Consider the following 57,671-nt stretch of genomic DNA (forward strand, 5'->3'; position numbering starts at 1 on the left):
TCATGCGAAGCAGACTTCTTGCGCTCGGCCTGTTTTCCGCCGCCGCCATCCACCCCGCGCTGGCGGCGCAGCCCGGTCCGGGCGCGGCGCCCGGCGAGCCGCCGGTCATGGCAATGCAGCATGGACCAGATCACGGCCCGATGCGGCATCCGCCGCAAGGATGGGGTCCACAGGGTTTTGGCCCACACGGTTTCGGCCCGGAAGGTTTTGGCCCCCGCCGCATGGGGCCGCCGCCGGAATTCATGCTGGCCGCCCGGCTGGCCGCGCTCGAAACCCGCGTCGGCATCCGCAGCGAACAGCTCGACGCCTGGCGCGACTACACCAGCGCGCTGCAGGCGGTGCTGTCGCCGCCGCGGCCCGATCGTGGTCCGGGCGGCACCGCAGGGCCAGATGGCGGGCCGCAGGCGAAAGGCCCCGATGCGGGGCCTGCCGGCAAGCCCGATCCCTTCGCCTTCCAGGAAAGGTTGGCCGACGACGTCACGGCGCGCGCGGCCTCGGCCGCGAAGCTGAAGGACGCAATTGCCGAGCTGCGCGCCAAGCTCACGCCGGAACAGCTCGAGATCCTCGCTTCGGCGGAACGCCCCCTCGGACCACCCCCCGGTCCCTGGGGCGGCCCGCCGAATGATGCAGCCAGTCCGGCAGGCCCGCCCAATGATGGCCTGATGATGCCGCCACCCCAGCCCGGGAACGGCTGATAACCTGACCGGCTGCGCCGGCCGGCCCCGGTACCCAACCCGTTCCCGGGCCGGCCGGTTTCCTTCCCGGGCCGGCGGATCGCGCCGTCCCGGGTTCTCCCCATGAGACTGAAGGCACGACAATGTGGGACGCCCTGATGCTGCTGCGGCTGATCGCATCGGCCAGCCCGAAATTTTCGCTCGGCCATGCCGGGCGCGCCGGCCATGTGGCGCTGCCCAGGCGCGCCGGCCTTGCGGCGCTGCCCGGGCGCGCCAGCCATGCGGCGCTGCCGGCCGACACGCTGAAGGGCGCCATCCGGCTGGCCTTCGCCGCCTCGCGCCTGTCGCTGCCAGTCTCGCAGCATGCCAATGGCCACGGCAATCATGACCGCAAGATCGCGTCAGACCCGGCAAGGCGCTTGGCATGTCGGCGCTGATCGGCATAATGACGCGGGGGCATCGCGGCCAGCCACTCGATCCTCGAGTGCGCGCCAGTCGCGAAGCAGGAGCGCGACATGAGCCGCTTCGAAGCACCCCTCGACGCCGCCCTTGAATGCGCGCGGCCCCTCGTTACGACATCGACCGTCCTCGCCTCCGACCGCCAGCATTCGGCCTCGCCCCCATTGGGCGATCCGATGCCCAGGCGGTAACCGCTCCTCCAGCGAAAGATCATTCAACCCATGTCTATCCAGTCCAGCCAGTCCTTTTCGCCGGTTCGCAGGTTCGCGCCCTGGACGGCGCTTGCTGCGGCCCTTCTCCTGGCGGCGTGCTCACAGGAGGGCGGCAAGGCTCCCGCGGGCATGGGCGGTGTCGGCAAGCCCGAAGTCGGCGTCGTCACGCTGCATCCGCAATCGGTGGCGATAACGGCCGAACTGCCGGGGCGCACGGCGGCGTCGCTGATCGCCGAGGTGCGACCGCAGGTCGACGGCATCATCCAGCGGCGCCTGTTCAAGGAAGGCAGCGAGGTGGCGGCTGGACAGCCGCTCTACCTCATCGACCCGGCGAGCTACAAGGCGGCCTATGACAGCGCGATCGCCGCGCAGCAGAAGGCGGCGGCGGCGGTGCCCACCGCGCAAGCCAAGTTCGACAGATATGCCGGCCTCTTGAAGCAGAACGTTGTTTCCAAACAGGATTATGACGATGCCGCCGCCACGCTTGCACAGGCGCAGGCGGATGTGGCTTCCGCCAAGGCCAGCGCGGAAACCGCGCGCATCAGCCTCGACCGCACCTCGATCACCGCGCCGATCGCCGGCCGCATCGACAAGTCGACGCTGACGCCGGGCGCGCTGGTCACCGCCAACCAGGAGACGGTGCTGACCACGATCCGTTCGCTCGACCCGATCAATGTCGACGTCACGCAGTCGAGCACCAATCTGCTCAACCTGCGCCAGGCGATCTCGGAGGGACGGCTGAAGTTCAGCGGCCCCAATGTCAGCGTCAAGCTGAAGCTCGAGAACGGCACCATCTACGCGCAGACCGGCAAGCTGGAATTCTCCGGCGCAAATGTCGACCAGACCACCGGCACATTCGCCTTGAGAGCGGAGTTTCCCAATCCCGACCGCCTGCTTCTGCCCGGCATGTATGTGCGGGCGCTGGTCGAGGAGGGGGTCGCCCAGAACAGCTTCTTGGTGCCGCAGCGCGGCGTCACCCGCAACACAAAGGGCGAGGCGACGGCCATGGTCATCAATGCGCAGGGCAAGGTCGAGACGCGCGTGCTCGCCGTGCGCAACACCGTCGGCAACAACTGGCTGGTCGATAGCGGTGTCGGCGATGGCGACCGCGTCATCGTCGAAGGACTGCAGCTCGTGCGCCCCGGCGGCGACGCGACCGGCGTCGAAGTGACGATCGACGAGGCGACCGGCGAGATCAAGGACCGTGGTCAGACATCGGCCTTGCCGGCCCCATCCAAGATGGCCAGCACCGGCCAGCAACCCGCCGCCTCGACCGGGAACTGAGACGATGTCAGCATTTTTCATCAACCGGCCGATCTTCGCCTGGGTGATCGCCATCGTGATCATGCTGGGCGGCCTGCTCGCGCTCACCACGCTGCCGATCTCGCAATATCCGCAGATCGCGCCGACCACGGTCAACATCAGCGCCACCTATCCCGGCGCCGACGCGCAGACGGTCGAGAATTCGGTGACCAAGGTCATCGAGCAAGGCATGACCGGCATCGACAATCTCGACTACATGACGGCGACGTCGACCTCGACCGGTTCGGCCTCGATCACGCTGACTTTCACCAGCACGGCCGATCCCGACACCGCGCAGGTGCAGACGCAGAACAAGCTGCAACTGGTGCAGTCGCAACTGCCGCAGGTGGTGCAGAGCAACGGCATCACGGTTTCAAAGTCCTCGACCGGCTTCCTGATGGTCATCGGCTTCGTTTCCAGCGACGGCAAGATGAACTCCACCGATCTCGCCGACTATGTCGATGCCACCGTCAACGATACGCTGAAGCGCGTCGAGGGTGTCGGTTCGACGCAGCTCTTCGGCTCGGGCTATGCCATGCGCATCTGGCTCGACCCGGACAAGCTCGCAAAATACGCGCTGATGCCGAATGACGTGGCGAGCGCCATCGAGGCGCAGAACACGCAGGTTTCGGCCGGCCAGCTCGGCGGCCTGCCGGCGCGCAAGGGCCAGCAGCTCAACGCCACGGTGACCGCCAAGAGCCGGCTGCAGACCGCCGAACAGTTCCGCAACATCATCCTCAAGAGCCAGACCGACGGTTCGCTGGTCCGCCTCAACGACGTCGCCACCGTCGAACTCGGCGCCGAGAGCTATACGACGCAAGCCAACTACAACGGCAAGCCGGCGGCCGGCGTCGCCGTCAACCTGGCGACCGGCGCCAACGCCATCAGCACCGCCGAAGCGGTGCGCTCGACGATCAACCGGCTGAGCTCGACCTTCCCGCAAGGGGTCGAAGTCGTCTACCCCTACGACACCTCGCCCTTCGTGCGGCTGTCGATCGAGGAGGTGGTCAAGACGCTGGCCGAGGCGATCGTGCTGGTGTTCCTGGTGATGTTCATCTTCCTGCAGAATTTGCGGGCGACGATCATCCCGACCATCGCCGTGCCGGTTGTGCTGCTCGGCACGTTCGGCGTGCTGTCGCTGTTCGGCTATTCGGTCAACACGCTGACCATGTTCGCCATGGTGCTCGCCATCGGCCTGCTCGTCGACGACGCCATCGTCGTGGTCGAGAATGTCGAGCGCGTCATGGCGGAGGAAGACCTGTCGCCGAAAGAGGCGACGCGAAAATCGATGAACGAGATCACCGGCGCGCTGATCGGCATCGCCACCGTGCTGTCGGCGGTGTTCGTGCCGATGGCCTTCTTCGGCGGCTCGACCGGCATCATCTACCGGCAGTTCTCGGTGACCATCGTCTCGGCCATGGTGCTCTCCGTGCTGGTGGCGCTGGTGCTGACGCCGGCGCTGTGCGCCACAATCCTGCGGCGGCCGAAGGACCATGCCACGCAGACGGGTCCGTTCGGCTGGTTCAACCGGATGTTCGATCGCGGCACGACGGCCTATCGCGACGGTTCGCATGGCATCATCAACCGGTCCTGGCGTTTCCTTGCCGTGTTCCTGGCCATCGTCGTCGCCATGGGGTGGATGTTTGCCCGGCTGCCGAGCTCGTTCCTGCCGGAAGAGGACCAGGGCATCCTGATCACCAGCGTGCAATTGCCGGTCGGCGCCACGCAGGACCGCACCGAGCGCGTGCTGAAGCAGGTCACCGACCACTATCTCAACGACGAAAAGGACGCTGTCGACGGGGTCTTCACCGCGTCGGGCTTCGGCTTCGGCGGTGCCGGGCAGAATGTCGGCATCGGCTTCGTGCGGCTGAAGGATTTCAGCCAGCGCAAGTCGCCCGCAATGGCCGCGCAAGCCATCGCCGGCCGCGCCATGGGCGCGTTCTCCAAGATCAGGGATGCGCAGGTCTTCGCGCTGGCGCCGCCCGCAATCCAGGGTTTCGGCAACACCAACGGCTTCGATTTCTACCTGCAGGACGTCAATGGCGCCGGCCATGACGCGCTGATCCAGACGCGCAACCAGCTTCTGGGTCTTGCCGGGCAAAGCAAGCTGCTCGCCAACACGCGCCCCAACGGCCAGGAGGACCAGCCGCAATTCTCGGTCGACATCGACCAGGAAAAGGCCAGCGCGCTGGGCGTCAGCCTTGCCGACATCAACAACACGCTGTCCAGCGCCTGGGGCAGCGACTACGTCAACGACTTCATCGATCGCGGACGGGTGAAGCCGGTCTACATGCAGTCGGACGCGAATTTCCGCATGCAGCCGGAGGACCTCGACAAATGGCAGGTCCGCAATGCCAGCGGCGCCATGGTGCCGTTCTCGGCCTTTGCCTCCAGCCACTGGACATTCGGTTCGCCAAGGCTCGAGCGCTACAATGGCTCGGCGGCGGTCGAAATCCAGGGCGCGGCGGCGGCCGGCGTGAGCTCGGGCGCGGCGATGGACGAAATCGACAAACTCGTCGCGCAATTGCCGGCCGGCTATTCGCATGAATGGACCGGGCTGTCGCATCAGGAGCGGCTTTCGGGCAACCAGGCGATGTCGCTCTACGCGATTTCGGCGCTGGTCGTGTTCCTGTGCCTGGCCGCGCTCTATGAGAGCTGGTCGATCCCGTTCGCGGTCATGCTGTCGGTGCCGATCGGCATCTTCGGCGCGCTGCTCGCGGCAAGCCTGTTCGGCCAGACCAACGACGTCTATTTCAAGGTCGGGCTTTTGACCACGATCGGGCTGGCCGCCAAGAACGCCATCCTGATCGTCGAGTTCGCCATCGAGCGGCAGGCGGCCGGCATGGGGCTGGTGGAGGCGACGCTGGAGGCGGCGCGACAACGATTGCGGCCGATCCTGATGACGTCGCTGGCCTTCATCCTCGGCGTCACGCCGCTGGCGATCGCCAGCGGCGCCGGCTCGGGGGCGCAGAACTCCGTCGGCATTGGCGTGATGGGCGGCATGATCGCGGCGACGGTGATCGGCGTGTTCCTGGTGCCGCTGCTGTTCGTCACGGTGCGGCGCATCTTCAAGGGCAGGGCGGCTAAACCAGATCCCGGGCAGGATACGGGCGAAACGCCGGTGACGGCCAACCAGCAATAAGGGTTCTCACATGACAGGTCTTGAACGTGGCTCGGTGGCCGCGAGGCGGCTCCTTGCGCCTATTTTCAGCGCGGCCTTGCTCGCGGGATGCGTCGTCGGTCCGGACTATCGGACGCCCATCCTGCCGATGCCGGCAAACTGGAGCGGCCAGAAGCCGACCAAGTCCGCCCAGCCGGCGCGGCTTTCACAATGGTGGCAGCGCCTGCGCGACCCGCAGCTCAACATGCTTGTCGCGGAAGCGGTCGCCGGCAATCTCGATGTCGCGACCGCGAAGGCCAAGATCCGCGAGGCGCGCGCCAGCTACCGCCAGAGCGCCGGCACATTGCTGCCGTCGGTGGATGGATCCGGCTCGATCACGCGCAACAAGTCGGCCGAGACGACATCGGGCACCAATTCCATCTACGCGGAATACCAGGCCGGCTTCGACGCCAGCTGGGAACTCGACCTGTTCGGCGCCAACCGCAGGGGCGTCGAGGCCGCGCGCTATGGGGTGGATGCGTCCGAGCAGGAATTGCGCTCGATCCTTCTGACCCTGGTCGGCGATGTCGCGTCCTATTACACCCAGGCGCGCGGCTACCAGGCGCGCATCGCGCTCGCCCGGCGTTCGGCCGTGTCGCAGCGGCAGACCGCCGAACTCACCCGCACCATGGCGCAGGCGGGGTCGGCGACGGCGGCCGATGTCGCCAAGGCGATGGGCCAAGCGGCCAGCACCGAGGCCGCTGTGCCGACGCTGGAAGCAAGCTATGCCGAAGCGGTGCATCGCCTTTCGGTGCTGACCGGCCGGCCACCGGCGGCACTCAACGAGCGGCTGAAGCGCGGCAAGCCGATCCCGGCGCCACGCTTGCCGATGCCGACCGGAATTCCGGCCGACATCCTGCTGTCGCGCCCGGATGTGCTGATGGCCGAGCGGCAATACGCGCAATACACCGCCAAGGTCGGCCAGGCCGAGGCGGCGCGCTATCCCTCGGTCAGCCTGACGGGAAACATCAGCACGGCCGCCCTCAATCTCGGCGACCTCGGCAAGAATTCGTCCATCGGCTGGTCCTTCGGGCCGACGCTCAGCGTGCCGCTGTTCAACGCCGGCCAGTTGCAGGCGGCCGCCGACGTTGCCCGCGCGCAGCGCGATCGGTATTTCATCGCCTACCGGTCCTCGGTGCTGACCGCGCTCGAGGATGTCGAGAACGCGCTGGTGCTGATGGCGCAGGAGCGCATCCGCATCGGCAAGCTCGCCGCGTCGGCGAAATCCTACGGCGATGCGGCGCGGCTGGAAGGCACGCTGTACAAGGCGGGCGAGACCAGCCTTCTCGACGTGCTCGACGCCCAGCGCTCGCTCTACTCGGCCGAGGATTCGCTGCTGCAGAGCCGCGTCCTTTTGGCGACCAATTACATCGCTCTCAACAAGGCGCTCGGCGGCGGCTGGGACGGCGCGGTCGATACCGACAAGCCCGAGATCGTCGACGTCAAGACCGGGCCGCGGCTGGCGAAGGCGGAGCCCTAAGCGGCTTCATGGAGACGGGCTGTTCTGTCCGTCCCGCAGGTTTGCCGCTTTGGCGTGACATGTGATCGTCGGCCTGACGGCTATCCCTTGTCGGACTCCCGGCGCCGAGCTGGCGTTTGCCGCGCCGGCGGGCGCGCCAGGCCTTCGCCGGCGTCAGGCGCCGCCAGTGCTTTCACGACCGTCGCGGCGGCGCCATTCACCGCATGCGCGACACCCGGTTCGATCTGGCCGGCGGCGAGTTGCGAGAGCTCAGTCCGCGAAGAGACCTGCAATTTGCGGTAAATGTTGTTCATATGAATTTTCAGCGTACCTTTCGAGATGCCGACGTCGAAGGCGATCTGCCCGGTCGGCTTGTCGGCGAGAACTTGCCGCGCGATCTCGATTTCGCGGCTCGTCAGCCTCTGCGAGAGGCTCCGCCATTTCGTCCTGCGCGACGCCTCGTTCTGGACGGCCTCGCTGACAATCTCGGCGGGCAGCCACCGGCCTCCGGCGGCAACCCGGTGCAGGCATTTGAGCAGGGCGTCGACCGCGGCCTCCTTGAACACAATGCCGGCAACGCCTGCCGCGACAGCGTCGTAAAGTTGGGCCTGGGAGGCGCCGACCGTTAAAAGCACGCAGGACGTCGCGAGCCCCAGCCGGCCGATTTCGGCGGCGACATCGAGGCCGCTCAGTCCCGGCATGCTGATGTCGAGCACCGCGACATCAGGCACGTCGCGCTGGATGGCCGTCAGGGCGGCCGCGCCGTCCCGAGCCGAACCGATCACCGCGAAATCCGGGTCGCGGGCAATCATGTCGATCAGGCCGTGCAACAGCAGCGGGTGGTCGTCGGCGACGAAAACCGTGACCATGTTCAGTTCGCTGGCTGCCGAACTTCTCGGCCAGGGTCCCATGGCGCGGTGCGGCCATCGATGGCTTCCGGTGGCCGCCGGCGCCCGTGCTCGGTCATGGCGTCTTCTCCCCTTGCGTGTCTTTGTGACACATCAGCGACTTCGTCGTGCCGGAAGCGAACATCGCGACCCGGCCCTCATCCTGCGAAGCGTGAGGCCATGCTGACAGAGGCAGCGTGGTTGCGCAAAACATTAGCAACTGCTTAGTTAATCCTCAAGCGGCGCGCCGTGTAAAATGCGTGGCGGCGGACTGAAAGCAGATGTCACGCCGGTGTGGCGATGCTGGTCTTCATCTTGAATAATTCAACCGCATCATCCCGGAATTTTTGCTTTTTTCGGTCCACGGATCTCATGTGCCTGAAATAATTCAACCAATGCGAGGCCATTATTCTTGGATGCGGAAAGCATTTTTTCAGAACCGATATCGATTTTCTGCCTATAACCGAGGTTATATAGACGGACGCATTACAACCTGCGCAATATGGTTTGGGAAATATTAACGTCCAGGCAATCGTAGGATTGTTGGGGGTGTTGAGGCTTTGGGTGTGGGTATACCGGTCAGTCCGACGGCGGGCCAGTTCCGTCATACGGGAATAGCTGTGCTCGGCGAATGGGAGGCAGTCTCCTCGCCGATCCTTTCTCCTTTCAAAGCCGTCGATTTTGTCACGAACGATTGCTCGCCTGCATGGCCGCGTCCCTCGGACGTTGCGCGCCGGCGCTGCAATCAGGCCGGAATAGATGGGGGCGGCCCGACCGCCGACCAAATGTGGAGGAAGTAGCATGGCGATCGATATTGGCAATGGCGTCCTTCTCGAGGCTACGACGGAAGGTTCGGGCACCGGCAATTACGATTCCTTCCTGAGGCTGCAGGCGACAGGTATCGAGGAGGGCTTCAACACCGACCAGAACGGCAACGTCGTCGACAACAAGGCGTCCTTCACCCACGACCTGCAATACGGCAACATGCAGTCGATCAATGTCGACGGCGTCGACTATATCGAATTCCGGCTCGACCTCAATGAAAGCAACAATGAGACAAACGGCAACATCACGCTGACCGGCCTGGACATCTACATTTCAAACGCCGGAGCAACGCTTGCCGACTACGATGCGGATTTTGCGGGATTCACCACCGTCTTTCATCTTGACCTGAACGACCCCCAGTATTTGATTGACTCCAATCATGGCTCGGGAACGGACGACTACCGGGTGCTCGTGCCGGTCAGCGACTTCACGGCGGCCGGTGTCTCTCCCGACTCCTATGTGACGCTGTTTTCGAGCTTCTCAGGGGCCAATGGGGGCTTCGAGGAGTGGCGCACGCTTACGACGCCCGGCACCGGCACTGATGCGCCTGGAATCGGCATCGACAAGGTAACGGTCGACGGCTCGGCGATCGGCGACGATCTGCAGGTTCTCTCCGGGGACACGATCACCTGGCAATACACGGTCAGCAATACCGGCAATGTCGCATTGTCGAACATCGTCGTCACCGACGACCACAATGACGTGGTCGTGACGGCGGTTCTCAGCGGCGGTTTCAACGTCGGGGACACCAACCAGGACGGCAAGCTCGACACCACCGAGCACTGGAGCTTCATCGGCACCAGCATCGACAAGGCCGTCATCGGCGACTATGCCAATATCGGGACGGTGACCGGCTCGGCCGGGGCGGTCACCGTAACAGACAGCGACGGCTCCAGCTATTTCGGCGCCGATCCCGAGATCAAGATCGACAAGGTGACGGTCGACGACGGGGTCAAGGGCGACACTCTGACGATCCTGACCAACGAGCCGATCTCGTGGGAATACACGGTGACCAATATCGGCAACGTCGCGCTGTCGAGTATCTCCGTGACCGACAGCGACGGCGGCGTGACGCCGGTCGCGGTGCTTGGCAACGGCCATGTCACCAATATCGGCGACAGCAACGACAACAACATGCTCGACGCCGGCGAGATCTGGAAGTTCTCGGCAACCGGTACCTCCGCGGCTGGCCCTTACAGCAACACCGGTACCGCCTCCGGCTCCTTCACCGACGATGCCAACCACACACGCACCGCCACGGCCACCGACGACTCCGGCTATACCGGCGCCGATCCGCACATCACGCTCGACAAGAAGACCAACGGCGTCGACCATGACCTCAACATCTTCCAGGGCCAGCCGGTGACCTGGACCTACGATGTCAAAAACGACGGCAATGTCGCGCTCGCCCATGTGGTCGTGACCGACGACAACGGCACCGCCGGCACCGGCGATGATTTCCATCCAACCGCTATCCTCAGCGGCGGCTTCAACAGCGGCGACATCAACCAGAACGGCCTGCTCGATACAAATGAGACCTGGCACTACCAGGCGACCGGCGTCGCGCAGCTGGGTAGCTACGTCAACAACGCAACGGCCACCACCGATGCCTTCGTCGACACGGCCTTGCATTCGCGTACGCCGCTCGCCACCGACAGCAGCGACTATGAAGGCTTCTCGAACAAGGCGCTGACGCAGGGATTCTGGGGCAGCCACGCGGATGCATGGGACAATATTGCCGGCAATGAGGGCAATCCCACCAAGAGCGCCGTCGCCAGCCATGTTCTGTCCGGCCTCGACGTCAATCCGCGTACGGATGGCTATTTGCTGCTCGGCGACAGCAACGGCGACGGCATTGCCAACGATGCGCACGATCTCCTGATTTCGAACGCTCTGGCCAAGTCCATCGAATCGAGTTCGACCGGCGGTGACGCACGCGTCATCATGTTGCAACAGGCGATCGCCACCCAGCTCAACATCGACAACCATGTCGGTCAGCCCAACGACCTGATCGACGAGGCGGTGATGTGGCTGACCAAGCAAGGAGCGTGGTCAACTGTCGGCGTGAATGTCGATACCAACAATGACGGGGTCGTTGATGAGAATGGGGCTCACACGGCGCTTACGGGTGCGGCGGTGAAGACTTCGTCGGCTGCCTGGACAAGCTATGTCGACGTCACCGATCCGAGCTCCGGCATCACCGACTGGAACGGCGGCAAGGAGGCCGATGGCGAGGGCCTCAAGAATGCGCTGATGTGGTTCAACCAGGGGCAACTGGTGACGTCCGGACCGGGACCGGCCGGCAATGTCGCCTGGTTCGACGGGACCAACATCGTCGAAGAGCATCCCAACACGCTCGATCAATTCTGGCTCACGCTGCATCTAGTGGGGGGCCTGACGGGCATCGCCTGAGGCTGGTCTCCGGCCGTCGGCCGGGTGCCTTGCCGCAGCGCCGCCCACATGGATTGGCATGGAAAGGGGCTCCGCGATCTTCAATTCGGCGCAGGCCAGGGTCAGGTCCTTGGGTCTGGTTTTGATAGCCTGCGCCCTTTTTCCTGCACTCGGTGGCATGTTGACGACATCGCCAGGCGTCTGGCTGTTCTGCCTGGCGTTCGCGATGTTTGGCGCTCTTCTGCTGTTTCGGGGACGCAATCCTTTTCGCGCTGAAACCGCTCCTGGCGCAGCCCCCGGCGTCGCGGCGACGGCGCGAAAGGCTGCCGGGCCCGGTGCCCGGCAGCCCAATCCTCGGCAGCAGGGATCGGAACTCTCGGCGGCAATCAAATCCTGCCGCTCGGCCTTCATCGCCATCGCACTGTTCAGCGGCGTCCTCAACGTCCTGATGTTGTCCAGTTCGATCTATATGCTCGAGGTCTACGATCGCGTGCTGCCGAGCCGCAGCGTGCCGACGCTGATCGGCCTCAGCCTGCTCGTAGCCATCCTCTACGCCGGACAAGGCGTGCTCGATTTCATCCGCGGCCGCATCCTGGTGCGCATCGGGGGAGCCCTCGACGAAGCGCTCGGCGCCCGCGTCTATTCCAGCGTCCTCAAGCTGCCGCTCAAGGTCGGGCGCAATGGCGACAGCATGCAGCCGGTGCGCGATCTCGACAGCGTGCGGACCTTCCTGTCGGGCACCGGCCCGACCGCGCTGTTCGACCTGCCGTGGCTGCCGCTCTATCTAGCCATCATCTTCATGTTCCACGTGCTCCTCGGCGTAACCGCCCTGGTCGGAGCGATCGTGCTCGTCCTGTTGACCGTCCATGCCGAGCGGCTGACGCGCAAGCCGGTCACATCAGGCACCCAGACCGGCATCATCCGCAACGGCCTGACCACGACCGGCAACCGCAACGCGGAAGTCATCGCGGCTCTCGGCATGGGCGGCAGGATGGCGAAGCGATGGGAAGAGGCCAACCGCGACTATCTCGCCGAGCAGCGCAGCGTCAGCGATATCGCCGGCGGCTTCGGCGCCGTGTCCAAGGTGCTACGCATGCTCCTGCAATCGGCCATGCTCGGCATCGGCGCCTGGCTGGTCATCGAACAGCAGGCGACCGCGGGCATCATCATCACGGCATCGATCCTGAGCGGGCGGGCGCTGGCGCCCGTCGATCTGGTCATCGCCAACTGGAAAGGTTTCCTGACCGCGCGGCAGGGCTGGCAGCGGCTGACCAAGATTCTTGCCGCATTGCCCGCCGATGCCGAGCCGATGGTCATGCCCGCGCCGAGCCGCCACGTCTTCATGCAGAACGTCAGCGTCGCCGCGCCCGGCGTGCAGCGGCTGCTGGTGCAGGACGCCAGCTTCGCACTGGAAGCGGGACACGCCGTCGGCATTATCGGTCAGAGCGGTTCGGGCAAGTCGACGCTGGTCAGGGCGCTTGTCGGAGCCTGGCCGTCGGCCGCCGGCAGGATCCGGCTCGACGGCGCCGACCTCGATCAGTGGTCGCCGGAAGACCGCGGCCATTTCATCGGTTATCTGCCGCAGGACGTCGAGTTGTTCGCCGGCTCGATCGCCGAGAACATCGCGCGTTTCGAACCCGACGCCGATCCCGCATTGGTGATCGCAGCCGCCAGGGCAGCCGGCGCGCATGATCTCATCGTCGGTTTCCGCGATGGCTACGAGACGCAGATCGGCGAACTTGGCGAGGCCGTCTCGGCCGGTCAGCGCCAGCGCATCGCGCTGGCCCGCGCGCTCTATCGCGATCCGTTCCTGGTGGTGCTCGACGAACCGAATTCCAACCTCGACGCCGAAGGCGAACAGGCGCTGTTTCAGGCTATTGTGTCGGTGCGGCAACGTGGCGGCATCGTCGTGCTCGTGGCACACCGGCCAAGCGCGCTCGGCACGGTCGATTTCATCCTCGCCATGAGCCAGGGCCGCGTCCAGGCGTTCGGGCTCAAGGACGATGTCTTGGCCAAGCTGTTTCCGCGGCCGCAACCGGCGGTGAGCGCCGTGCCGCACCTCAGGCTCGCCACCGAGGAGCCGGCGCCGCGGCCGGGCGCGGCGGCGGCAGGCGAGTAAAGGGGAGGGATGATGCCGAGTTCCTCCCACCAGTCCATTCAACGCTACATGGGCTGGGGCCTCGTCGCGGTCGCGGTGCTGGTCGGCGGCGTCGGCGGCTGGGCCTCGCTGACGCGGATCTCGGGAGCGGTCATCGCGTCGGGGGTCCTCGTCGTGGATTCCCACGTCAAGGACGTACAGCATTCGACCGGCGGCATCGTCGGCGAGATCGCGGCGCGTGACGGCGACCGTGTCAAGCGCGGGGCGCTGCTCGTGCGCCTCGATCCCACCGTGCCGGCGGCCAACCTCGCCGTCGTCACCAAGGCCCTCGATCAGTTGTCGGCACGCGAGGCGCGCCTCGAAGCGGAGCGCCGGGGTGCCGATGCCATCGCCTTCCCCAGAGATATTCTCGATCGTCGCGGTGATGCGGCGATCGCGGAGATCATCGCCGGCGAGGAACAGGTCTTCGAGACAAGGCGTGCGGATCGTTCCGGCCGGAAGGGCCAGTTGCAGGAGCGCATCCTGCAGCTGCAGAAAGAGATTGGCGGGGACACGGCCCAGGCGGAAGCCAAGTCGCAAGAAATCGCGCTTGTCGAGGAGGAACTGGCCAGCATACGCGCGCTGTGGAAGAAGCGGCTGATCTCGATCGACCGCCTGACCGCCATGGAGCGCGAGTCGGCGCGGCTCGATGGCGAGCGCGGCCAGTTGACGGCGGCCCTGGCGCAGGCCCAGGGCAAGATCGCCGAGATCAATTTGCAGATCCTCCAGATCGACCTCGAACTCAGCACCGACGTCAACAAGGATTTGCGCGAGATCGACGGCAAGGTCGGCGAACTGACGGAGCGCAAGATCGCCGCCGAGGACCAGCTCAGGCGCATCGACATCCGCGCGCCGCAGGACGGCATCGTGCAGCAATCCATCGCCCACACCGTCGGCGGCGTCATCACCCCTGGCCAGACGATCATGCAGATCGTGCCCGACAGCGACAGCCTGACGGTCGAGGCCAAGATCGCGCCGAGCGACATCGACCAGCTGTGGGTCGGCCAGCCGGCGGCGCTGCGCTTCTCGGCCTTCAACCAGCGCACCACGCCGCAGATCAACGGGACGGTCGAACGAACCTCGCCGGACACGACGACCGACCAGCGCACCGGCATCAGCTACTATACTGTCCGCATCGCGACGACGAACTCGGAGATCGCGCGCCTCGGCGAGGTCAAGCTGGTTCCGGGCATGCCGGTCGAATCCTTCATCAAGACCGCCGACCGAACCGTGATCTCCTACCTCGTCAAACCGCTGCAGGATCAGCTCAACCGCGCCTTCAGGGAATGAGCGGGACATCTGGGATCGTTCGATCCGGTTGACGAATTGCCTCGGATTGCCGGGTGGCCGGCACAGGACCTGGCCCATGGCTGTCCGGGTAGTTCACGACGCGATGACCAAAATGTGCAACCCGAACCATCGGCTGTCCGTTTATGGTGTCATCGAGGCTATGCGATGTCCCGCGTCTACGATCTTGCATCCAATGGGGTCCGGCGTGTCTATGAAAGGCGCATAGACGCGCCGGCTATCCTCGATGCCGCCACCGATTTTCCGAACGCGGCGAAATTCATCGCCGCCTGGCGCGGCATACGCGACGAAGCGCTCGCGGTGCGGCTGGGCGGGGCGCCGCGCTTCCACGACATCATGCCGGAGCAGGCCGAGATCTCGGCCAATGACGGCCTCGACTGGCGCATGTTCGTGCTCAAGGCCTACGACATCGGGGTTCCCGAAAACCTGGCGCGGATGCCGGTTCTGAGCCAGTTGCTCGCCGAGTGTCCCGAAGTCAAATCGGCGGCCATCTCGTTCCTGGCGCCGCGCAAGCACATTCCCAGCCATCGCGGACCGTTTCGCGGCATCATGCGCTTTCATCTCGGCCTGGTCATTCCGCGGCAGACCGATGGTCGCCCCGCGACCATCATGATGATCAATCATCAGGAGAAGCGGATCACGGATGGCGAAGGCATGCTGTGGGACGACACCTTCCCGCACGAAGTGATGAACAACGCCGACGAGGCGCGCATTGCGCTGTTGCTCGACGTCTGGCGTCCGGGAATGCCGCTGGACATGGAAATCCTGTCCCGGCTCATCGTGCGCGGCGTGCAGGCGGGGATGCGCCACAGGGGCGTGTCCTTCTCCGGCTGAACCCTGTCCCTTTGTTTTTAAGCAATTTCCAAGGGAAAGCGCTAGGTCCTCACTCTTCTGAATTGCTTGTTCACGTGGCGACGACCAGCCGACGCGGCGCGGTCATTCGCCCGGTGGTGGGCGTGTCCTTGACAGCCTTAATTAATTTATTAACATTAGAAAATAATAGGGAGGAGAAGATGGGCGTCCATCACGGAGCAATCCTGCGCATCCTGCGCGACGACGGTCCGCAGTCGCGTGCCGAACTGGCGCGGCGGACTGCGCTATCGCCGACCGCGCTGACCCATCTGACGGCGCATCTGCTCAGGGAAGGGACGGTCGTCGAGCTCAACCAGGCCGCCGCCGGTGACGCACCCGTCGGCCGGCCGGCCATCGGCGTCGCGCTGGTGCCGGATGCCCTGTCGGTGGTTGGCGTGCACATCGGCGCCGGCACCATCCATGCCACGATCACCGACCTCAAGGCTTCCTCGAAAGCCATGGCCTCGCAGTATTTCGACACCGCCACCAGCGAACCGGCCGCGGTGATCGGCATGGTGGTGCGGACCGTCGAGCAACTGATCCGCAAGACAGGCGTCGAGCGGTCCCGGCTGATCGGCCTCGGGCTCGGCGTGCCTGGCCCGGTGGACACCAAGCGGCGGCGCAATTTGCAGTCGGTCAATTACGACTGGAAGGACGTGCCCTTCGCCGACGAACTCGAGACGGCCCTCGGCATACCCGCCGTGGTCGAGCACAATGTCAGCGCCATGGCGCTGGCGGAGTCGCGCTACGGCATCGGCCGCGACGCCACCGCGCTGCTTTACATCTACCTGCGCACCGGCCTCGGCGCCGGGCTGGTGATCAACGGCATGCCATTCCGCCCCGGCGGCTATGGGGCCGTCGAACTCGGCCATGTCCAGGTGGTAGAGAATGGCGAGCGCTGCGCCTGCGGCAACAGAGGCTGCCTGGAGACGTTCCTGTCCGAACGGGCGCTGGCCCGCGACGCGCATATCGAGGCGCCGCATCCCAAGCGGCTGCTGGCCGAGTTGGAGAAATATCCCGAGCCCTGGAACGCGGCACTCAGGCACCTGACGACAGCGATCGCGACCGCGACCAACCTGCTCAATCCGGACCTGATCGTTTTTGGCGGCCATCTCGCCGAAGCGCCGGAAAGCTTCATCGACCATATCCGCGAGGGCGTTCCGCCCCGCGTGCTGCCGCCGATGCGCGATGTGCTGCGCATCGAGCGGTCAAGCCTCGGCCCCGGCGCTGGCGCCATCGGCGCTTCGGCCGCGGCGCTCGACCACTTCTTCTATTCGGGGGTTTCGCGATGAGCGAGGCAGCCAAGACGACGCGCCCAGGCGGTACGCCGGAAGGGCAAGGCATCGACTATCCCGGCCTCGCGCTCAATCTCGTCGGGCTCGTCGCCGGTGTCGCCATCTGGTGGGCGCTTACGGCGGGCGGCGCGGTCGGCCTGCCGCCGCCGCCGCAGGTGGCGGCGCGGTTCGGTGATGTCATCGCCAGCGGGCAGCTTGCCACCGATATCGCCTCCAGCCTGGCGCGGGTGCTGACCGGCTTCCTGCTCGGCGTCATCCTCGCGATCCCGGTCGGCTTCGTCATGGGCTGGTACAAGGTCGCCCGTTCGCTGATCGAGCCCTATCTGCAGTTCTTCCGCATGATCCCGCCGCTCGCCATCATTCCGCTGGCGATCGTCACCATGGGCATCGACGAGACGCCAAAAATCTTCGTCATCTTCCTGGCATCGTTCCTGGCCAGCGTCGTCGCCACCTATCAGGGCGTCATCAGCGTCGACAAGACGATGATCAACGCCGCGCGGGTGCTTGGCGCGAAAGACATGACGATCTTCCTGCGCGTCATCATCCCGGCGTCGACGCCGTTCATCCTGGTCGGGGTACGCATCGGGCTTGGATCGGCCTGGGCGACGCTGGTCGCCGCCGAACTGATCGCCGCGCAGTCCGGGCTCGGCTTCCGTATGCAGCAGGCGCAGCTTTATTACGACCTGCCGACCATCTTCGTCAGCCTGATCACCATCGGCCTGCTCGGCCTTGCCATGGATCGCATCCTCCTGGTGATCGAGCGCCGGCTCACCGTCTGGCAGGAGCGCGTGTGATGGCTTCCAGGATCGTCCCAAAGATCGTGTTCGACAAGGTCACCCGCCGCTTCGATCTGAGCGACAACAGCTTCATCGCGCTCGACCGGCTGTCGCTCGACATCGCCGACGGCGAGTTCGTCACCGTCGTCGGCCCCTCCGGCTGCGGCAAGTCGACGGCGCTCAACATCGCCGCCGGCCTGTTGCGGCCGAGCGAGGGCAGCGTGCTGGTCGACGGCAAGGCTGTCGAAGGGCCGGGGCCGGAGCGCGGCATGATCTTCCAGCAATACGCGCTCTTTCCCTGGCTGACCGTTCGCCAGAACGTCGAGTTCGGGCTGCGCATCAAGGGCGAGGAGGCTTCGCGCCGCAGGCAGATCGCCGAGCGTTTCATCGACCTCGTGGGCCTCGGCGACTTCGCCGACGCGCTGCCAAAGACGCTGTCCGGCGGCATGAAGCAGCGCTGCGCCATCGCGCGCGCCTATGCGGTGGACCCGTCCATTCTTTTGATGGACGAGCCGTTCGGCGCGCTCGACGCGCTGACCCGCGTGCAGCTTCAGGACCAGTTGCTCGACACCTGGAGCCGCGAGCGGCGCACGGTGATGTTCATCACCCATGATGTCGACGAGGCCGTCTACCTTGCCAACCGCGTCATCGTCATGGCGGCGCGGCCGGGCAGGCTGAAGGAGATCATCGATGTCCCGCTGCCTTATCCCAGAACCGAGGAAATCCGGCTTTCGGCCGAGTTCATGACCATCCGCAACCGCGTCTGGCAAGCGGTGTACCACCAGTAGCGGCGGAAGCCGTTTAGCACCAGTAACAGGAGGAGAGTAGCGTGACGCTGACAAGACGGAATTTCATGGCATCCTCGGCGGCGCTGGCCGCGTTCGCCGCCTCTGGCATCAAGGCCAGGGCAGCGGGGACGCCGGCGCGCATCGGCTACAATGGCGACTTCTGGGGCGCGAGCATCTCCGGCGTGGCCGCCGATCAAGGCTTCTATGCCAAGCATGGCGTCGACGCCGACATCAAGGTCTTCACCAACGGGCCGATCCAGGTGCAGGCGCTGGGCGCCAACAGCCTCGAGTTCGGCTATCTCGGGCCAGGCGCGCTGTGGCTGCCGGCGACCGGCAAGGCCAAGATCATCGCCGTCAACGATGTCGGCTTTTCCGACCGGGTGATCGCCCAGGCCGGCATCAAGTCGATCGCCGAGCTCAAGGGCAGGAAGGTGGCGATCGCGGCCGGCACGTCAGGCGACATGCTGCTGCGGCTGGCGCTGCGCAAGGCCAACATGGCGATGACCGACCTCGACATCGTGCAGATGGACCCGAGCACCATCGTGGCGGCCTTCGCCTCCAAGCAGGTCGACGCGGCCGGCATCTGGTACCCGTTCGTCGGCATCATCAAGACGCGGGTTCCCGACCTGGTGGAACTGGCCAAGAACGACGATTTCTACCCGCAGACCACGTTCCCGAGCGTCTTCATCGCCCGCAACGATCTGGTCGAGGGCAATCCCGATCTCGTCAAGAATGTGGTCCGTGCCATCAAGGACGCGCAGGATTTCCGCGCCGCCAACCAGGACAAGGCGATCGAGATCACCTCGAAACTGCTTGGCATTCCGGCCGAACAATTGAAGACCGAGGCCGGCTACGGGCGTTTCATGACCTCGGCCGAGATCACCAAGCTCACCAAGGACGGCAGCGTGAACGGCTGGTTCGCGACGATGAATGACCTGTTCAAGACCTTCGGCAAGCTCGAGACCTCGCTCGACCCGAAGGACTACTATCTCGGCGATCAATATATTTCGGCCTGATGCCGGCTCTTGAACACCGCGAGCCCCGGTAATCAGCCGGGGCCTGCCTTTGACAACCATGGAAGCGGCGAGTCCTTCATGAACGTTCTCTACATCGACATCGACAGCCTGAGGCGCGACCATCTCGGTTGCTACGGCTATCATCGCAACACCTCTCCAGTCATCGACAGCCTCGCCCGCGACGGCATCCGCTTCGAGAACGTCTATGTCTCCGACGTGCCCTGTCATCCGTCGCGCACGGCGCTGTGGAGCGGCCGCCACGGCATGCGCACCGGCGTGGTCGGCCATGGCGGCACCGCCTGCGAGCCGTTCCGCGAGGGCGCCGGGCGGGCCTGGGCCGGCACCTTCTACGAGGAGGGCTGGATGCGGGCGCTGCGCGATCTCGGCTACCACACGACGACGATCAGCAGTTTTGGCGAGCGGCATGGCTGCTGGCACTGGTATGCCGGCTTCAACGAGATCATCAATCCGGGCATGGCCGGCATGGAGAATGCCGACGAGGTGTCGGGCCTGGCGCTCGACTGGCTGAAGCGCAATGGCTCGGCAAAAAAATGGTTCCTGCATGTCAATGTCTGGGATCCGCACACGCCCTATCGTGCGCCGGACTCGTTCGGCGATCCGTTCGCCGACCAGCCTTTGCCGGAGTGGATGACGAAGGAGGTGTTCGAGAAGAGCCATGCCGGCTACGGTCCGCACAGCCCTCGGGAGCCCTCGGGCTTCGACGTCGAGCCGGGCGGATCGAAATATCGGCGCATGCCGTCGCCGATCGACGACATGGGCAAGGTCAAGGCCTGGTTCGACGGCTACGATACGGGTGTGCTCTACGCCGATCATCATGTCGGCCTGATCATCGAGGAACTGAAGCGGCAGAACCTCTATGACGACACCATCATCGTCATCGGCGCCGACCACGGCGAGAACCTCGGCGAGCTCAATGTTTGGGGCGACCACCAGACGGCCGACGAGTTCACCTGCAACGTGCCTCTGGTCATCCGCTGGCCTGGCGCCAAGGACATGCGCGGCGTCAATGCCGGCCTGCACTATCATTTCGACTGGGCCGCGACGCTGATCGACCGGCTTGGCGGCAGCGTGCCAGTGCTGTGGGACGGGCAATCCTTCGCGACCGCGCTTGCCGCCGGCGAGGAGGGTGGGCGCGATTTCCTGGTGCTGAGCCAGGGCGCATGGGCCGTGCAGCGCGGCGTGCGGTTCCGGCTCGACGGCGCCGACTGGCTGATGCTGCGCACCTATCATGACGGCTACAAGGACTTTGGGCCCGTCAGCCTGTTCAACCTCAGCGAGGATCCGCACGAGCAGCATGACCTTTCCAGCAGCCGGGGCGACGTGGTCGATCACGCCAGCCGACTGCTCGAGGACTGGCGCACCACGATGGCCAGGAGAAGCGACAGCGATGTCGATCCGCTGGTGACGGTGATCAGGGAGGGCGGGCCATTCCATTGCCTTGGCGAGTTGCCGGGCTACCTCGAAAGGCTGCGCCGGACCGGCCGTGCGGCGGCCGCGTCCGAACTGGAGCAGCGACACCCGGCACCGCCGCCACGCCGCCAGTCCCTGAACTGAGGGACGAAGCCTTCCTCGCTTGGTTGTGGGCGACTTATCGGCAGCAAGGCTGCGCCGAAGCGGAAGGCCCGCAACAGGCCTTGGCTTTTCTCTCTTCCTCGAGCCAACGGTCGCGCGGCTTGCAGCTTGCCGGCCGGGGCGAAAGGTCGACATGCACCGCGCCGCCGACGAGCCGGGGAAGGGCGGCCCGATACAGGGCGATCGGGCGCACGCCGTCGCTGACCTCGAAGGTCAGCCGGGCGGAAGGGTCGAGATCGACATGCTCCGTCACCTTGCGGATGATCGCCGAGAATTTTCCGGCCGGCATATGCGTGCGGTCCTCGTCGACGTCCCACAGCTGGACGAAGATCTCGGTCCAGGATTCGGGATTGGCGCCGCAATCCAGCGCGGCGAATGTGCCGGCCTTCACCTCGGTGACGTGGTAGCCGGGCTTCACCGGCCGGCCATCATGGAAAAACACCAGCTGCCTGTCCTCGTGGCCGGCCAGAAAGCCCAGCAGGCCAGCGATGGTGATGTCCTCGGGATCACCGGCGATGGCGGGGGTGGATTCAAATTCCCGATTGTCAGAGGTGAGCATGTGCGGTAATCCTCGTTTCAACATTTCTAGGATTGTTGAAATATGGATGAACGTCAAGCCCTGTCCGCATTCGCAGCCCTTTCGCAAGAAACACGACTGCGCATTCTGCGGCATCTGGTGATCGCGGGTCCGGATGGTATTGCCGCAGGCGCCATCGCCGAGAAGGTCGACGTCTCGGCCTCGAATGTGAGCTTCCACCTGAAGGAGCTCGAACGGGCAGGGCTGGTAAGCGTGCGCCGTGATTCCCGCTCCATGGTCTATAGCGCCGAGTATGAAGCGCTGAGCGGGCTGATCCGCTTCCTGATGGAGGATTGCTGCTCCGGAAGGCCGGAAATCTGCGCGCCGGCACTGGCGCCGGGCTGCTGTGCGGCCGATGCGCAAGAGGCGGCCCAATGACAGTCGAGCGCCAGTTCGACCTGCCGCGCCGTCTGGTCGCGGAAAGCCTTGGCACGGCGCTGCTGGTGGCTACGGTTGTCGGTTCAGGGATCATGGCGCGGTCGCTGACGGCCGACGGCGCACTGGCGCTTCTCTGCAACACGCTGCCAACCGGTGCGAGCCTCGTCGTGCTGATCACAATCCTCGGCCCAATATCCGGTGCCCATTTCAATCCGGCCGTGTCGCTCGCCCTGACGTTTTCGCGCCGGCTGTCGGCCGGCGACTGCGCCTGGTATATGCTGGCCCAGCTTACCGGCGGCATTGTCGGCACGGTGATCGCGCATCTGATGTTCGGCCTGGCGCCGCTGGCGCTGTCGACGCATGGCCGCACCGGCGCCGCGCAATGGCTTTCGGAGGGCGTCGCGACCTTCGGCCTGCTCGCCGTCATCCTGGCCGGCTTGCGCTTCGAACGCGCGGCCGTGCCCTGGCTGGTGGGCCTCTATATCACGGCTGCTTACTGGTTCACCGCATCGACGTCCTTTGCCAATCCCGCGGTGGTGGTGGCGAGGGCGCTCACGGAGACGTATTCGGGAATCAGCCCGGCAAGTCTTCCCGGCTTCATCGCCGCCGAGTTCGCCGGCGCCGGCTTCGCGCTGGCGTTGATGACGTGGCTGCTGCAGCCGCAATCCGAAATTCCAACCTCTTGCCGTCGAGGCCGCGCCATGACCGTCACCGTCTACCACAATCCCGACTGCGGCACCTCGCGCAACACGCTTGCCATGATCAGGGCGAGCGGCGAGGAGCCGGTGGTCATCGAATATCTGAAACATCCACCCAGCCGGGACCGCCTGGGCCAGCTTATCGCCGCCATGGGAATTCCTGCGCGCGCCTTGCTGCGCGAAAAGGGCACGCCCTATACCGAGCTTGGCCTGGCTGATCCCAAATGGAGCGACGAGCAGCTGCTCGATGCCATGCTGAGGCATCCGATCCTGATCAACCGGCCGATCGTCGAGACGCCAAAGGGGACGCGGCTGTGCCGGCCGTCCGAGCTTGTGCTCGACCTGCTTGACCATCCGGTGACCCACTTCACCAAGGAAGATGGCGAGGTGGTGACCGGTGACCGTGGCATCAAGTAATCGGGGCCTTTCCGAGCTCGATGCCTCGGAACGCGCGCCGATAGCCGCGATTGCCGCCCTCGGGGTCACCCAGATCATCGGCTACGGCACGCTCTATTACAGCTTCAGCATCCTCGCCGCCGACATGGCCAGGGATTTGGGATGGCCCACCGAATGGATTTTCGGCGCGCTTTCGGCCGCCTTGCTGATCGGCGGCCTGACGGCGCCCTGGCTGGGGCGCTGGATCGACCGCTTCGGCGCCGGAAAAATCATGACCGCCGGCTCGGTGCTGGCAGCGGCGGCACTCGCCGGCTGCGCCAGTGCTCCCACCGCCGTGGCCTTCGTGGCGGCGCTGATCGTCCTCGAAGTGGCATCGAACCTGGTGCAGTACGGCGCCGCCTTCGCGCTGCTGGTGCAGATCAGGCCGCATGCCGCGCAACGCAGCATTACCTACCTCACCCTCATTGCCGGCTTCGCATCGACCGTGTTCTGGCCGATCACGTCGGCCCTGCACGCGCATATGCCGTGGCAGAGCGTCTATCTTGTCTTCGCGGGGCTGAACCTGCTTGTCTGCCTGCCGCTGCACGCCTGGCTCTCGCATGGGCTGGCCAAGGGCAGGCGGTCGGCAAGCGCGCCGCCACGGCACATCAAGGGATCGCTTCCCGCCCCGGCGCGGCCGCTCGGCCTTGCGCTGATGGTCATTGCCTTCTCGCTGCAGAACCTGATCGCCGCCGCCGTGCTGGTGCACATGGTGCCGCTGCTTTCCGGGCTTGGCCTCGGGGCGACCGCCGCCATCGTGGGAACGCTGTTCGGGCCGTCGCAAGTCTTGAGCCGTTTCATCAACATGGTCTTCGGCGGCAAGCTGTCGCCCTTGATGCTCGCCATCATCTCGGCCAGTCTCATGACAATCGGTGTGGTCGTGCTGGATGGCACCGCGCCTTCCATCGCCGGCGCAATGGCGTTCGCCGTCATCTTCGGCATGGGCAACGGGCTTTTCAGCATCGTCACCGGCTCGCTGCCGCTCACATTGTTCGGCAGCGATGGCTACGGCCACCTGCAGGGCCGAGTGATGTCGGCCCGGCTGATCGTCTCGGCCGTCGCGCCTTTTGCCTTGTCGGTCGCCATGGTGAATATCGGCATCGCCTGGTCGCTCGGGGCGATGGCGCTTCTGGGCGGTGCCGCGCTGATTGTACTGGCGGCGATCAGCAGATTGCCGAACGCGCGCGGCGACCGGGTGTGACGTCCGACGCGTTGCCCGCCGGTTCATGCCATCTGGCCGTGCCCCCATCGAGGCATCCGCGCTGCCTCACGACAGGCGGGCCGGTTCGCTCTATCTCCCATGCGGCCGGCCTTCGCGCCTGCCGGCATGGAGGATGAACCAAAGTGACATCAATGCCGGTTGCCAGCCGCGAGGCAGCACCCTTGCCGGTCGCGGCGCTGATGGGTGCCATGGTGTCGATCCAGATCGGCGCCACCTTCGCCAAGACGCTTTTCCCGGTGATCGGCGCGCAAGGCACGACGACGCTCAGGCTCGTCATCGGCGCCCTGATGCTGATCGCGGTGCTGCGGCCCTGGCAGATGCGGCCCTCGCGCGCCACGCTGCCGTGGCTCGTCGCCTATGGCGTGACGCTCTGCGCACTCAACCTTCTGTTCTACGCAGCGCTCGCCAGGATCCCGCTCGGCGTCGCGGTGGCGCTGGAGTTTTCCGGTCCGCTGCTGGTGGCGACGCTGACCTCGCGGCGTGCCAGCGACTTTGGCTGGATCGCGCTGGCGGTCGCCGGCATCGTGCTTTTGTCGCCCTTCATCCACTCGCTGCAGCCGCTTGACCCGGTGGGCGTGATGCTGGCGCTGGCCGCCGGCGGTTTCTGGGCGCTGTATATCGTGCTGGCGCAGAAGGCGGGCGCGGAGCTCGGCACCCGCACCACCGCCTATGGCATGGCCATCGCCGCCGTGCTGGTGCTGCCCTTCGGCATAGCCGAGGCGGGAAGCGGCCTGCTCGCGCCGTCGATCCTGGTCAGCGCGCTGCTCGTCGGCCTGTTCTCCAGCGCGCTGCCGTTCTTCCTCGAGATGGTGGCGCTGACCCGCATGCCGGCCCGCATCTACGGCACGCTGACCTGCCTGGAGCCGGGGCTCGGCGCGCTCGCCGGGTTTCTGTTCCTGCGGGAAAGCTTGACCATGCCGCAACTTGCCGGCATCGCCGCCGTGATCGTGGCCGCCGCCGGCACGGCGCTGACCTCGAAGCCGCCGGTGCCTTCACCGGAGTAAGGGAAGGCCGTCTCTTCGGCCGTCGCCGATCTGCGACGTCGGCTCCTTCATGGACTTCGCAAAAATACAACCCATATTGAGTCCATGGAGCTTTGAGCGTGACCTTCGCGCGGGTGGCCCTTCTTGCCGCGGCCTTCGTCGTCGCGGCTGTTCTTTGTCCCTTCTCCTCAGCCGGGAGCGAAAGGGTGGCCCTAAGCGTCGCCATTGACGGCGCCATCGGGCCGGCAAGCAGCAGGCAGCTCAAGGAAGCGCTCGATGCCGCGGCCAGGCGGGACGCCGCAGTCCTCATCCTGCAGCTCGACACGCCGGGCGGGCTGGTCACCTCGATGCGCGAGATGATCGCCGATATCCTGGCGTCGCCGGTGCCTGTCATCGGCTATGTCGCGCCGGCCGGCGGCCATGCGGCGAGCGCCGGCACCTATATCCTCTACGCCACCCATGTCGCTGCCATGGCGCCCGGCACCAATCTGGGCGCGGCGACGCCGGTGGAGATTGGCGGGCTGCCGTCGCTTCCGGGCGGCGACAAGAGCGACCAGAAGGGCGAGGGCGACCAGAAGGACGCCAACGGCCGGCCGGCGGGCGACGCGATGATGGCCAAGGTGACCAATGACGCGGTCGCCCTGATCCGCTCGCTGGCGGAACTGCGCGGCCGCAACGGCGACTGGGGCGAGAAGGCCGTGCGCGAGGCGGCGAGCCTGTCGGCCAATGCGGCATTGCAGGAACATGTGATCGATTTCGTCGCCCGCGACACCACCGAGCTCTTGCTGCTGGCCGATGGGCGCACCGTCGATGTGGCCGGCAAGAAAGTGGTGCTGGCGACGAAGGGGCTGCCGGTCGAGACGCTGAAGCCGGGCTGGTTCATCCAGCTGCTTTCCGTCATCACCGATCCGAACACCGCCGTCATCCTGATGTTGGTCGGCGTCTACGGCATCGTCTTCGAGTTCACCAGCCCGGGGGCCGTGGCGCCCGGCGTCATCGGCACCATCTGCCTCGTGCTCGGCCTCTATGCGCTCGATCTCCTGCCGATCAACTATACCGGCCTTGCCCTGATGCTGCTCGGCGTCGTTTTCCTCATCATCGAGGCCTTCAATCCCACCGTCGTGCTCGGGCTCGGCGGCGTGGCCGCCTTTCTGTTCGGTGCCGCCATGCTGCTGCGGGTCGAGGGGCCGGGCTTTGCCTTGTCATGGGCGATCATCGGTCCCGCCGCCGCGCTGACGCTTGGATTGGCGCTGCTGAGCGGCACCTATCTCTGGGCGGCGCGCCGAAACCCGCCGCGCGTCGGCGGCGAAGCGATGCGCGGCCAGCCGGCCGAGATCCTCGACTGGCAGGGCGGCGAGGGCCATGTGCTGGCCTTGGGCGAGCGCTGGCGGGCGAAGGCCGATGAACCCGTCGCGGCCGGCGACAGCGTCGAGGTGACCGACATCAGCGACCTCGTGCTGACCGTGCGGCGGCGCGACGCGGGAAGGAATGGAGCAAGGCAATGAACATCGGCTATGTGGCCTACCTGCTGCTTGCGGTTCTTGTGGTTATCTTCCTGTCCGCGGCGATCCGCATCCTGCGGGAATATCAGCGCGGCGTGGTCTTCACGCTCGGCCGCTTCACCGGGGTCAAGGGGCCGGGCCTCATCATCCTCGTTCCCTTCGTCCAGCAGATGGTGAAGGTCGACCTGCGCGTGGTGGTGCAGGACGTGCCGCCGCAGGACGTGATTTCGCGCGACAATGTCTCGGTAAAGGTCAACGCCGTGCTTTATTTCCGCATCGTCGACGCCGAGCGGGCGGTCATCCAGGTCGAGGACTACATGGCCGCCACCAACCAGCTGGCGCAGACCACGCTGCGATCGGTGCTCGGCAAGCACGAGCTCGACGAGATGCTGGCCGAGCGCGACAGGCTCAACAGCGACATCCAGGAAATTCTCGACCAGCGCACCGATGCGTGGGGCATCAAGGTGTCCAATGTCGAGATCAAGCATGTCGACCTCAACGAGAACATGGTCCGCGCCATCGCCAAGCAGGCCGAGGCCGAGCGGCTGCGGCGCGCCAAGGTGATCAATGCCGAAGGCGAGCAGCAGGCGGCGGCGAAACTGGTCGAGGCGGGCCGCATGCTGGCGGCCGAGCCGCAGGCCATGCAGCTGCGCTATTTCGAGGCCTTGCACGATATCGCCGGCGAGCGCTCGTCCACCGTCGTGTTCCCGTTGCCGGTGGATTTGCTCAGCCAGTTCCTGAAGCAGGGGAAATAGAGGAGAGCCAGCATCGGAACTGCCAATCTCGGTCGCGTGCGGGAGATTCCCCGTCTTCGCCCTTGCTGCCGCCAAATTGTCTGACCTTCTCGTTGTCAGAACCTGACGCTGAGATCTGCCTTGGCGCCGTTGTCGGTGTTGTGGCCACCGAACTGGCCGACATAGGACAGGCCGAGCGTGGCATTGGTCGACATTTGCAAATCGAAGCCGGCCTCGATCACCGCGCTGTCGCTGGCGACAGGCACGCCGGCGATGGCAAAAGCATCGCCGCCGGCGAAGGCGAAGGTCGAGGTCGGCGTGACGTCGCCAAAGGCGTGGCGCCATCCGAGCGTGCCGCGCGCGGTCGCGCTGATGCCGCCGAGCGCGACGTCGGTCGAGGCGCGCAGCCCGAGCGTGGTGAAGGTGGCATTGGTGGTTGAGCTGGCGCTGGTCAGCGCGGCGGCGCCACCTTGCTCGGTGAAGCCGTCAGCATGCACACTGACATAAGCGAGATTGGCGAAGGGCTCGAACTTGAAGCGGCCGACACCAGCCTTGTAAGCGAGTTCGCCGAACACCTGCGCCGTGCCGGCGTCATAGTCAGCCGACAATTGGTCGGCGAAGCCGTTGAAGGCCACCGAGCGTTTTGTCGAGATGCTGTTCCAGCTGTAGGCGGCACCGGTGCGGAAGGCTATGGCGCCCCAATTGGTGCCGCCGTAGAGTCCGAGATGATAGTTGTCGCTGGCGCCGCTGGAATGGCGGTCGTCGGCGTCGAAGGACGAATGGCTGTAGCCGCCGATGATGCCGACGCGCCAATCGCCGATCGGGCTGTCGGCGCCGACCAGGAGGCCGCCGGTCGAGCGATCGAAGTTGGCTGCATTGCCGTCGCTGCCGGTTTGACCCCGGGAGCCGAAGGCCTGGCCCCAGACGGCGAAGCGGTCGGTGTCGGCGGCCACCATCCCGGGCCCGCCCTCGCCATAGGCCATGACCGGCAATGCGGCTGCGCCGGCATCGCCGAAGGCTGCGCTGATTCGCTTGGTGGCGGCGTCGCGGATGAAGCGGCTGTCTTCCAGCAACATCCCCTTGGCCGAGGCGTGGATTTCGCCCGAGAGCTGGTCGAAGGCGTCCTGGGCGGCTGCCTCACTCGGCAAGGCAAAGATGGCATCAAAGAGCGGATTGCCGCTGCCAAGGCTTTCGGCGCCGCCGCCGGTTGCGATCTGGTTGGGCGTCAGGCCGACCGAGGCGAAGGACTTCGCCTGCACCACATCGAGATAGACATGCGTGGGGTCGTAATTGGCGATAAGGCCAATGAAGGGGCCGGCCCCGCTGAGCGTGTAGGTGCCGGTGACGCCCGCATCGGCTTGCAGCACGGTGTAATGCGTGCCCGGCACATAAGGCGCGGCGTCCGCCTTGACGACATCGAGGACCGTGCCGTCGGCGATCGTCGCCGTGCCCGTCGCCAGGATGAGGTCCGACTGGCCGGTCGAGGTGAGTTCGACCTGGTAGATCGAGCCCGCCGCCTGGTCGATGTCGCCCGCGACATTGAGCGTGCCGATCGAATTGCCCGGTGCGATGACGCCGCCTGATTGTGCGACGATGCCGCCAACCGTGCCGTTGCCACCTAGCATTCCGCCCGTGATCGTCACCAGCGAACTGGCCAGCGAACCGTTCACGGCCAGCCGTCCGCCGTTCACATTGGTTGCACCGGTGAAGCCGCTCGAATTGGCGGTCAGGTTCGTCGTGCCGGCAATCTGGTCGATCGAGCCCGCGCCGCCGATCGCCGATGCGAAGGTGTAGCTTGTGTCGGTGTGGTTGAAGTTGATCGCACCCGCGCCTTGTCCGAACTGAACGCTCGCCGCATTGAGCGCGCCGGCCGCCGCCGCTGGCGATCCGCTCGCTGCACCGATATTCAGCGTGCCGACGGAGCCCGCCAGAAGGGCGATGTTGACCACGCCGCCGGCCGACACCACGCCGCCATTCGCGATCGTCAGTGAGCCTGTGCCACTACCTCCAATGTTGAGATCACCGCCACTGGTCCACGTCGAGCCGGAGCCGCTGACGTTGGCGGTACCGATGGATCCGCCATTAAAGCCCAAATAGCCATCGGCATTGGCGACCGTGCCGCCGTTCGAGACGATCAATGAACCGGTTCCGCGCTGACCGACAATAAGGAGGCTGCTGCTCGTCCAGGTTGAGCCCGCGCCGCTGACCATTGCCGAACCCGTCGATCCGACATCAAAACCCAGATAACCAGCAGCGTCGGTGACCATGCCGGCGTTTGAAATCGCTAGCGTGCCGGCGCCATAACCGCCGAGAACGAGGGAAGAACTGTTTGTCCAGGTCGCGCCGACGCCATCAACAAACGCCATGCCCGTCGAGCCCACCTTCGCGCCAATAATCGCAGAGCCGTTGCTGACCGCGCCATGCGAGATCGCCAGCGTGCCGGTGCCATAATCGCCGACAAACAGATCCGCGCTGTTGGTCCAGGTCGAGCCGGCGTTGTCGACAATCACCGTGCCGGTCGAGCCCGCCTGCGAGCCAATGACGCCAGTACCGCTGCTGACCGTGCTGCCATGCGAGATCACCAGTGTGCCCGTGCCGGCACTTCCGACGAACAGGTCTGCGTTCGTCCAGGTCGAACCGGCACCGTCGACGAAAACCATGCCGGTCGAGCCTGCCGAGTTGCCGACATAGGCGGTGTCGTTGCTGATGGCGCCGCCATTGGTGATCGTCACGTTGCCGGCGCCGAGATTGCCGACATACAGATCCGCGCTGTTGGTCCAGGTCGAGCCGGGACCATCGACGAAGACGGTGCCTGTCGAGCCCGCGAAGTCGCCGACATAGCCCAAGGCGTTGCTGACCGCGCCGCCATTCGAGACCGTTAGCGAGCCCTGGCCTTGGAAGCCGATGAAGAGGTCGGAAGTGTTGGTCCAGGTCGAGTCAGCACCATTGACCGTCACCAGGCCCTTGGAGCCCACGTCATAGCCGGCATAACCCACCGAACTGGTGACCGCGCCGCCATTCGTGATCGTCAGCGCGCCGAAGCCCGCGTTCCCGACCGCGAGCGCTGCGTTCGCCCAGGTCGAGCCAGCACCGTCGACAGTTGCCGTGCCAATGGAGCCCGCCAAATTGCCCAGAATGCCGCTCAGATTGCTGACCTTGCCGCCTTTCGAAATGTTCAACGCACCAGTGCCCTGATCGCCGACGAACAGGTGGGAAGAATTCGTCCATATCGAACCCGCTCCGTCGACCGTCACCGCGCCGTTGGAGCCCGCGTGCCAACCGATGGTGCCCATGGCATTGCTGACTGCTCCGCCATTGGTGATGTCCAGCGTGCCGGTGCCAAATTCGGCGATGTAGAGATCCCCACTGTTGGTCCATGTCGAGCCCGGGCCGTCCACCGTTACGGTGCCGGTGCCCAGGCCGTAGCCGACATGACCCACGGTGTCGCTCACAGCGCCGCCGCTGGAGATCTTCAAGGTGCCAGTGCTGCCGGTGCTCAAGGCAAGGAAAAGGTCGGAGCTGTTGCTCCAGACGGAGCCCGGGCCAGTGACGCTCACGGTGCCGCTCGCGTTCGAAACGTAGCCGAGATAGCCGGCAGTGTCGGAGAGGGTGCCGCCGTTCGTAATCGTCAGCGAGCCCGAGTAACTCGCAATGGTGCCCACAAACAGATAGTGGGCGGCCGCACTCGCCGCATCGACCACGGCCGGGTGCGGAAACACCGGATCGAGAATCACGTCGTCGCTCGATGTCGGGACAGCGGCGGGGTTCCAGTTTCCGGCGGCGAACCAGTTCGTGGAGGCGGCGCCGGTCCAGACCTCGGCTGCCGATGCAGGGATCGGCTGGCCAAGGCCGACCAGCGCAGTCGAGGCCAGCGCCAGGCATTTCAACGCGTTAGCCTTGCGGCCTCCAAATGCATTCCGCGGCATTTAACCCCCTGACATGACAGTCGTTTCACCCTGAAGGCTGACATGTCATTGGAGCCCGGCCTTGTCTTGGGCAGGGCGGCACTGGAATTGGACTGGAGCGAAAAGCAGCGTCTTTTGCGCGCACTGTGGCAGTTCGGCGTCATCGGTCGCGCAGGCGCTGCGGATTCGGCCTCGCACGGGCTGATATCGGACCGAAAGGTGCAAACTTATCTGGCGCTTGTCGGCGTATAGCCGAAGCGGCGACGAAAGCAGCGGTTGAAGTACGATACGTCGCTGAATCCGCTTGTCAGGGCGATGTCACTGACCCGCATGTCGCTGTGTTTGTGCGAGAGCATCCTGTGGGCGCTCTGCAAACGCAGTTCGAGAACGCGTTCGGAGAAGCTCATTCCCGTCTCCTGAAGGAGGTCGTGGACGTAGCGCACCGACAGGCCGAGTTGTTGCGCCACACTTTGGGCGGAGATGCCGGGATCGATAAAATCCTCGGCGATCCTTGCCAGGACGGCCTCCAGCCTGGCAGCGCGCAGGCCTCGAAGCCCGGCCAGTTCGGCAGCCCGACCTTTCGCGCCGGTCGCCAGGCCGATCAGATCCACGATCGTGTCCGTCGCGTGCGTGATCAGATCCGCCGAGGCAAGCGGGCTGCCGCTTTCAAGAAGCAGGCAATAGCGTTTGAGAAGATCGAGGGCTTCGCTGTCGGCGCCGATCTTCAACCCCAGCCTGTCATCGATCTGCGGGAAAGCACGCAGGAGGATCGCGCGTGGGATCACCACATTCGTCCAGGCATTGCTGTCGGCACAGGTCATTTTCAGAGCTTCCGATGCAGTGACGAGCACGGCCTCTCCCTGACCGACGGCATATTCGCGGCCGACCTGTACCCCTGACAACACGGTGTCGGCCTTGTTGATCAGCAACAGATAACCGTCATTGGCGATGTTGCTCGCTTTCCTTGTCGCGTGCTCGATGGTTCCGGACATCTGACCGAGAACCACTGAACCGACAGCCGTGGCCTCGATGGACGCTTCGAAGGGCAGGTTTTCCGGACTGCGGTGTTCGACCGACAATATTTCCGCGACATGGATGTCTTGCCACAGGGAAAATCGCTCGCGTTCGTCAAGATGCGGTGACAACCGAGCCGATGAAAACACCGTCTTTCGAGACAATGGGGAACCTCGACAAGTATCCACGGCTTAAAAAATATCGAACGCGATGCTTTCCATTGCGACAATAACCGGCAACAGTGGCGGCCCGGCGTTCAGGCGATCAAGTTGAACCCATAGTCGAGAGCGGCCGCGACTGGCGTCATCCAAAAGTATGACGTCACAAATTCCTCCGAGGCGAGATCGGGGCGTGCCTGGAGGTGTGGTGGAAAGGCTGAGCAGCGAAGTCCTGAGTTCGATTATCGGCGATATCTATGATTGCGTCTTGAACCCGGAAGGCTGGGCCGGAGTCATGACCCGCGTCACGAAAGCCGTCGACGCGGCCTACACCACCATCGCCCTTGCCGGCACCGCCCATAATAGCGGCCGCTTCGCGGCTCAATCGCCTTGGGATCCCGTGCAGATGCGGGTGCTAGAGGAGGACTATGACTTTGATGGAATTCCCGGACTGAAGGCAGCGGTGGTCGGCGATGTCGACCGGCCGGTTGCGACGCTGTCGCTCATGAGCGAAAGCGAACTCCAGCTGACGCCGTTTTTTCAGAACTGGGCCAAACCGCAGGGACTGCGCGAGGCTTGCATCACCAAATTCGTTCATACGCCGGACCGAATCGGGCTTTTGGGCTGCACCACGCGCGCCAGCAGGGGAGGTATTTCGATCGAAGAGCAGCATTTCCTGGCATTGCTCTCGCCGCATCTGCGCCGTGCTTCGCTGATCGGAGATCTGCTCGACCAGGGCCGCGTCACCACCCATCTTTATCGCCAGGCGCTCGATCATCTGGCTGTGCCTGTCGTGCTTACCCACGCCAACGGAGCAATCCTCCATGCGAATGCGGCCGCCGAACAGATGTTTTCGGTGCAGGGTCCCATTCTCTCCAGGAACGGCGTGCTCCAGGCACAGAATCCGGTGGTGGCCCGCGCCCTGCTGGACGCGATCGCCAGTGCGGCGAGCGCGGATGCTTCGCTTGGCGCGCGCGGCATAGGGCTGCCGGTTTCGGCCCAGGGCCAGCCGCCCGCCGTTGCCTATGTGTTGCCGCTGACTGAAGGAACGGCGCGCGCGGTTTTCCGGCCGGCATGCGCGGCTGTGTTCATATCGACGACGACATCGTCTTCTCCCCTCCCGGAGGCCGTTCTGACCACGCTGTTCGACCTCACACCCGCGGAGGCGCGGGTGCTGCTGCGGATCGGCGGCGGATTGTCAGCGTCCAAGAGCGCGTTGTCGCTCGGCATCGGTGAGAACACCTTGAAGACCCACCTCAATCGAATCTTCGCCAAAACCGGCACGAGACGCCAAGCCGACCTCGTCAAACTCGTGTCGGACATCGGCACGCCGCTGGCGGCTCACGGACCCTGAAGGCGGAGCGCGTAGTCTCTACCGCCAGCGGGTCAGAGGCTTTACCGCCGCCAGGGCGGCTCCGGCGCGAAGCGCTTGCCGATCCAGTCGGCGAAGGCGCGGGTCTTGGCGGCTTTTCCCTTGGCCGAGGGCGTGACGACATAGACCGCGCCTTCGTCCGCCAGCGTCCACTCCTCCAGCACGGATACCAGCCGGCCATCGGCGAGTTCGCGGCCGACCAGCCAGTCGGTGCTCATCATCAGGCCGATGCCTTGCACGGCGGCCTGGACCAGCACCTCGGCATCGTCGGTGACCAACGGCCCCGAAACCTCGACGCGCGCGCGCCGGCCCTCACGGTCGGTCATCTCCCAGGCCGGAAAGGTCTGGAAGCCCGAGAAGCCCAGGCAGGAATGGTCGAGCAGCGCTTGCGGCGTCTCCGGCCTGCCCCTGCGGGCGAGATAGGAGGGAGCGGCGCAGAGCAGCCGGCGCCGCGTCGCCACCTTGCGCGCCACCAGGCGTGAATCCTCCAGGCTGCCCAGCCGCACGGCGACATCGAAATTCTCGGCGACCAGATCGGTGAAGCGGTTGGAGAATTCAGCCTCGATGCGGACATCGGGAAATTCGGCAAGAAATTGAGGCAGCAGCGGCCCGATCCACATGCGCCCGAACGTGCCGGGCAGCGCCAGCCTGAGCAGGCCGCGCGGGCCGCCCCCGGCATGCGCGGACGCGACGGCCTCGGCCTCGTCGACGGATGCGAGGATGGCGCGCACACGCACCAGGAATTCGGCACCCGCTTCGGTCAGCGACACGCTGCGCGTCGTGCGCGAGAGCAGCCTCACCCCCAGCCGCGCCTCCAGCGACTGCAGGCGCCGCGACAGGATGGTCGCGTCGCGCCCGACACGGGCCGCCGCTCTGGTGAAGGAACGCGCCTCGGCGATGGCGGCGAAGGCAGCCATCTCGGCAAGGGCCGCGGGTTCGTGAGATTGCTGCATTATTCACAGTTCTCAATTGCAGAAAACAAGGATTATCCAGAGATAGCGCAGCAAATAGGTTCACTCAATCCATCAAATCGTTCCACCGGAGTGAAATCATGAAAGCCATCGAACTCAGCCAGCCCAGATTGGACGCCTTCCGCGCCGCCACCGTTGCAACTCCCGAACCGCAGCGCGGCGAGGTGCTGATCCGCCAGCGTGCGGCGAGCCTCAATTTCGTCGATGTGGCGGTGGCGAGCGGCAACTATCCCGGGCCGAGCTTCCCGCTCATCCCCGTCGCCGACGCCGCCGGCGAGATCGTCGCGCTGGGCGAGGGCGTTACGAGGCTCGCCATCGGCGATCGCGTCGTCGCGCATGCCAAGCCGCGCTGGATCGGCGGGCCGCCGCGGCCCTACGAGATGACGCAGATGCGCGGTGTTTCGCTGCCCGGATCGCTGGCGGAATATGTCGCACTGCCGGCAAATTCGGTGGTGCCGGTCCCGGCGCATCTGTCCTTCGAGGCGGCCTCGACGCTGCCGATCGCCGGCACCACCGCCTGGAACGCCATTCGCGCCGCCAATGTCGGTCCGGGCTCGGTCGTCGTGCTGCTTGGCACTGGCGGCGTCTCGATCTTCACCCTGCAGCTGGCGAAAGCCGCCGGCGCCACCGTCATCATCACCTCGTCGTCGGACGAAAAGCTGGAGCGGGCAAAGGCGCTCGGCGCCGATCATCTCATCAACTACCGCGCGACATCAGACTGGGACGGCAAGGTGCTGGAACTGACCGATGGCCGCGGCGCCGATCTTGTCGTCGAGACCGGCGGCACCGCCACCTTCGCCCGCGCCGTCAACGCCACCGCGCCCGGCGGCACGCTGTTCACGATCGGCTTCGTCACCGGCGCCGAAGCCACGATCAACCTGCTGCCGATCATCATCAAGGCGCTGAAGGTGACCGGCAACAACACCGGATCGGTGTCCGATCTTTTCGACGCCGCCAGGGCCATCGGCGCGGCGCGGATCGAGCCGGTGGTCGACAAGGTGTTTTCACCTGATCAAGCGACCGAAGCCTACGCCCACATGGCCGCCGGCGGCCTGCATTTCGGCAAGCTGGCGTTCGCATTGGAATGGTAGGGAAAGTGATCTCCCCCCTCGAGGGGGAGATGGCCGGCAGGCCAGAGGGGGTCGGTTCGACTGGGCGCGACTTTCTTGCGACGATCGGAGGTTAGCGCTTCACGTGAGACGACCCCCTCTGTCGCCTTCGGCGACATCTCCCCCTCGAGGGGGGAGATTACGCGCTCAGATCAGCTTCTCCAGCGTGATCGGCAAATCCCTGATCCGCTTTCCCGTCGCGTGGAACACCGCATTGGCGATGGCCGGCGCCATGCCGACGATCGCCAGTTCGCCGACGCCCTTGCCGCCGAGTACCGAGGAATGCAGGTCGGGGATGCCGACCGAGATCACCTCGATGTCGGGGATGTCGGCATTGGTGGGGACGAGATAGTCGGCGAGGTTGTTGTTGACGATGCGGCCGTGGCGGCGGTCGACGATGCCTTCTTCGAGCAGCGCCTGGCCGATGCCCATGATGATGCCGCCCTTCCATTGGCTTTCGGCCAGCTTCGGATTGTAGAGCCGGCCCGAATCCAGCGCCGAAACCACGCGCGACACGCGCACCGTGCCGAAATCCTCGTCGACGCGCACCTCGACGAAATGCGCGCACCAGGAGTGGCGGGAATAGTCGCCCTCGGTGTGCGGCAGCGCCATGGCGATGGTGGTGTAGTTCTTGTAGCGGTCTTCCGCCGTCGAATTGGCGGGCATGGTGTCGCCCGTCGCCTCGATGCGGTCGCGGCCGACGCTTTTGAGCAGGTCGGCGATCGAGACATCGGGGCCGTCGCCGCGTGGCGCGGTGATGCGGCCATTGGCGACGACCAAAGTGTTGGCCTGCAGCGCGTGGAAGGGCGAGCGCGGATCGCCGATCGCCAGACCGATCAGCTGGTCGAGCGCCGAGGACGCCGCCTTGTAGACCGCGCCGGTCATCACGCCGGCCAGCCGTGAGCCCCCGGAGACGCCGGCACGGGCAAAGCGGGAGTCCCCCAGTTTCACCACGACGTCGTCGGCGGACACGCCGACCGTCTCGGCGGCGGTCTGCGCCAGGATGGTGTAGGTGCCCTGGCCCATGTCGATCGAGGAGCTTTCGACCTCGACCGAGCCGTCGGCCAGGATGCGCACGACCGCTTCGCCATAGGCGCGCCGCACCGGATAGGTGCCGGCGGCCACGCCCCAGCCGATCAGATAGTTGCCGTCGCGCATCGAGCGTGGCTCGGGCGTGCGCCTGGCCCAGCCGAAGCGTTCGGCGCCTGCCGCAAAAGCCTCGCGCAACTGCCTGGTCGACCAGGCTTTTTTGGCATGCGGATCCTGCTCGGCGTAGTTGCGCAGCCGGATTTCCAGCGGATCGATGCCGACCTCGTAGGCGAGTTCGTCGATGGCGCTTTCGATGCCGAAGGCCGACGGGTTTTCGCCCGGCGCGCGCATGGCGCCCGGCACCACCGAATTCACCCTTACGACATTCTGCCTGGAGGAGAAGTTCGGCGTCGCGTACATGATCGAGGTGACCGAGCCCAGCGGCTCGACCCACATGCCATCGATCGAGGTCTCGTTGACGCCGCGATGCACGATCGACTGGATCAGGCCGTCATGGTCGGCGCCGATCGTCACCGTCTGGCGGGTCGCGGCGCGGCCACCATAGCCGGTGAAGGTCTGTGCCCGCGTCATCACCAAGCGCACCGGCCGGCCGAGCATTTTGGCGGCACTTGCGGCCACCGCGCCATGGCTGAGCGCAAGCGCCTTGGAGCCGAAGCCGCCACCGACATAGGGCGACACCAGCCGGACATTCTCGAACGGCACGGCGAACCATTCGGCATAGGTGCGCGCCATGCCGTCCAGCCACTGGCTCGGCTCCCACACGGTGAGGTGGTCGCCTTCCCAGCGGGCGATCAGGCCATGCGGCTCCATCGGCGCCTGGTATTCACGCGGTGTGTTGTAGGCGGCGCAGATCCGCACCGGGGCCGAGGCGAAGGCGGCCTGGGCGTCGCCCCATTCCTTGGTCATGGCATCGACGGGGATTCCGTCGCCGGCCTTGCCGTCGCTGAGGTCGACGATGGAAGGCGTCTCGTCGTAGCTGACCTTGACCATCGCCGCGGCGGCCACGGCCTGCTCGAAGGTCTCGGCGACGACGGCCGCGACATGCTGGCCCGAGAAGGTGATGTCGCGCGCCAGCGGACAATAGGGCCTGTCGGGCGGCGGGGTGCCGAACCAGTCCGAAGCGGTTTTCAGGCTGATGATGGTGTCCGGCGTCAGCACCTTGAGCACGCCCGGTGCCGCCTCGGCAGCCTTGCTGTCGATGGCGCGCACCTTGCCGGATGCGATGGTGCTTTCGACCAGCACGGCATAGGCGAGCCCTTCGAGCTGCTGCTCGACGGCGTATTTGGCCGCACCCGTGATCTTGGCCGGGCCGTCGACCCGCGACAGCCGGCCGCCGACCGCGTCGGCGCCGCCGTCGGATGCATCGCCCCGTTTCGATTCACCAACTCTGATGTCGTGCACGGTCATGCCGTTTCTCCCATCTTGAGGATAGCCCGTGCGACGACACGCGGCGCGAGCTCGATCTTGTAGTGGTTGGCGCCATGGTCGACAGCGCCTTCGACGGCGAGCAGGCTGGCGGCGCGAACAGCTTCCGGCTCCAGCATCTTGCCTTTCAAGGCGTCTTCCACGGCGCGCGCCCGCCAGGGTTTGGTGGCGACGCCACCGAGCGCGACGCGCAGGTCGCGGATGGTGCGTCCGTCAGCTTCCAGTTCGAGGCCGACGGCGGCACTTGCGGCGGCGAACTCGTAGGACTGCCGGTCGCGGACCTTCAGATAAGTCGAACGCCGGACGGCCGCGGAGGAGGGGATTTCGATGGCGGTGATCATCTCGCCCGGCTCGATCGCGTGTTCCTTGTCCGGCGTCGTGCCGGGCAGCAGGAAAAAGTCATCGACGAGGATGCGCCGATCGCCGAGATGAACTGTTGCATCGAAAGCGACAAGCGCCGTGGCGAGGTCGCCGGGATACATGGCGATGCAGGCCTCGCTGGTGCCGAGCACGGCATGGCCCCTGGTGACACCGCCGATCGCCGAACAGCCGCTGCCTGGTTCGCGCTTGTTGCAGGCGGCAAAATTCGAGGGATCGCGGAAATAGGGGCAGCGCGTGCGCTGCATGAGATTGCCGCCAATGGTCGCCATGTTGCGGATCTGCGCCGAAGCCGCTTGCCACAGCGCCTCCGAGATGGCGGGGAAGCGGCCCTTGATGTCCGCGTGGTCGGCGACATGGCTCATCGTCGCGAGCGCGCCGATGATGGCGCCGCGCTCGTCGATCTCGATCCGGTCCAGCCCCTCGAGATGGGTGATGTCGACCAGCGTGTCTGGCTCGGCGATGCCGCATTTGGCGAGGTCGATCAGCGTGGTGCCGCCGGCGAGCAGCATGGCGCCGGGGAGCGCGGCCGTCTGGCGGGCGGCGTCGGCCGAGGTGGCGCGAAGGTAGGAAAAATCCCTCATGACGCGGCCTCCAACGCTGCTTGGCGCACGGCGGCGACGATGTGCGGATAAGCGCCGCAGCGGCAGAGATTGCCGGCCATGTATTCGCGGATTTCCTCGTCCGATCCGGCATGGCCCTCGCGGATGCAGGCCACCGCCGACATGATCTGGCCTGATGTGCAATAGCCGCACTGGAAGGCGTCCTGTTCGAGGAAGGCAGCCTGCACGGGATGCAGTTCGCCCTCCCGTGCAAGCCCCTCTATGGTGGTGATGGTGCGGCCTTCGGCCTGGGCTGCCAGCATCAGGCAGGCCAGCACGCGCTCGCCGTCGACATGGACGGTGCAGGCACCGCACTGGCCGTGGTCGCAGCCCTTCTTGGTGCCGGTCAGGCCGAGCCTGTCACGCAAGGCATCGAGCAGCGTGACACGCGGTTCGAGCTGCAACTCGTGATGCCGGCCGTTGATATCGAGATGGACGGGGATTTTCGTCATGGGCGTCTGGCTCCAGTTGCTTGACGCTGAGGGAATGAATTGGCGCTTTGGAAGGGAAGGGCAAGGTCAGGCGACAGCCAATCCACCGCGGGTGAGGAAGCTGACAGCTTGCGGCTTCGAAAGACGTGACATACCGGGCTCCCTGATTATATGATAAAGGTGCTCCACTAAAACGGAGGCGCCTCCGTTTATTTACGTGGGGGCTGGCCAGGCATGGTTCAAGCCCCCATATCCCTGGTGGAGAAAAAATTGGCTTTTGAGCCCGTCACAACCGTCGACCAAAAACCCGCCGCCGCCGACAAGCCGTTGCGCGCGGATGCGCAACGCAACCGCGACCGGCTGGTCGAGATGGCGGCTTCGGTCTTCGCCGAGCGCGGCATCGACGCCTCGCTGGAGGAGATCGCCCGGCGCGCCGGCGTCGGCATCGGCACGCTCTACCGCCATTTCCCTACGCGCGAGCATCTGGTCGAGGTGGTCTATCGCCGCGAGGTGGAGGGGTTGTGCGCGGCGGCTGGCGAGCTTGCGGCAAAACATCCCTCGGATGTCGCGCTGGAAGAATGGATGCGCCGCTTCGTCGACTATATCGCCACCAAGCGCGGCCTGGCGACCAGCCTGCGCATCCTTCTCACCACCAATTCGACGCTGTTTTCCGACACGTCGGGACGAGTGTCGCAGGCGCTGCGGCAACTGGTGGATGCGGCGGTCGCCGACGGCACGATCCGCGGCGACGTCGATGCCTCCGACGTGCTGCACGCGCTGGGCGGCATCTACTCGGCACCCGACACCCCTGAATGGCGCGACCGCTCGCGCCGGCTGGTCAAGCTGTTGATGGATGGCTTGCGGTTCGGGGCTGTAAAGGCGGGATGAAGAGGCGCCTGGACTGCACCAGACGCGCCAGTCCCGGCTTTCGATTCTGAGCGGTGATCGGTTATGCTGCGCCGCAAAACACCAATTATTTCATATGTTTCTCTGTCTCTAATTTGTTATAAATCGCATATTGAAAATATAATTTTCGACGATTCATAGAGAAATTTGGATGTTTCTTCCGGGATGCAACCGGGAATATGTGCGGCTTTACCCGAACAACCTCATGCACTCCGCGCGATCAGCGGCCACCTTGGCGTTAGCGGCTAAATCAGGGCGGTTTTTAGTCATTTCCTAGCCTTCCATTCACAAAACTATTTCAGCGCGGTAAATCTTTTGTGTTGCGCTGCACCATTCCGTGGAAGCACTCATTGGCCAACTGGAAACGCGCGGCGAAGGGTTCCGTCAAGTTGACCAACTTGAGCTTTCCGCTGGCAGACATCCGATATCGGACCCGTCCCGGACGGGCTCGTGGAGCGCGGATTTGGCATTGTCGGCGCTTTGGCGAACGTGAGCGGCGGCAAGGATGCGGGTCGTCCGTTGCGAACCATCCCTTTGACTCCCGAAGCCGGGAATCCGTGGTGATAACCCGGCAGCCTCATCAGAGATGTTCCGCCGGCGGAAGCGGCTGATGGGAAACTCTCGCGATACCCAGCTGGACGGATTGAGGGCCATCGCCGTCACGTTGGTGCTGTATTCCCATTTCTTCGCGGCGGGAGGCTCTTCTTTCTGGGGCCACATCGGCGTGCGGCTGTTCTTCGTGCTCAGCGGCTTTCTCATCACGCGCCTTCTCCTGGAAGCGCGTTCGGCGGCTGAATTTGAGGCCGCGCCCGCGCTGAGATCCTTCTACATCAGGCGGGCACTGCGAATATTGCCGCCCTATTTTGCCGTGCTGGGCGTCGTCTGGATGGTTGACCTGGAGCATTCCAGGGGATCGCTGATCTGGCACGCCCTTTACCTGTCGAATTTCTGGTACGCGCTGCGCAATGACTGGTCGCCCTGGCTGCTTTGCCATTTCTGGAGCCTGAGCATCGAGGAGCAGTTCTATATCGCCTGGCCGCTGGTCGTCTTGCTGGCGCCACGCCGCCGCCTCGAGGCGATCTGCATCGGCGTCATCGTGCTGTCATTGTCGTATCGCTTTTACTGGCCGATCACTGGAACCCCCGCGCTGGCGCGCGATCTGCTTCCGCCGGCGTCCATGGACGCGCTCGCGTCGGGTGCGTGGCTTGCCGTCTACCGAACCAGGGCCACCGTCTTGCCACAGTGGCTACGGCTTGGCTGGCCGGCGCTTGCGGTCGCGTTTTTCGCCCTGCAGTGGTTTGCTCCGGCGCCGCCAGACACTGTCCAGGAATGGGGCCGCTGGCTGCTGTCGCAAATCCTTCCGCTCGGGCCTCTCGTGATGATCGTCGCGAGTTGTTCTCGAGGCCATCGGGGGTACCGGGGCTGGCTTCTCGAACTGCCGCCGCTCACCGCCCTTGGCCGCGTCAGCTATGGCGTCTATCTGTACCACCCCATACTCCTGTCGTTGGCCGTCAAGTCCCAGCCGTGGATCCCCGTCAACGTCTCGGAGCAGGGGGCGGGTCGGTTCCTGGTTGCAGGAACGGCCACCCTTATCCTGGCCTCGGTATCGTGGCTGGTTTTCGAAAAGCCGCTCAACAGCTTCAAGCGCTACTTTCCCTATGTCGCGCCAGGAGCTGGCACGCGCATCCGGGCCCGCGCCGACACGACCGACGCCGGATGGCCCAGAGGCGCGGCAGGGGCTTATCCCGGTGGCTTGCTCGATGGCCGCGAGGCGGCAGGCGATCTTCAACGAACGGATCGGAGCTGACCATGGCCGCTCCCCTGGTATCCGTTCTGCTGCCGGTCTACAACGCGGGACCCTATCTCAGCACCGCGCTCGGCAGCATCCTGCGGCAGGACCACGATCGCCTGGAGGTCATTGCGATCGACGACGGCTCGACGGACAACTCCCTGCAAATCCTGCAGCGGCACCGGCAGGCCGACAATCGGATCTCCATCATCTCCCGCGAAAACCGGGGCCTCATCGCAACCCTCAACGAGGGTTTGGCTGTCGCTCGGGGCGACCTTATCGCCAGGATGGACGCGGACGATATCGCCTATCCGTCACGCCTGTCGCGACAGGTGGCGCTGTTCGACCGGCAGCCCGATCTCGCTCTGTGTGGCGCCGGCTTCGATACCTTGCTTCGCAACCGCGTCGCCAAGGGTACACCCGATCCGGTCTTCCGGTTCGGCCAGCTCCGTATATTGTCGATGTTCTTCACGATATTCATGCACTCCACGGTTGTATACAACCGGAAAGTCATAAAGGACGACGTTCTATTCTACGACCCGAAATACAAACATGCCGAGGATTTCGACCTCTTCAGGCGGCTCGCCGATCGTTACCCGGCGGCGATGATCCCCGAAAACCTGATCGTCTACCGTATCCATGACGGGAGCGTAACGAGCAGGCACAGGAAGGAGATGCGCCGGACACATCTGACGATCGTGGCCGAGAACCTCGAGCGGGAAGGCCTGGCACAGGATACGCGCGATCTGCGCGACATCGGCGAGGCCGTTTCGACCGACACGGTTCGCCGGGCCGCGGCGTTCATTCTTGCACTCGAGGCAAGGATCTCCGCGCTGCCGACGGAAACGCGGCCGAGTTTTGCGGCCGGCGCGTTGAACCTGTTCTATTTCCTCTACCAACTGATAGGCGACGAAATGCAACCTCCGCTGACGCACGAATTCCTGACGCGGACCGCGAAATGGAATTTCATTCGACGCCGCGAAAAGTACGCGTTGCGTCCCGCCGCCTACGCGCCATGGTTCAGTCTCGTCTCGATGTCGGCCGGCCGCCAGGCGGACGCCGTGGCGCGGTACCTGAAATCCGCGCCTGCCGCGGCGGTCCTGGCGTCCCATCAGTTGAGCTAGCGGCAGGGATGACCGTCAAAGCCCGCCCACCCACGCAGCGCCATCGCCGGACGGAGCTTGTCCCCGTCGATCCCCGGCCCGAGCGGTCGCCGCCGGCGGTCAGCTTCATCATATGCACGCGCAACCGTGTCGCCGTGCTCGAGACTTGCATCAGGTCGGTCCAAAGCGCGTGCCGCGCCCATGCCGGCTTCGCGGCCGAACTCGTGGTCGTCGACAATGGTTCGGTCGACCGCACGGCGGAGCGCCTGGCCGGCATCGCCGAAATATCCGATATCCCGTTCACAGCCGTGCGCGAGCCGCGCCCCGGATTGGCCGCCGCCCGCAACGCCGGTGTGGCGCGCGCGCGCGGCCGCGTGCTGGTCTTCGTCGATGATGATTGCGAGGTCGATGGCGATTACCTCCGCGATCTGGAACGACACTATGCTTCCGGCGAACAATGGCTCATCCGTGGCGGCTGCGTCGAACTCGGCGATCCCAGGGATTTGCCGTTCACGATCAAGCGCTCGCGGGTGCGCGAGCGGCTCACCCCCGATGTTCATCCGGGCGGCTTCGTGCTTGGCTGCAACATGGTGATGCACCGCGATGTCGCGGCCCGTATCGGTCATTTCGACGAACGGTTCGGCGCCGGCGGCCCGCTGCGGTCAGCGGAAGACACGGATTACCTTGTTCGAGCGATGCTGCTCGGCATCCCGGTCGAATATGTGCCCGATATGACAGTTTTCCATCATCATGGCCGGCGAGACCGCAAATCGATCGAAAAGCTCCACCGCGACTACAGCTTCGGCAATGGCGCCCTTTGCCTGAAACATGTCCGCCATGCGCCCTGGCTGCTTCGCCATTTCTATTGGGCCACGAGAGGGGCTTTGCGGGAGTTGGCGGGTGGTCCGCGGTTCGACCGCGAACTCCAGCTGTCGCATTGGCCGATCGTCGTCATGAATCTGACCGGCGCGGCTAGATTTGCGGCTCTTTTGCTGGCGAGATGGCCGCAAGAAGTGCAAGTGCCGCAGGATCGGCAGGCAGATGCCCAGGCGAGGTGACAGGCCATAATGCGATTTTTGCCGCCAAGCTTGCCGATGCTGGGTCGCGCGCTCGGAACGAAGCAGTTGCGACTGCTTCCGGCCGTGGTGGTTCTTGGTCTAGTCGGCGCCGCCCTCGAAGGGTTCGGCATAGGCTTGATCATCCCCTTGCTGGGCATAATCATGGGACACGCGGATGCGGCCGGAATGGCCGGCTTGTCCGCCGTCTTTCAGTATTTCGGATCGGGCCTGGACGAGCGCGACCGGCTGATCGTCATTTCGGTCGCCATCCTCGGCTCGATCATCCTGAAGAACGTGTTCGCATTCGCGAACACGCTGCTCACCACCTTCATTTACGGCAGGGCAAGCCATTCGATCCGCAGCGCTCTGTCGGAGCAGCTCCTCAGGATAGGTTACCCGTTCTTCCTGCAGCAAAGTCCTGGACGGCTGCTCAACATCATCTCGAACGAATCCTGGCGGGCATCGGATGCGATCCAGATCATGCTGTCGGCCATCGTCAGCGCATCGGCGGCCATCATCCTGCTGGCGTTCCTGCTCCTGCTGTCGTGGCAGATGACACTGTTGGTCACATTGGGCCTGGCCCTCATCCAGGTCGTCCATGCCGTTCTCTCGGCCAATCTGAAAGCGCCCAGCCGCAGCGTCGCCTCCCGCAACAGCGATCTCGCATCGCAGATGCTGCACCTTGTCCATGCCGGGCGCCTGATCCGTATCTTCGGACAGGAGAGCCGCGAGCAAGCGGTGTTCGACCAGGCATCGGACGCGGTTCGCCGGGCTGCTTTCGTCCTGCTTACCCGGCAGGGGGCGTTGCCACCGCTGACCGAGGTTCTCCATGCGATGCTGTTCCTTGCGGTGGTGATCGGCGCATGGTTCGCCAATGTGAGCTTCCCGCTGATCGTCGCATTCGTCATCCTGCTCTACCGGCTGCAGCCGCATATGCGGGCTTTGCAAATGTCGTGGAGCCAGCTGCAAGGCTTGAGCGGGTCGCTCGAAGAGGTCGATTGGATGCTGGATTCGGCGGACAAGCCCAAGCCTCCGCAAGGCGACGGGCCATTCCACGGTTTGCGGCAAGGGATCAGCTTCGACGACGTGGCATTTACCTATTCCGGCGCGGACGCACGCGCGGCGGCGCTGCATTCGGCGACTTTCGATATCCGAAGCGGCCGCTCGACGGCGCTCATCGGCCGGTCGGGCGCGGGCAAGACGACGATCGTCAATCTCCTGTGCCGCTTTGTCGAGCCGAGCTCCGGGGGGATTCTTGTCGATGGATCGCCGCTCGACCGGATCGACCCCAGCCAGTGGCGAAAGCACGTCGCGCTTGCCAGCCAGGAGCTGGAACTGGTGGACGGCACCATTTCCGAGAACATAACCTACGGCCAGGATGGCGCCACGAGCAGCGATGCCGAGCGTGCCGCGAGACTGGCCGAAGCGCATGAGTTCATTGAACATCTGCCCCAGGGCTACGACACCGTCGTCGGCTACAGGGGTGTCAATCTGTCAGCGGGACAAAGGCAGCGGATCGCCTTGGCGAGGGCGCTGGTGCGCGATCCTGATCTGCTCGTCCTGGACGAAGCCACGAATGCCGTGGACGGACTGTCGGAAGCGGCGATCGTCGAGACTTTGAAGTCGAGAGCCGGCCGCCGCACGACCCTCGTGATCAGCCATCACCACAGCACCATCTCGTTCTGCGATGACGTGGTGATCCTGAGCGGCGGCCGTGTGAAGAAGCAGGCCCCATTCGCGGCCCTGGCGTCGCTCAGCATGGATGAGCTTTACCAGCATGAACCGACCCTCTGACAGGTCCGAGGCCCTGTCTCTCTCCGCCCTGTGTCGGGCTACAGGGCGGCGGCCGCTACCGGGCCCGCCGGCCGGAAACCACTCGCAGCCAGGGCGTCAGATGGAAGGCGCTCATCAGGAGATACATTGCCGGCATGCCGGTAAGAGGCGAGGCGCCCATGCACAGCATGGCGGCGCCACTGCCCTGAAGACAGGAGACCAGCGCCATCAGGGCGAAGGTCGGCGCCGCGGCGAGGCACAGCCAGTCGGCGATGCCGGGGGTGGCGGTGTTTTCGGGGGTCGCGCTTCCGGAGCCGGAATGAATGTCGCTCATGGTCTTTTCCCTTGATGGTTGGCAAGGAGCTGGGTTCCTCTCCCCCGCTCCGCGAGGGAGAGGAAACCAGGCAGGATGGGGCGTGCCACCCTTTCCCGCCATGCGCTGCTACTCGCTCTTGTCGCGGAACGCGGCCTCGCCGGCGGCTGACACTTCGGCCCATTTCTTGTCGGCCCCAGCTTCGTAATTGTCGTGCCAGTTCCACCAGCTGTAGAGCGGGGTCTGCGGGTAGCCTTCGGGCGAGTCCTCCCAGGTCTCCTGGCGGCCGAGCGGGGTGACGTCGAGATAGCTCCAGACAGTACCCAACGCCTCGTCGCCGCGGTTGCTGATGAAATAGGTGCGGAAGATGCGGTCGCCATCATGAATGAACACGTTGTGGCCGTGCCATTCGTCGACGCCGAAGTCTTTGTCGAAGCTGTCGGTGATGGTGTACCAGGGAATCTCCCAGCCCATCCGCTGCTTCAGCCGTGCAATGTCGGCCTGCGGGGCGCGCGAAGCGTAGGCGAGCGTGGTGTTGCGGGCGTTGAGATGGGCGAGGTGACCGACCTGGTCGGCGCCGAGCGAGCAGCCGCGGCAAGCGTGATCGGGCCAGCCATAGACGCCGGGCTCGAAGAAGGCGCGGTAGACGATCAACTGGCGGCGGCCTTCGAACAGGTCGAGCAGGCTGACCTTGCCGTCGGGGCCATCGAAAACATAGGCCTTGTCCACTTCCGTCCACGGCATGCGGCGGCGTTCGGCCGACAGCGCATCCCTGGCGCGCATCGTCGCCTTCTCCTTCACCAACATCGCTTTGTGAGCGGCTTCCCAGTCTTGCCGTGAAACGATCGGTGGCATCTTCATCGTCATGTTCATTGGTCTTCTCCTTTGCCAGTCGTGGCGTCGTTGCGGTGTGGTGTTGCCTGGGAATGTCGGGGCGTTGCGGGCGCGGCGAAATCCGCGAGTTCCGGCCCGGCGCAGCAGGGGTGGCGTGCGGCGTGCTTGGCCGTATCATTCGCCGTGGCGAGGTCGAGGTCGGTGGAGGCAGGCATTTTCTGGTTCTCCCTTGCGTGCCGTCATTGCCGGCACGACTTGCTGGTTGACGGTACTGACTTAAGGTAGGGCAGCGCCGCGCCGAGGTGGGAGTTACAAGTGTGACGGGATTTGAATGGACTCGCTGATCAACGCGGCGGCGCTGGCGCTGGCTTCGGGCGATGCGCTCGGTGCGCTCGACCGCGTCGCCCTGCGCGAGGATGCGCCGGCGCTGGCGCTGCGCGGCATCGCCATGGCGCAGCTCGGCGACTTCGATCGCGCCAAGCTGTTGTTGCGGCGGGCCGCGCGCGCGTTCAACCCGAAAGAGGCCGTCGCGCGCGCCCGCTGCGTCGTCGCCGAGGCCGAGATCGCGCTGGTCTCGCGTGATCTCGGCTGGCCGGCCAAGGCGCTCGACGCGGCCCGCGCGGCACTGGAAAAGCATGGCGACCGGTTGAACGCGGCGCATGCCGGCCACCTCAAGGTGCGGCGGCTGCTCTTGATCGGCCGCCTCGACGAGGCCGAGCATGTGCTGGCCGGGCTCGACCCGGCGCCGCTTCCGCCGGCGGCCAGGGCCGCGCACGAGCTTGCCGTCGCCGGCATCGCCATGCGGCGCCTGCGGACCAGGCCGGCGCGCGCGGCGCTGGAATGGGCGCGCCATGCCGCCCACATAGCCGGCATTCCCGGCCTCATCGCGGAGGTCGAGAGCGCAAGCCAGGCGCTGGAGACGCCCGCGGCGCGGCTGATCACGCAGGGCAGGGAGCTGCCGGTGCTGCTCGAGGAGGTCGAGGCGTTGCAGGGATCGCCGGCGCTGATCGTCGATGCCTTCCGCTACGCCCTGCGCGGCGGCGGGGTCACGATCTCGCTGGCGAGCCGGCCTGTGCTGTTCGCCCTGGCGCGGACGCTCGCCGAAGCCTGGCCAGGGGACGTGTCGCGGGGGGAACTCGTGGCGCGGGCCTTCGGCGGCAGGCATGCCGATGAATCGCATCGCGCGCGCCTGCGCGTCGAGATCGGGCGGCTGCGCGCCGAGCTTCGCCCACTGGCCGGCATCAGCGCCACCAAACATGGCTTCACGCTGGCGCCGCGCCAGGCGCACGCGGTGATGGTGCTGGCGCGGCCGATCGAGGAGCGGCACGCGGCCGTGCTTGCCTTGCTCGCCGACGGCGAGGCCTGGTCGAGTTCGGCCCTGGCGCTGGCGCTCGGAACCGGCCAGCGCAGCGTGCAGCGGGCGCTCGAGCCGCTTGCCGAGGCCGGCAAGGTGCAGTCCTTCGGCCATGGCCGGGCGCGCCGCTGGATGACGCCGCCGGTGGCGGGATTCACGACCACCTTGTTACTCCCCGCGCCGCTGCCAGATGGCTAAGGTGCATTGATATTCAGACTCTCGACCCACCTTGGAACATGATCCCAGACGTCAGCGGGATGACGACCACCATCGAGGACAAAGACATGAAGCATTCGGCGGCCGAAATCCTGAGGGAATACGGACCTTTTCCCGGCGCCAAGACGGTGGCCGGGGTGAGCTTTGACGGCAAGAACGTCTGGTTCGCCTCGGGCGACAGGCTGAATGCCTTCGATCCGGAGAGCGGACAGGCGTTGCGTTCGATCGATGTCGCGGCGCATGCCGGCACCGCCTATGACGGCCGGCATTTTTTCCAGCTCGCCAAGGACCGCATCCAGAAGATCGATCCCGATACCGGCGAGGTGCTTTCCACCATTCCGGCACCCGGCAATGGCGGCGATTCCGGGCTGACCTGGGCCGAGGGCACGCTGTGGGTGGGGCAGCACCGGGAGCGCAAGATCCACCAGATCGATCCCGAGACCGGAAAAATCCTGCGCACCATCGAATCCAACCGTTTCGTCACAGGGGTGACCTGGGTCGACGGCGAATTGTGGCACGCCACCTGGGAGGGCGACGAGAGCGATCTGCGCCGCGTCGACCCGCAAACGGGCAAGGTTCTGGAGAAGCTCGACATGCCTGCCGGCATGGGCGTCTCGGGACTGGAATCCGATGGCGGCGACCGCCTCTTCTGCGGCAGCGGAAACGCCGGCGTGGTGAGGGCGGTGCGCCGGCCGAGGTGAAGGGACACGAATTTTCCCCCGGCGAATTTTCCCCCGGCGACTGGCCGTTGCGCGGTGTCGAGCCTAGATAGGCTGGACCATCCCCCCGCAAAAGGACCAGACCATGCCCCAACAGATCACGTTGAACGACGGCGCCGCCATTCCCCAGCTTGGCCTTGGCGTGTGGCAGGTCGATCACGACATCACCGCGCAAGTGGTGGGCTGGGCGATCGAGGCCGGCTACCGGCTGATCGATACCGCCGAGGGCTACCAGAACGAGGAAGGGGTCGGCGAGGCGATCCGCGCCGCCGGCGTGCCGGCAGCAGAGCTGTTCATCACCTCGAAACTGCGCAACGGCGCCCACCAGCGCGATGCGGCGCTGCGCGCCTTCGACGACACGATGAAGAAGCTCGGCGTCGAGCAGCTCGACCTGTTCCTGATCCATTGGCCGGTGCCCAGCCAGGACAAATATGTCGAGGCCTGGAAGACGCTCGTCGAGTTGAAGCAGGCCGGCCGCATCAAGTCGATCGGCGTCTCGAATTTCAATCCTGATCATCTGGAGCGCATCATCGGCGAGACGGGCGTGGTGCCAAGCGTCAACCAGGTGGAACTGCATCCGCGTTTCCAGCAGCGCGCGCTCAGGGAATTCCATGCCAAACACGACATCCATACGGAAAGCTGGAGCCCGCTGGGCAGCGGCAAGCTGCTCGGCGACCCGACCATTGCGGGCATTGCCAAGAAGCATGGGAAATCCGCCGCGCAGACCATGATCCGCTGGCATCTCCAGCAGGGGCTGATCGTCATCCCGAAATCGATCCGCCAGGATCGCATCGCCGCCAATTTCGACGTCTTCGATTTCGAACTGGACGCGCAGGACCTGAAGACAATCGCGGGCATGGATTCGGCCGACGGCCGCGGCGGTCCGAACCCGGCGACGGCGGCGTTCTTGTTTTAAAGCTGGCGTCGAAGCTGCCAATCTCCCCCCTCGTGGGGGAGATGCCCGGCAGGGCAGAGGGGGGCGCTGTCCCGCCAGCCTTTCATTCGATACCACCCAAACCCGCCATGATGACAATATGCTGGCTGACATTGTCGATGTCGCGGATGACATCGTCATTCCAAAACCGGAGCACGGACCAGCCGTCTTGCTCCAGACGCCTCGTCCTGACAGTGTCGTTGACTGCAAGATCTGCATCACCATGCTGCGATCCATCGAGTTCGACGACGAGCTTCTTCTGCGGGCACGCAAAGTCGGCGATATAGCCGGCAATCGGAAATTGTCTTCGAAAGCCAAGCCCCATCGGCCGATGCGCGCGAAGTTCATTCCAGAGCTTCAACTCCGCGTCGGTCATGACTTTGCGCATCGATCGAGCATTCGCTCGGTTCTGCGGCGGCAATGGCGTATGAGGCATGGCAGTTTCGATTGTGATTGAGGTTGGCGCTCTACGGCGCCCCCCTCTGTCCTGCCGGACATCTCCCCCACGAGGGGGGAGATTGGCGGTTTCGGCGATTTCGCCAATCGCAGAGGGGAGGAAGAGCGCTAAATCCCCGAGCCGTCCAGCTGTTGCGCGTCGTCGCCTTCCCAGGGCGCCGGCATCGAGGCGCCCCGGCTGAGATTGGCCGAGGGCATCGGCATCCAGCATTTCAGCTCCGGCTCGGCATATTCGACGACGCGGCCAGGCGAGGAATCGGAAGCGCGCCAGCCTTCCTCACCGAATTGATCAGCGCGTGACCAGTAGGCAAGGTCGACTTCCGCTGGCCCCTGTTCGGATGGGCGGACCGTAACGAGGATCCGGCTGCCGTCTTTCGGCGCGCTGGACATGTGGCGCCAGCGGTCGGGCTCATCCATCGTTCTTCCTCCTGCCTTGCTGCGGGATGAAGTGTCGCCTCGCCATCGGAGACGGTCAACCCAAACTTTGCCCAACCCATCCTGTTTCGATGGCTGCTCGTTCCTCCCGCTCCCGTGGGATGTATGATTTGTCGGATTGCGCCAGCCGCATCCGTCCTTGATCTGACGGTGGTCGCCGGGGACAAGGAGAGGCATTCATGAGTGACAGGGGCGAGGCGATGCCGGCTGGGGTGGAAACAAAACTGTTCTTCAGCCGCAATCCCAATCCGCGCCTGGCGGTCGCGGTGGCGCGTCATCTCGGGGCGAGGCTGACCTTCGAATTCGCATCGCCGTTCGCGCCGGGGCAAGCGGAGCGGTTCCGGCCGCTCAATCCCAATCTTTCCCTTCCAATACTGGCGTGGCCGGGCGGCAGCTTGTGGGAGGCCGACGCCATAGCCTGCCGGTTGTCGCGCGACATGGGTTCGGATTTCTGGCGCGGCGGTGAGGATGAGCCCGACATGATCCGCTGGCTGAGCTGGGGCAAGGAGAATTTCGCGCGGGCCTGCGACATGGTGCATTTCGAGCGCGGCACCAAGCAGCGCTACGGGCTGGGCCCAATCGATCATCAGTTGGTCGAGGAGGGGCTGAAGCTTTTTCAAGCGACGGCGGCGATCCTGGAGACAACGCTCGTCGGCAGGCAATGGCTGGTCGGCAACTCGGTCTCCTATGCCGACTTCCGCATGGCGACGTTCCTGCCGTTCAACGACGTCGCCGGGCTGCCGCTCGGTGATTATCCCGCTCTTGCCCGCTGGTATCGCCGGCTCGAAGCCGTCGAAGCCTGGCGTGATCCCTTCAAGGGACTGGCCGCACCGCATTTGCCGCCGGTGCCGAGGCAGGAAGCGATGAGGTGACGGACAGACCTGACGACCGGCGCATACACAGAGGAACTTGAAGACGCCGGCCGCCATTTGGGGCGTTGGGTGCATCACGTTGGGGCACGATGCAGGGTCAGGTTAGGCGGATGCCTGGTGCCCGCAATCGGAACGCCGGCCCATGGTGAACAGGGGGTTACTATCCACAGGCCCGAGGCAGTAACCGGCAGGCGGCGCGCTGGTTTGCGGCCGTCCATCGTGGCCACGTCATCATTGTCTCGGCTGTGCGCAACGCGAATCGCTTGGCCTGCGCGGCTCGACGGGCCGCGATCGGGTTGATAAGCCCGTCTGCGAAGGAGCCGATGAGTCTGGCATGACCGTTGCGATCGAGATGGGACACACGACGGCGGGCGCTCCGGCGAAGCTCGATCTCGAGGAGCTGCTGGCGACCCGCCTGCTGGTGCAGGGCAATTCGGGCTCCGGCAAGTCGCATCTGTTGCGGCGCCTGCTCGAACAGAGCGCGCCCTGGGTGCAGCAGACCATCATCGATCCGGAAGGTGACTTCGTCTCGCTGGGCGAGCGTTACGGCCATCTGGTGATCGATGCCGAGGAGCACACCGAGCGCGGCCTGCAGGCAGCCGGCGAGCGGGCGCGCATCCACCGTGTTTCAACCGTGCTCAACCTCGAAGGGCTCGACGCCGAGAACCAGATGCGACGCGCCGCTGCCTTCCTTGGCGGGCTGTTCGAGGTCGCGCGCGACCATTGGTACCCGATGCTGGTGGTGGTCGACGAGGCGCAGCTGTTCGCGCCGGCGGTGGCCGGCGAGGTTTCCGACGAAGCGCGAAAACTCTCGCTCGGCGCCATGACCAATCTGATGTGCCGTGGCCGCAAGCGCGGGCTTGCCGGCATCATCGCCACGCAGCGGCTGGCCAAGCTCGCCAAGAACGTCGCGGCGGAAGCCTCCAACTTCCTCATGGGCCGCACCTTCCTCGATATCGACATGGCGCGCGCCGCCGATCTGCTCGGCATGGAGCGGCGGCAAGCGGAGGCCTTTCGCGACCTGGAGCGCGGACAGTTCATGGCGCTGGGGCCGGCGCTGTCGCGCCGCCCGCTTGGCCTGCGCATCGGTCCGACCGACACCAGCCCGCGCAACGGCACGCCCAGGCTGATGGCGATGCCGGAATCCGCTCTCGAGGACGCCCGCGCGATCATCCTGGCCGCCCCGCCGCCCGAGACGATGCGCGCGCCGCGCCGGGTGGCGTCGCCGGATCTGCTGGAGCAGCTGATGGCGGCGAAATCGGCGCCGCGCGACATTCGGCCCGAACCGGCCGAGCCCGCGCCCAGCGCCGAGGATCTGGCCGAACGGCGCGAGCGGATGGACCGCATCCTGCGCGCCATCCTGGCCGAACCCGATGCGGGATTTCGCGTCATCGGCGTCCTCTACCAGGAATTCGTCGTGCGCTGCCGCATCGAGGGACTGGCTTCGGTCATACCCGATCTCCAGGAATTTCGCCGCATGCTGACACGCGCCCGTGCCGGGGTGGGGTCCGACATGGCCGAGGATGACGCGTGGCGGGATGTTTCGGTGCGCGCCTCACTGCTGCCAGAGGACATGCAGGGCGTGTTCATGATGATCGCGCGCGCGGCGAAGGAGGGCTGGCCGTGCCCGAGCGATGGCGCGATCGCCCGCGCCTATGGGTCGCACTCCATGCGCCGGGCCCGGCGGCTGCTGACCTATATCGAGGAGCAGGGCCTCATCGTCTGCCAGCTCGACGGCACGGGAAAGCGCACGGTGACGCTGGTCGAACTCGCCTGGGCCACCGCGCCGGGCGACCCCAACGCCGAGGCGGCGGAGCAGGGCAGCCTGGCGCTGTGAGGGCCGATGACTAGCCCAGGTCCCGGTGGATCGCGGACGCAGGCCGGCGGCACTGGCGCCCGGATCCGCATCATGGGGACGCCGAAATCGGGCACGAATCTCGCAAAACATCTGGTCGAGGCCTATCTCGGCGTGCCCGTCGTCTTTGACCAGGGTTTTTGGAAGCATGGGATCTTTCCGGCCCTGATGAACGGGCGCGCGCTGCAATATGGCGACTTGCCCATCATTGTCATGAGCAAGGACCCGATCACTCAGCTCCTGTCCTGGTTCCGTTTCACCAGGCACAACAGCATTTTGAGGCCGGCCAAACATTTCGGTTCGTTCCTGAACCAGCCTTTCGAAATCAGGCAGGATTTCACGCGGCCGCAGATGGAATACAGGTTCCGCGCACCCGCCGACTACTGGAACCAGTTCTACTTTGCTATGGAGGCGCTGCGCCGCACCGGCACGCCCGTGCATTTCGTATGCTATGAGCAACTCGTCGCGACCCCGGCCCTTTGCCTGAGTTCCATTTCCCGTTTCCTCGATCTGTCCACGCCGTTCGAAGCCAGCACCGACGTGACAATTCCACGCCACGCGCTTGTCTCGAGCAATGACATCGACCGGTCCGGGGACCCGGCCGCCAACGAGAGCCTGTTTGACCCCTCGCGGGCGGATCTGGCAGCCGCGTTGGCCAGGATCGGCTGGCGCAATGCGCACAGAATCCTGCGCGACATCGACGACGACGTGCTTGAGGCAACGGGCCGGGCCGGATTTCGCATGACCTGCAGGCAGGCGATCGGTCCCGCGGCGATATTGAGGTCGTTCATCGGCTTCTGGTGAGGCCTGCGTGCGCAACGACGCCGCCCTTACTGGACGGTGATAACACCGTCGACCGCTCGCCATTCCGATGGGGTGATGAGCCGGTGGTGGGCGATGTGGACGGAGTGAAGCGGTCCCTCCAAGCGCTCGGGGTGGCGCGCGGCCGCGACGCAGCACGCGTCATGGACGGTCGGATACTCGATCTGCAGGAGGCCCCATGCGTGGTCGCAATGAACTCCTAGATATCGAGGATAAACTTGGCTATCGGGCCGCCGGGCGCCACCATCGGGCAGTTGGAAGGCAGCTGCACTTCTTTCGATATTGTTCGGGCGCCAGGCCATAGTTCCAGCGATCAGTTGGTTGCCGTCAAGACGCCGGCGCCTCGGACAAGCTCAGCCGGTGAATGCCTTGAACTTGTCCTTGGAGGTCAGCAACACATCGCCCTTGAACGAAATCGAGAAATCGCCCAGCTGGTACTGGCCTTGGTCGTTCTTGAGCAGGACGTCGCCAGTCACCTTGTTGGGGCCACCCTCGATGCCTTTGACTATCCTGGCGACGTAGCGCAGATTGCTCTTGGCAAAGAGCATATCGTTCCTGGCCAGTTGCTGCGCGAGAAGCTGGCGTTTCGAGTCGTCGCCGATGCCTTGCAGGCGCTTTTCAATGGCCTCGGGGGTGACACTCGCCAAGGCGCTGTTCAAAGCTGGCAAGGCCTTCTGCAGGCTGAACAGGGCATCGGAAGTCATCCTGCCGGCATCACCGTAGGTCAGGCTCTGGTTGCTGATCGCCTTGTTGGCCTGCGCCTGCGGGCTGCGGTCGGCAGCGGCCTCCATCTCGTCCTGGACGGCCCACATATAGTCATGTTCTCCCATCGCCATCACCGTTTCCGGTGTCTCGCCCGTGGGGATGAAGTTGCGCGCAACGGTGGAATCTTCGTGTCGGCGGTCTGCCTCGACCATCGAGCCGATGAAGCGTGTATACTCCGCTTGGAGTTCGTCAAAGTTGGCTTCGCCCGCGCGCAAATAACGGTCTTGTGCCGTCGTGGTGGACGTTGCACTGATGGGTGAAGACGCCTGCGCCTCAGCGGCCTGGCGAAAGCTGCCGAACGGATCGTATTCGGCGTCGTCCTCATCAGCTGTTGCACCCGGACGAATGACAGGAGGCTCGGTCCGCAGCGCCGTGCCTGCTTTCGCGAACGCGGGCTGGTTGGCGCCTGCAAAGCCGCTCTTGGCCGACATCAGCTTCTGTATCGTAACGGTGAAATCCGGCATGATCCGCATCGAGCAAGCTCTCGGGTTTCACATGCCTTGTGCATGCGATTCACAGAATGAAGCATAGGCGGTTAATCAATGGTTCAAAGTGAACGCTGGCCGAAAACAAATAGTGGTATCCAATGGCATCACGCCAATACACTTCAACAAGTACTAATATAGTTGGCAAAAATACGGAAGCGGCGAGTTTCTCAAAATCGATCCCTTCGCCGCTTATCTCTTGTGCGCAGGCACTGGATTGCTTGATGATCCAAAACGGTGGCCTTCGCGGGATCCTTTCACCGCTCCTCGACGATCCGCAAATAGGCCGCCGTGACGAACAGCACGATCAACCCGAACAAGATCCTTCTCGCGCCCTCCGGCATCTGCAGGATGGTCAAGAGCGTCGTCAGCACGGTGAGGATCAGCGCGCCGATGATGGTGCCGGTGTAGCCGCCGCGGCCGCCGAAGATGGAGGTGCCGCCGATGACGGCCGCCGCCACCGAAGGCAGCACCAGCGGTTCGGCGAGCGACAGCGACGGCGCCTTGATCAGGCCGATATAGAGCAGGCCGGTGATGCCGGCGAGCATGCTTGAGGTGACGTAGAGCGCCGTTATGACCTGCCAGTATTGCACGCCCGACAGACGCGTCGCGCGCTCATTGTCGCCGACGGCGTAGAGCAGGCGGCCGAAGCCGGTGCGGGCGAGCGTGAAGACGATGAGCGCCGCCAGCGGCACGAAGAGCAGCAGCGCGTTGGGAAAGCCGTAGGTGACGCCGGTGCCGAGCCAGGCGAGGAAGTCGGGGATCTTGGCGCCCGACGCGATCACCGTGCGCTGATAGACCTGCAGACAGCCGGTGCCGATCAGGCTGGTGCCCAGCGTCATGATCAGCGGGTGGACGCGGAAGACACCGACGCCGATGCCGTTGACGAGGCCGATCAGCACCG

At 65.1% G+C, this 57,671-nt stretch carries 47 protein-coding genes and 2 pseudogenes (1 of these 49 cut by a window edge); 34 read left to right on the forward strand and 15 right to left on the reverse strand.

Going from position 1 to position 57,671, the window contains the following annotated elements; all coding sequences use genetic code 11:
• Positions 1-2 precede the first annotated feature (2 nt).
• From EN861_RS24295 to EN861_RS24315, 5 genes are all read left to right on the forward strand, one after another.
• Entirely contained in the window at positions 3-695 is a 693-nt protein-coding gene (locus EN861_RS24295; protein WP_135866032.1) for a hypothetical protein, read from the forward strand.
• Positions 696-817: 122 nt separating this feature from the next.
• Positions 818-1,111, forward strand: a complete 294-nt coding sequence (locus EN861_RS24300) for a hypothetical protein (protein ID WP_135866034.1) — start codon at positions 818-820, stop codon at positions 1,109-1,111.
• A gap of 243 nt (positions 1,112-1,354) precedes the next feature.
• On the forward strand, positions 1,355-2,629 hold the full coding sequence (locus EN861_RS24305) for an efflux RND transporter periplasmic adaptor subunit (RefSeq protein WP_127870304.1): 1,275 nt from the start codon (positions 1,355-1,357) through the stop codon (positions 2,627-2,629).
• Positions 2,630-2,633: 4 nt separating this feature from the next.
• A complete protein-coding gene (locus tag EN861_RS24310; protein WP_135866035.1) occupies positions 2,634-5,789 on the forward strand; it encodes an efflux RND transporter permease subunit in 3,156 nt (1,051 codons plus the stop codon).
• Between the two features lie 10 nt (positions 5,790-5,799).
• Entirely contained in the window at positions 5,800-7,287 is a 1,488-nt protein-coding gene (locus EN861_RS24315; protein ID WP_135866037.1) for an efflux transporter outer membrane subunit, read from the forward strand.
• Between the two features lie 80 nt (positions 7,288-7,367).
• Here EN861_RS24315 and EN861_RS24320 read toward each other — a convergent pair whose 3' ends face one another.
• On the reverse strand, positions 7,368-8,135 hold the full coding sequence (locus EN861_RS24320; protein WP_189343718.1) for a response regulator transcription factor: 768 nt from the start codon (positions 8,133-8,135) through the stop codon (positions 7,368-7,370).
• Between the two features lie 819 nt (positions 8,136-8,954).
• Between EN861_RS24320 and EN861_RS24325 the strand changes: the two genes are divergently transcribed.
• The 9 genes from EN861_RS24325 (at position 8,955) to EN861_RS24365 (ending at position 21,116) form a co-directional block, all read left to right on the forward strand.
• Entirely contained in the window at positions 8,955-11,390 is a 2,436-nt protein-coding gene (locus EN861_RS24325; protein ID WP_189343719.1) for a hypothetical protein, read from the forward strand.
• A gap of 205 nt (positions 11,391-11,595) precedes the next feature.
• Positions 11,596-13,488, forward strand: a complete 1,893-nt coding sequence (locus EN861_RS24330; protein WP_135866043.1) for a type I secretion system permease/ATPase — start codon at positions 11,596-11,598, stop codon at positions 13,486-13,488.
• Positions 13,489-13,500: 12 nt separating this feature from the next.
• Positions 13,501-14,796 (forward strand): HlyD family type I secretion periplasmic adaptor subunit, encoded by a 1,296-nt coding sequence (locus EN861_RS24335; protein WP_245512099.1) that lies wholly within the window; start codon positions 13,501-13,503, stop codon positions 14,794-14,796.
• Positions 14,797-14,961: 165 nt separating this feature from the next.
• A complete protein-coding gene (locus EN861_RS24340) occupies positions 14,962-15,648 on the forward strand; it encodes an aspartyl/asparaginyl beta-hydroxylase domain-containing protein (protein ID WP_127279631.1) in 687 nt (228 codons plus the stop codon).
• A 179-nt stretch (positions 15,649-15,827) separates the two neighbouring features.
• The gene (locus EN861_RS24345; RefSeq protein WP_127279632.1) at positions 15,828-16,958 is read left to right on the forward strand and encodes an ROK family transcriptional regulator; all 1,131 of its coding nucleotides are present in this window, start codon (positions 15,828-15,830) and stop codon (positions 16,956-16,958) included.
• A complete protein-coding gene (locus EN861_RS24350) occupies positions 16,955-17,755 on the forward strand; it encodes an ABC transporter permease (RefSeq protein WP_127279633.1) in 801 nt (266 codons plus the stop codon). The genes EN861_RS24345 and EN861_RS24350 overlap by 4 nt, the downstream gene beginning before the upstream one ends.
• An 11-nt stretch (positions 17,756-17,766) precedes the next feature.
• Complete coding sequence (locus EN861_RS24355; protein WP_189343732.1) at positions 17,767-18,525, forward strand: ABC transporter ATP-binding protein; 759 nt, start codon at positions 17,767-17,769, stop codon at positions 18,523-18,525.
• A 41-nt stretch (positions 18,526-18,566) separates the two neighbouring features.
• Positions 18,567-19,541: an aliphatic sulfonate ABC transporter substrate-binding protein gene (locus EN861_RS24360; RefSeq protein ID WP_245464447.1), complete on the forward strand. Its 975-nt coding sequence runs from the start codon at positions 18,567-18,569 to the stop codon at positions 19,539-19,541.
• A gap of 78 nt (positions 19,542-19,619) precedes the next feature.
• Positions 19,620-21,116, forward strand: a complete 1,497-nt coding sequence (locus EN861_RS24365; RefSeq protein ID WP_135866047.1) for a sulfatase — start codon at positions 19,620-19,622, stop codon at positions 21,114-21,116.
• Positions 21,117-21,150: 34 nt separating this feature from the next.
• On the opposite strand, the gene EN861_RS24370 is transcribed toward EN861_RS24365, so the two are convergent.
• Positions 21,151-21,693, reverse strand: coding sequence for a DUF6428 family protein (locus tag EN861_RS24370; protein WP_135866049.1), 543 nt, complete (start codon positions 21,691-21,693; stop codon positions 21,151-21,153).
• Between the two features lie 42 nt (positions 21,694-21,735).
• Here EN861_RS24370 and EN861_RS24375 point away from each other — a divergent pair, with 42 nt between their 5' ends.
• The 7 genes and pseudogenes from EN861_RS24375 (at position 21,736) to EN861_RS24405 (ending at position 27,684) form a co-directional block, all read left to right on the forward strand.
• Positions 21,736-22,089 (forward strand): metalloregulator ArsR/SmtB family transcription factor, encoded by a 354-nt coding sequence (locus EN861_RS24375; protein WP_135866051.1) that lies wholly within the window; start codon positions 21,736-21,738, stop codon positions 22,087-22,089.
• A pseudogene (locus EN861_RS24380) lies at positions 22,086-22,751 on the forward strand (MIP/aquaporin family protein); the annotation flags it as partial. The gene EN861_RS24375 and the pseudogene EN861_RS24380, both read left to right, overlap by 4 nt.
• 39 nt (positions 22,752-22,790) lie before the next feature.
• Positions 22,791-23,204 carry an arsenate reductase (glutaredoxin) gene (arsC, locus tag EN861_RS24385; protein WP_135866413.1) on the forward strand — a complete coding sequence of 138 codons (414 nt, stop codon included), beginning with the start codon at positions 22,791-22,793 and terminating at the stop codon, positions 23,202-23,204.
• Positions 23,191-24,423: an arsenite efflux MFS transporter ArsK gene (gene arsK, locus EN861_RS24390; protein WP_135866415.1), complete on the forward strand. Its 1,233-nt coding sequence runs from the start codon at positions 23,191-23,193 to the stop codon at positions 24,421-24,423. Before arsC ends, arsK begins: the two co-directional genes overlap by 14 nt.
• 143 nt (positions 24,424-24,566) lie before the next feature.
• Positions 24,567-25,448: a DMT family transporter gene (locus tag EN861_RS24395; RefSeq protein ID WP_135866053.1), complete on the forward strand. Its 882-nt coding sequence runs from the start codon at positions 24,567-24,569 to the stop codon at positions 25,446-25,448.
• A 98-nt stretch (positions 25,449-25,546) separates the two neighbouring features.
• Entirely contained in the window at positions 25,547-26,932 is a 1,386-nt protein-coding gene (locus tag EN861_RS24400) for a nodulation protein NfeD (protein ID WP_127870319.1), read from the forward strand.
• A complete protein-coding gene (locus EN861_RS24405; protein WP_127278988.1) occupies positions 26,929-27,684 on the forward strand; it encodes a slipin family protein in 756 nt (251 codons plus the stop codon). Before EN861_RS24400 ends, EN861_RS24405 begins: the two co-directional genes overlap by 4 nt.
• Before the next feature lie 95 nt (positions 27,685-27,779).
• Here the strand turns inward: EN861_RS24405 and EN861_RS24410 are convergent, their stop codons facing one another.
• Both EN861_RS24410 and EN861_RS24415 read right to left on the reverse strand, forming a co-directional pair.
• On the reverse strand, positions 27,780-31,589 hold the full coding sequence (locus EN861_RS24410; RefSeq protein WP_135866055.1) for an autotransporter domain-containing protein: 3,810 nt from the start codon (positions 31,587-31,589) through the stop codon (positions 27,780-27,782).
• 206 nt (positions 31,590-31,795) lie between these two features.
• A complete protein-coding gene (locus EN861_RS24415) occupies positions 31,796-32,647 on the reverse strand; it encodes an AraC family transcriptional regulator (RefSeq protein ID WP_245512100.1) in 852 nt (283 codons plus the stop codon).
• Positions 32,648-32,948: 301 nt separating this feature from the next.
• On the opposite strand from EN861_RS24415, the gene EN861_RS24420 reads away from it, so the two are divergent.
• Positions 32,949-34,094, forward strand: coding sequence for a helix-turn-helix transcriptional regulator (locus tag EN861_RS24420; protein ID WP_135866060.1), 1,146 nt, complete (start codon positions 32,949-32,951; stop codon positions 34,092-34,094).
• A gap of 41 nt (positions 34,095-34,135) precedes the next feature.
• Here EN861_RS24420 and EN861_RS24425 read toward each other — a convergent pair whose 3' ends face one another.
• On the reverse strand, positions 34,136-35,065 hold the full coding sequence (locus EN861_RS24425; RefSeq protein ID WP_127870323.1) for a LysR family transcriptional regulator: 930 nt from the start codon (positions 35,063-35,065) through the stop codon (positions 34,136-34,138).
• Between the two features lie 98 nt (positions 35,066-35,163).
• On the opposite strand from EN861_RS24425, the gene EN861_RS24430 reads away from it, so the two are divergent.
• Positions 35,164-36,174, forward strand: a complete 1,011-nt coding sequence (locus EN861_RS24430; RefSeq protein ID WP_135866062.1) for an NAD(P)-dependent alcohol dehydrogenase — start codon at positions 35,164-35,166, stop codon at positions 36,172-36,174.
• A 165-nt stretch (positions 36,175-36,339) separates the two neighbouring features.
• Here the strand turns inward: EN861_RS24430 and EN861_RS24435 are convergent, their stop codons facing one another.
• Genes EN861_RS24435 through EN861_RS24445 form a run of 3 tightly spaced genes read right to left on the reverse strand, consistent with a single transcriptional unit; the run spans position 36,340 to position 40,099 of the window.
• On the reverse strand, positions 36,340-38,649 hold the full coding sequence (locus tag EN861_RS24435; RefSeq protein ID WP_135866064.1) for a xanthine dehydrogenase family protein molybdopterin-binding subunit: 2,310 nt from the start codon (positions 38,647-38,649) through the stop codon (positions 36,340-36,342).
• On the reverse strand, positions 38,646-39,629 hold the full coding sequence (locus EN861_RS24440) for a xanthine dehydrogenase family protein subunit M (protein ID WP_135866067.1): 984 nt from the start codon (positions 39,627-39,629) through the stop codon (positions 38,646-38,648). Before EN861_RS24440 ends, EN861_RS24435 begins: the two co-directional genes overlap by 4 nt.
• A complete protein-coding gene (locus tag EN861_RS24445; protein ID WP_127280642.1) occupies positions 39,626-40,099 on the reverse strand; it encodes a (2Fe-2S)-binding protein in 474 nt (157 codons plus the stop codon). The genes EN861_RS24440 and EN861_RS24445 overlap by 4 nt, the downstream gene beginning before the upstream one ends.
• 249 nt (positions 40,100-40,348) lie before the next feature.
• On the opposite strand from EN861_RS24445, the gene EN861_RS24450 reads away from it, so the two are divergent.
• The 5 genes from EN861_RS24450 (at position 40,349) to EN861_RS24470 (ending at position 46,728) form a co-directional block, all read left to right on the forward strand.
• Positions 40,349-40,966 carry a TetR/AcrR family transcriptional regulator gene (locus EN861_RS24450; protein WP_135866069.1) on the forward strand — a complete coding sequence of 206 codons (618 nt, stop codon included), beginning with the start codon at positions 40,349-40,351 and terminating at the stop codon, positions 40,964-40,966.
• Between the two features lie 628 nt (positions 40,967-41,594).
• Positions 41,595-42,791, forward strand: coding sequence for an acyltransferase (locus EN861_RS24455; RefSeq protein WP_135866071.1), 1,197 nt, complete (start codon positions 41,595-41,597; stop codon positions 42,789-42,791).
• A 2-nt stretch (positions 42,792-42,793) separates the two neighbouring features.
• Complete coding sequence (locus EN861_RS24460) at positions 42,794-43,897, forward strand: glycosyltransferase family 2 protein (RefSeq protein ID WP_127870329.1); 1,104 nt, start codon at positions 42,794-42,796, stop codon at positions 43,895-43,897.
• A gap of 8 nt (positions 43,898-43,905) precedes the next feature.
• Complete coding sequence (locus tag EN861_RS24465; protein ID WP_135866073.1) at positions 43,906-44,934, forward strand: glycosyltransferase; 1,029 nt, start codon at positions 43,906-43,908, stop codon at positions 44,932-44,934.
• A gap of 6 nt (positions 44,935-44,940) precedes the next feature.
• The gene (locus EN861_RS24470; RefSeq protein WP_189343733.1) at positions 44,941-46,728 is read left to right on the forward strand and encodes an ABC transporter ATP-binding protein; all 1,788 of its coding nucleotides are present in this window, start codon (positions 44,941-44,943) and stop codon (positions 46,726-46,728) included.
• A 55-nt stretch (positions 46,729-46,783) separates the two neighbouring features.
• Here EN861_RS24470 and EN861_RS24475 read toward each other — a convergent pair whose 3' ends face one another.
• Entirely contained in the window at positions 46,784-47,041 is a 258-nt protein-coding gene (locus EN861_RS24475; protein WP_135866078.1) for a hypothetical protein, read from the reverse strand.
• Between the two features lie 108 nt (positions 47,042-47,149).
• Positions 47,150-47,893 carry a thioredoxin family protein gene (locus tag EN861_RS24480; RefSeq protein ID WP_135866080.1) on the reverse strand — a complete coding sequence of 248 codons (744 nt, stop codon included), beginning with the start codon at positions 47,891-47,893 and terminating at the stop codon, positions 47,150-47,152.
• A 292-nt stretch (positions 47,894-48,185) separates the two neighbouring features.
• On the opposite strand from EN861_RS24480, the gene EN861_RS24485 reads away from it, so the two are divergent.
• The 3 genes from EN861_RS24485 (at position 48,186) to EN861_RS24495 (ending at position 51,059) form a co-directional block, all read left to right on the forward strand.
• Complete coding sequence (locus EN861_RS24485; RefSeq protein WP_135866082.1) at positions 48,186-49,406, forward strand: helix-turn-helix domain-containing protein; 1,221 nt, start codon at positions 48,186-48,188, stop codon at positions 49,404-49,406.
• Positions 49,407-49,492: 86 nt separating this feature from the next.
• Positions 49,493-50,125: a PQQ-binding-like beta-propeller repeat protein gene (locus tag EN861_RS24490; RefSeq protein ID WP_127279056.1), complete on the forward strand. Its 633-nt coding sequence runs from the start codon at positions 49,493-49,495 to the stop codon at positions 50,123-50,125.
• A 103-nt stretch (positions 50,126-50,228) separates the two neighbouring features.
• Positions 50,229-51,059 carry an aldo/keto reductase gene (locus EN861_RS24495; RefSeq protein ID WP_135866085.1) on the forward strand — a complete coding sequence of 277 codons (831 nt, stop codon included), beginning with the start codon at positions 50,229-50,231 and terminating at the stop codon, positions 51,057-51,059.
• A gap of 82 nt (positions 51,060-51,141) precedes the next feature.
• Here the strand turns inward: EN861_RS24495 and EN861_RS24500 are convergent, their stop codons facing one another.
• Both EN861_RS24500 and EN861_RS24505 read right to left on the reverse strand, forming a co-directional pair.
• Complete coding sequence (locus EN861_RS24500; RefSeq protein WP_135866087.1) at positions 51,142-51,513, reverse strand: endonuclease domain-containing protein; 372 nt, start codon at positions 51,511-51,513, stop codon at positions 51,142-51,144.
• Between the two features lie 128 nt (positions 51,514-51,641).
• The gene (locus EN861_RS24505) at positions 51,642-51,950 is read right to left on the reverse strand and encodes a hypothetical protein (RefSeq protein ID WP_027146346.1); all 309 of its coding nucleotides are present in this window, start codon (positions 51,948-51,950) and stop codon (positions 51,642-51,644) included.
• A 197-nt stretch (positions 51,951-52,147) separates the two neighbouring features.
• On the opposite strand from EN861_RS24505, the gene EN861_RS24510 reads away from it, so the two are divergent.
• The 3 genes from EN861_RS24510 (at position 52,148) to EN861_RS24520 (ending at position 55,499) form a co-directional block, all read left to right on the forward strand.
• Positions 52,148-52,840 (forward strand): glutathione S-transferase family protein, encoded by a 693-nt coding sequence (locus tag EN861_RS24510; protein ID WP_189343720.1) that lies wholly within the window; start codon positions 52,148-52,150, stop codon positions 52,838-52,840.
• A gap of 334 nt (positions 52,841-53,174) precedes the next feature.
• Positions 53,175-54,677 (forward strand): ATP-binding protein, encoded by a 1,503-nt coding sequence (locus tag EN861_RS24515; RefSeq protein WP_127279059.1) that lies wholly within the window; start codon positions 53,175-53,177, stop codon positions 54,675-54,677.
• A gap of 72 nt (positions 54,678-54,749) precedes the next feature.
• Complete coding sequence (locus EN861_RS24520; RefSeq protein WP_135866089.1) at positions 54,750-55,499, forward strand: hypothetical protein; 750 nt, start codon at positions 54,750-54,752, stop codon at positions 55,497-55,499.
• Positions 55,500-55,525: 26 nt separating this feature from the next.
• Here EN861_RS24520 and EN861_RS24525 read toward each other — a convergent pair.
• From EN861_RS24525 to EN861_RS24535, 3 genes and pseudogenes are all read right to left on the reverse strand, one after another.
• Positions 55,526-55,621, reverse strand: a pseudogene (locus tag EN861_RS24525) (protein usg); the annotation flags it as partial.
• A 249-nt stretch (positions 55,622-55,870) separates the two neighbouring features.
• Positions 55,871-56,746 carry a hypothetical protein gene (locus EN861_RS24530; RefSeq protein WP_135866091.1) on the reverse strand — a complete coding sequence of 292 codons (876 nt, stop codon included), beginning with the start codon at positions 56,744-56,746 and terminating at the stop codon, positions 55,871-55,873.
• A gap of 278 nt (positions 56,747-57,024) precedes the next feature.
• Positions 57,025-57,671 carry the 3' portion of an ABC transporter permease gene (locus EN861_RS24535; RefSeq protein WP_135866093.1) on the reverse strand. 334 nt of this gene lie beyond the right edge of the window, so the window shows 647 of its 981 coding nt (coding positions 335-981); its start codon lies off the right edge, out of view; it ends in the stop codon at positions 57,025-57,027.

Source organism: Mesorhizobium sp. M8A.F.Ca.ET.218.01.1.1 (genome assembly GCF_004791165.1).
Taxonomy (GTDB): Bacteria; Pseudomonadota; Alphaproteobacteria; order Rhizobiales; family Rhizobiaceae; genus Mesorhizobium.

Bases quoted from the DNA above. Each gene is read 5' to 3' on its own strand.
- EN861_RS24295 (WP_135866032.1), top strand. From the start codon at position 3: ATGCGAAGCAGACTTCTTGCGCTCGGCCTGTTTTCCGCCGCCGCCATC.
- EN861_RS24300 (WP_135866034.1), top strand. From the start codon at position 818: ATGTGGGACGCCCTGATGCTGCTGCGGCTGATCGCATCGGCCAGCCCG.
- EN861_RS24305 (WP_127870304.1), top strand. From the start codon at position 1,355: ATGTCTATCCAGTCCAGCCAGTCCTTTTCGCCGGTTCGCAGGTTCGCG.
- EN861_RS24310 (WP_135866035.1), top strand. From the start codon at position 2,634: ATGTCAGCATTTTTCATCAACCGGCCGATCTTCGCCTGGGTGATCGCC.
- EN861_RS24315 (WP_135866037.1), top strand. From the start codon at position 5,800: ATGACAGGTCTTGAACGTGGCTCGGTGGCCGCGAGGCGGCTCCTTGCG.
- EN861_RS24320 (WP_189343718.1), bottom strand. From the start codon at position 8,135: ATGGTCACGGTTTTCGTCGCCGACGACCACCCGCTGCTGTTGCACGGC.
- EN861_RS24325 (WP_189343719.1), top strand. From the start codon at position 8,955: ATGGCGATCGATATTGGCAATGGCGTCCTTCTCGAGGCTACGACGGAA.
- EN861_RS24330 (WP_135866043.1), top strand. From the start codon at position 11,596: ATGTTTGGCGCTCTTCTGCTGTTTCGGGGACGCAATCCTTTTCGCGCT.
- EN861_RS24335 (WP_245512099.1), top strand. From the start codon at position 13,501: ATGCCGAGTTCCTCCCACCAGTCCATTCAACGCTACATGGGCTGGGGC.
- EN861_RS24340 (WP_127279631.1), top strand. From the start codon at position 14,962: ATGTCCCGCGTCTACGATCTTGCATCCAATGGGGTCCGGCGTGTCTAT.
- EN861_RS24345 (WP_127279632.1), top strand. From the start codon at position 15,828: ATGGGCGTCCATCACGGAGCAATCCTGCGCATCCTGCGCGACGACGGT.
- EN861_RS24350 (WP_127279633.1), top strand. From the start codon at position 16,955: ATGAGCGAGGCAGCCAAGACGACGCGCCCAGGCGGTACGCCGGAAGGG.
- EN861_RS24365 (WP_135866047.1), top strand. From the start codon at position 19,620: ATGAACGTTCTCTACATCGACATCGACAGCCTGAGGCGCGACCATCTC.
- EN861_RS24370 (WP_135866049.1), bottom strand. From the start codon at position 21,693: ATGCTCACCTCTGACAATCGGGAATTTGAATCCACCCCCGCCATCGCC.
- EN861_RS24375 (WP_135866051.1), top strand. From the start codon at position 21,736: ATGGATGAACGTCAAGCCCTGTCCGCATTCGCAGCCCTTTCGCAAGAA.
- arsC (WP_135866413.1), top strand. From the start codon at position 22,791: ATGACCGTCACCGTCTACCACAATCCCGACTGCGGCACCTCGCGCAAC.
- EN861_RS24405 (WP_127278988.1), top strand. From the start codon at position 26,929: ATGAACATCGGCTATGTGGCCTACCTGCTGCTTGCGGTTCTTGTGGTT.
- EN861_RS24410 (WP_135866055.1), bottom strand. From the start codon at position 31,589: ATGCCGCGGAATGCATTTGGAGGCCGCAAGGCTAACGCGTTGAAATGC.
- EN861_RS24425 (WP_127870323.1), bottom strand. From the start codon at position 35,065: ATGCAGCAATCTCACGAACCCGCGGCCCTTGCCGAGATGGCTGCCTTC.
- EN861_RS24430 (WP_135866062.1), top strand. From the start codon at position 35,164: ATGAAAGCCATCGAACTCAGCCAGCCCAGATTGGACGCCTTCCGCGCC.
- EN861_RS24435 (WP_135866064.1), bottom strand. From the start codon at position 38,649: ATGACCGTGCACGACATCAGAGTTGGTGAATCGAAACGGGGCGATGCA.
- EN861_RS24440 (WP_135866067.1), bottom strand. From the start codon at position 39,629: ATGAGGGATTTTTCCTACCTTCGCGCCACCTCGGCCGACGCCGCCCGC.
- EN861_RS24445 (WP_127280642.1), bottom strand. From the start codon at position 40,099: ATGACGAAAATCCCCGTCCATCTCGATATCAACGGCCGGCATCACGAG.
- EN861_RS24455 (WP_135866071.1), top strand. From the start codon at position 41,595: ATGGGAAACTCTCGCGATACCCAGCTGGACGGATTGAGGGCCATCGCC.
- EN861_RS24460 (WP_127870329.1), top strand. From the start codon at position 42,794: ATGGCCGCTCCCCTGGTATCCGTTCTGCTGCCGGTCTACAACGCGGGA.
- EN861_RS24465 (WP_135866073.1), top strand. From the start codon at position 43,906: ATGACCGTCAAAGCCCGCCCACCCACGCAGCGCCATCGCCGGACGGAG.
- EN861_RS24475 (WP_135866078.1), bottom strand. From the start codon at position 47,041: ATGAGCGACATTCATTCCGGCTCCGGAAGCGCGACCCCCGAAAACACC.
- EN861_RS24480 (WP_135866080.1), bottom strand. From the start codon at position 47,893: ATGAACATGACGATGAAGATGCCACCGATCGTTTCACGGCAAGACTGG.
- EN861_RS24485 (WP_135866082.1), top strand. From the start codon at position 48,186: ATGGACTCGCTGATCAACGCGGCGGCGCTGGCGCTGGCTTCGGGCGAT.
- EN861_RS24490 (WP_127279056.1), top strand. From the start codon at position 49,493: ATGAAGCATTCGGCGGCCGAAATCCTGAGGGAATACGGACCTTTTCCC.
- EN861_RS24495 (WP_135866085.1), top strand. From the start codon at position 50,229: ATGCCCCAACAGATCACGTTGAACGACGGCGCCGCCATTCCCCAGCTT.
- EN861_RS24500 (WP_135866087.1), bottom strand. From the start codon at position 51,513: ATGCCTCATACGCCATTGCCGCCGCAGAACCGAGCGAATGCTCGATCG.
- EN861_RS24505 (WP_027146346.1), bottom strand. From the start codon at position 51,950: ATGGATGAGCCCGACCGCTGGCGCCACATGTCCAGCGCGCCGAAAGAC.
- EN861_RS24510 (WP_189343720.1), top strand. From the start codon at position 52,148: ATGAGTGACAGGGGCGAGGCGATGCCGGCTGGGGTGGAAACAAAACTG.
- EN861_RS24515 (WP_127279059.1), top strand. From the start codon at position 53,175: ATGACCGTTGCGATCGAGATGGGACACACGACGGCGGGCGCTCCGGCG.
- EN861_RS24520 (WP_135866089.1), top strand. From the start codon at position 54,750: ATGGGGACGCCGAAATCGGGCACGAATCTCGCAAAACATCTGGTCGAG.
- EN861_RS24530 (WP_135866091.1), bottom strand. From the start codon at position 56,746: ATGCCGGATTTCACCGTTACGATACAGAAGCTGATGTCGGCCAAGAGC.